A 57,671-nucleotide genomic window follows, 5' to 3' on the forward strand; every position below is an offset into this window, starting at 1 on the left:
TCTTGAAACTGGTTATATGCTACCTTTTGAATCTTTTCATCCATAGGTACGACAAACGTATATCCTCCGCGAAGTACTTCTTGATGAGACAATCCGTATAAACGAGCGGCTTCATCTATGACCATATCAATATACGGCATATATGCAAGCTCATTCTCATCTAAATTTTTATATAGAGCAATTGTCTTCCCTTGATAACGAACGCTTTCTTCTGCAGTCAAATAGCCTTGTTTATGCATAAGTGACAACACTAGATCACGGCGTTCCTTACTCTTCTCTGCAGAATAGTACGGTGAATATCCGTTTGGTGATTTCGGAAGGCCTGCAAGCATTGCCCCTTCCTCTACTGTTAAATCCTCAACATTTTTATTAAAATACAACTTTGCTGCCGCTTGAATACCGTAAGCCCCATGACCAAAATAAATATGATTCATATACATTTCAAGAATTTGTTGCTTCGTATATTTTTGCTCTAATTGAAGAGAAATTGCGACTTCCTTCAATTTGCGCGTAAATGTTTTTTCACGAGTTAAAAAGACGTTTTTAGCGAGTTGCTGCGTAATGGTACTACCGCCCTCTACCTTCTCTCTAGCTAACGTATCTTTATAAAGAGCACGGAATATAGACGGATAATCAATCCCTTGATGCTCATAAAAACGAGAATCTTCCACCGCAACAAACGCCTGCTGCACATACTTCGGAATTTGCTCGATCGGTACGAGCTCTCTATTTTCTACGTATAATTTCGTAATTTCTTTCCCTTTCTGGTCAACGATACGTGATGAAGAGTGGAAAACGAGCTGCTTTTCATCCATCATATAGCCACCAGCTAACACGATAAGTTTATAGATTACAATCGCTACTACGAACGTTGCGACGCCGCCTAATAAAGTCCACTTTACTTTCTTCATACATCGTCCTTCTTTCCAAATGATGGTACATTTATTATTTGAAAAAGAAGTATCTTTATGTATATAATCTTCGAAGTTTTTTAAGAGAGTTGATATAATAGAAACAAACTATTAAGGGGGCATTAAAATGAAGGCTATTATTTCATACGAAACACCTCTAGAACAAGCACATTTCACTGCAAAAAATGATGAAAAAAATATGTTTTATAAAGAAAATACAGAAGAATCTGTAGAAGGTTCACTTCAATATGATGTACTAGATGCTGTCGGTGAATTTAAAGGACAACCTGGCTATATCGTTTGTAACAACATTTCTGTCACAGACGAAGGTCGCCCAGTATTCGAAAACCGCTTTAAAAACCGCGCAGGCCTTATTGAAAACGAACCAGGATTCCAAGCGATCCGTGTTCTACGCCCATTAAGTAACGATACATACGTCATCTTAACGATGTGGGAAACAGAGCAAAACTTTAAAGACTGGACAGAATCACGTTCATTCGAAAACGCTCATAAAAAACGTCCCACGCAAGCAGAAGGACAAGCTCCAGCGCATCCACATGCGGAACAGCAAAAGAGTATTTTCTCTCGTCCATCTTTTGTGACTACTTTTGATGTGTTAGTTTAATTAAAACATAATACAACACTAACAGTACGTGAAATTATATTAACGATTTTCCGAATATATCTATCATATCTTGAAATATATCAACGATTTTCCGAATATATCTATCACATCTTGAAATATATCAACGATTTTCCGAATATATCTATCATATCTTGAAATATATCAACGATTTTCCGAATATATCTATCATATCTTGAAATATATCAACGATTCGACTAAAGATATCAATTTAATGACAAAAAGGAAACACCATTACACACCGGTGTTTCCTTTTTCTTTGTACCAATTATATATACGAAGTGAATCTTTTTTTCTCATATGCTTTACTTCATAACCCCGCCCAGCTACCGCTACAAGAGTTGTACATAATTCATCTTTTCTTTGAAAATACGATTGATTATAACCTACTGCTTGAACATGTCTTCTTCGCATTATTCCTGTATATTTCGAAAAATTACGATATACAACCGTTAGTTGATTTTCTCTTAATTCATAACCGCCACTTTTATATCTAGCATACGCAAATAACGAAAACACGATAAATAACGGTAAAATAACAAACAACGCAATATATTGTTTAAAATATATACTCACGCTGGCAATTAGAACTGTGAGTATGATACTTATTAACCAGCCCATAATGAAATAACGACGCAACGCTGTTTTTGGTAAGTGAACGATCTCCGCTTCGATTTCATATGGTAACTCTAAATATGTGATCAGGTGCTGTACATCTTTTTTCTTCATAAATGGATGCAACATTACTTCGTTACTTGCTGCTCCAATACTTTGAATTGCTTCCACTTCAACAGCACAATAGCCAAACGGCTGGCGAAGCATACCTTCTTTTACAGTAATCGCTTGAATGCGGTGCAATTTTAAGACAAACTCTTTCTTTTCAAATAATCCTTGAACGATACGAATCTCTTCCCCTTTTCGCTCAATTTTAAAGTTTGCATATTTCAACACATATCCAGCCGTGGAAATAATCCACGAAATTCCCATTAAAATTAATGCAATTACAATTAGTTTATAAACACCGTTTCCCATCACATACGCTTCTACTTTACTTGTGAATCCTTCAGGAAGAACAAAATCAAACTTTGTGTAAAGAAGTACTAGTCCAGAGAACACTAGTCCGAACCGACCAGATGTAATCGCTGCGGCTAAAACCTCTTTCGCTGTTAACTGATAAACCGTCTTGCTTTCTTCCTCTTCTATTTCTTCTTTTACAGTAGTTTCTTTCTTATGTAATAAAGAAATTAAATGTTTTGCCTCGTCTTCTTTAATACCAGCCAACATCACTTCTGGTTCATTACCACCACCGGCTACTTCTATATTTAACTTCATAAGTCCGAGCATTTGATAAATGATGTTAGAAGACGTACTAATATTTTGTACACGCTCTTTATTTAAATAGCTTTCCTTCTTTACAAAAACACCGTGCTTTATATGTAAAATATTATTCTCAATCCAGTACACTTTAAAATACCATTTAATTGCTGAAAAAATAGCCATGATGAATAAAACAACCAGAAGAAAAAGATAAAATAAATACCAAGGTTCCACTTGTTCATCAGGTTTAAATAAAACAAGAATAATAAGTGGCAACAAACTCGCAATCCTAATACCTAACAATATCGTAATCGGATGTTGCCTCTTATACATCCTTATCACTCACTTTCGCAAGTTCTCCAATTTGTCTTTTCAGCTGTTCTGCTTCTTCTTTCGTTAAACCTGGAATACTATGAGAAGTTGCGGCTGTTGAAATATGTAATTCTGCTAAATTATACTTTCTCATGATCGGCCCTTGCTCAATCGTTACGTGCTGCACACGGATCATCGGAATAAGTACGCGTTTTACAACGAACATTCCCTTTTGAATCTCAATCTCTTCTTCATTTAATCTGTAACTATAATAGCGCTGACGTAAATTTGGAAACACAAAATAATCAAGTGGAATAAATGTAATAGCTCCTGTTACTAATAGTCCAAACAACCAGCCCCACCAGTTAAAGTTAATCATAAAAAAGAAATACGCAATTACGACTGTTAGTATAACTGCCGTCCCAATTAAAGCGTGAATTCGCCACACTTTCAGCATATTAGAATGAATCTCCCTTTCTAACGGCTGCATCTCATCACTCCAATTCTATGAATTTATTACTTATATATTATCAAAAAATAAGATTTCATATACATTTTTGTAAATTTATAGTCAAATAAAAATAGTTGAATCAAAAGCATATTAAAGAAACACACACCTCAGTTTTGAAAATTATGTATTATAAATATGAATTATATTGAACTAAAATAAACCTTACATGATTCATGTAAGGTTTATCGTTTTATACACAATATATTTCATTATTGTTGAGATATACTAGCATCGCTTTCAATTCGCTTTTCTTTTTGGCTCAGTTTTTTATCTTTAGATTTTTTTAATGTTAAAGTCATGCCAATAAAAATAAAAAGAATTCCTGTTATTTGCATTAAAGTTGGACGGAATCCAGTAAGTACAGTATCTAATAATATTGCCACTGCCGGATCTAAAAAAACTAATATTGAGATTGTTTTTGTAGATAAATAGCGTAAACTATCAAAAAACAGATAATATACTATCCCTGTGTGAATAAAACCAGTAGCTATAATATATGTCCAATTACTTTGAGTGAGGCCACTAAAAGCATCTAAATCTATAAATGGTATTAAAAGAAATATCCCCAAGAATGTTTGTAAAAATGTCATTGCATACGCACTCATTTTGTTAATCCCTTTACCAAATAAAGTTGTAAATGCATAAAAGAGAGCTGCAAGAAATCCCCATATCATACCTGAAGACATTAATGAACCGAAAGAGAAGCTTCCATCGATACCAGCAATTAACAAAGCTCCTGCAAAACACACAATTATTGAAATGATAGATATGAATGTTAATTTTTCTTTAAAGACGATACTTCCAATTAACAGTACAATTACTGGTGCAAGATGATAAACTGAGATAGCAATTGTAACTGACATATTTTCAAAGGCTTTAAATAAGAAAACCCAATTAAATACTAAGAAAAAGCCACATATTAAAACTTGAATAACTTCTTTTCGTTCCCATTTATCTTGTTTATATTGCCCTGTAAGCAACCAGCATACACTTAAAAATATTGTCGCAAAAATACACCTTACAAACACTAATTCAAACGAAGGTAAGTTTGTTTGAACCGAAAAAAAGCCAACTGATCCAAAGATAACCATTGATGCTATCATCTTTAAGGCCGGTACCGTTTTCTCTTGCTTAAAACTCTTTTGAAGCAAATTAATCCCCCTCCAATAAAAACTCGGTTTATAGTGAGAAAAACACCAGCCTAAAAAAAGGACAGGTGCTTTTCCTCAAAAACACTCAATTATAAATTTTTCCCAGCAGTCCAACCACCATCAATTACAAAATTAGAACCAGTAATAAAGCGGGCCTGATCAGAAATCAAGTACTCAATACATGAAACAATATCCTGCGGCAACCCCCAAGTATCTAAAGATTGATTACTTTTTATCATAGACATCAAGGCTTTATTACTAAAGTATTCTTCTGTAAGTTCAGTTCTAATAACACCGGGAGAAATACTATTTACCCTTATATTTTGCTTACCAAATTCCATAGCCATCTGTTTAGTCAATCCGATTAAAGCATGCTTTGATGCAACATAAGCAGCTCGCTCTGGTTCAGCCATTAATCCAGAAACCGATGCTATATTCACAATACAACCTTTTATTTTCGATTCACACCATCGCTTAGCTACTTCCCTAGAAAGGATAAATGGGGCTACTAAATTTACATCAATTACTTTTTTAAACATATCATCGGATAAATGTAAAACAGGTGTTATCTCTCGAATACCAGCTGCATTTATTAATATATCAGGAGAAAGCTTTTCTAAATCTAATTGAGTAAAAAGATTATGAATCGCTTCGCTATTACTTAAATCAATTTGCACTACTTTCAAAGGCATATCTGTTTTCATATAATCTATTAAATTATTATTATTAATATCAAGCGCTATTACATAAAATGATTTTTCTAAAAAGTATTTTATACAAGCATGACCTATACCGCTATTGGCTCCAGAAATCATAATTATTTTATTCTCTCTCATTTTGTCTCCTTATAAGAAAATGTTACTAATAAAATATCACGAAAAGCCTCCGTACTACATTCTGTTCCAAGTGGCGTTACGGCATGGAAGACCTTTTGTCCAAATACTAAAGTTTCTAAAGGCTCCTTCAAACTTATAAACTGATTAATTTCCCGAGGAGAATTAGCTATTAAATTATCTCCACCAATAGCTGTATTACTTAAATTCATAAGGTGTAAAAATACTACTGGTTCATCATCTTTATGTAACCAAATAGGTGAACTAAAAGATGGTCTTTCTTTAGTAGCTTTATATCTTACTTGATGTAAACCTATAATTAAGTCTTTACTTGTATCTATTATATTTGTTTTAAATGCAAATTCAGTATCGAAACGCACGATATTTTGAATTAAAGGATTACATAAAAAGCTATCATTTATGCTATTGAACTGTCTAACTTTCCCGCCATCGTCATAGTTATATTCTTTAGATTGGAAGTAATCATTACTATTATCTAAAATATAATCTGGTGAATCAACATACTTTATATACCTTGAATAAGATCTAGCACGGCATTCACCGTACGCATCATCTTCCAAATTATAATAATCTAACTGTGCTTGTGTTAATAAACGATGATTCTCTTCCTCTTGTAAAAAGATTTCATTTGAGATTTCAAGGAATCCTTTAGATTCAAATTCATGTACCTTTTCTTCTATGCTAAACCCATTCATTTTACTAAGAACAAACGTCATTATAAAAACCTCCACACTATTGTATTTTTCTATCTCACCCTATGTTAGAAATGCAATAAGTAACCGAGATTCTTGCTTAATAAAATTTTAAATTATGATATTCAATTAATACACCAAATGAAATATATGTAATTCATTAAAATTATTTATTAAGCAATATTATATATCCTTTTGGTTATTTTTTCTAATTATCTGAAGATTTATCAACATTAGTCTTAATATTCGAAATTAAAGAAATGGATTTTTCAGAAAGATAAAACTGCGCGTATTGCAATTATTTATGTATATAACTTTTTTAAAAATTATATTTTAAAAATTATATTTTAAATATAGCTAGTTTTTTATAATTTTTTTGATATAATTACATACGGGAAAAGGGAAGAATTTTGTCTTCCCTTGTGTTTTTATTTGCATCTAGTACTTTTGCTAGATGCTTTTTTTTATGCTAAAAAAAGTATCCTCAAATACTTTGAGGATACCTTTTCACCTTTATTATCTCTGCTGTTTTCTACCTAATACGAGTAACCCAAAACTCATCATTACAAGAAGTGCTCCCATATATGGTTCCACAGGCATTTTCTGCCCTGTCTTCGGTAATTCTTTTTCAGGTTTCTCTGGATTCGGTGTTCCAGGTTTTTCTGGATCTGGTGTTCCAGGCTTCTCCGGATCCGGTGTTCCAGGTTTTTCTGGATCTGGTGTTCCAGGCTTCTCCGGATCCGGTGTTCCAGGTTTTTCTGGATCTGGTGTTCCAGGCTTCTCCGGATCCGGTGTTCCAGGTTTTTCTGGATCTGGTGTTCCAGGCTTTTCTGGATTCGGTGTTCCAGGTTTCTCCGGATCTGGTGTTCCAGGCTTTTCTGGATCTGGTGTTTCTGGACCTGGTGGTGCTAAATGATTCAATTTGTTTAATACTTCTAATTGAACTGCATTTATCATTCCATTTGTAATTTCAAATGGAATTGGATTAGTTAATTTTTCATATCCCTTTGGTGCTTCTACTTCTACTAGTGTGTAGTTACCTACAGATAGATCTGTGATTTTTGCCTTTCCATCTTTATCTGTTGTTACTTTCACTACTACTTTTCCCTTTTCATCATGAACTTCAAACACAGCTCCTGATAAGACTTCCTTGCTTTCAGCGGCCATTTTTGTAATCTCCACTGCACCTTTGTCTAACTGTTCGTTCTCTACTTTCAATGATAAGACTTTTGTCATACCTTTTGTAATTTCGAATGATACTGGTTCCGTTAACTTTTTGTAACCTGGTAAGCTCTTCGTCTCTACTAATTTGTATTTTCCTACTGATAGATCTGAAACGTTTGCTTTTCCTTCTTTATCCGTCGTTACTTTCGCAACTACTTTGCCTTTTGAATCACGTACTTCAAATACAACATTTTCTAATGGTGCTTTACTGTCTTTATCTATTTTTGTGATTTCTACATTCCCCGTATCTACCATTTCATTTTCTACAGTGAACGCTAAAGATTTTGTCATACCTTTTGTAATTTCAAATGGTACAGGCTTTTCTAATTTTTTGTAGCCTGGTAAACTCTCTACTTCTACTAGCTTGTACTTTCCTACTGATAAATCTGAAACTGTTGCTTTTCCAGCTTTATCTGTCGTTACTTTCGTTACTACCTTGCCTTTGTCGTCTTGTACTTCAAAGACTACACCTGCTAACGGTGCCTTATTATCTTTATCTATTTTTGTAATTTCTACATTTCCCGTATCTACCATTTCATTTTCTATTTTTAATGATAGAACTTCTGTCATACCTTTTGTAATTTCAAACGATACTGGTTCTGTTAATTGTTTGTAACCTGGTAAACTTTCTTTCTCTACTAATTTGTACTTTCCTACTGATAGATCTGAGATTTTTGCTTTACCATTTTTATCTGTTTTTACTTCTGTTACTACTTTGCCTTTGTCGTCTTGTACTTCGAAGACTACGCCTTCTAATACTTTTTGACTATCTTTATCTACTTTTGTGATTTCTACTGAACCTTTGTCTAACTGTTCATTCTCTACTTTTAATGATAAGACTTCTGTCATACCCTTTTTAATTTCGAATGATACTGGCTCTGCTAGCTTTTTGTAGCCTGGTAAGCTTTCTACTTCTACTAGTTTGTAATTTCCTACAGATAGATCTGAAATTTTCGCTTTTCCTTCTTTATCTGTTGTTACTTTTGTTACTACTTTGCCTTGCTCATCTTGCACTTCGAATGTTACGCCTTTTAATAACGCGCCACTTTCTTTGTCCACTTTTGTAATTTCTACTGAGCCTTTATCTACTAATTCGTTCTCTACTTTTAGTGATAAAACTTCTGTCATACCTTTTTTGATTTCGAATGATACTGGTTTCGCTAGTTTTTTATATCCTGGTAAGCTTTCTACCTCTACTAGCTTATATTTTCCTACTGGTAAATCTGAAATTGTTGCTTTTCCTTCTTTATCTGTCGTTACTTTTGCAACTACTTTGCCTTTTTCATCTTGCACTTCGAATGTTACGCCCGCTAATACTGCGCCACTTTCTTTGTCTACTTTTGTAATTTCTACTGAACCTTTATCTAACAGTTCGTTCTCTACTTTCAATGATAAAACTTTCGTCATACCTTTTTTGATTTCGAATGATACTGGTTCCGTTAATTTTTTGTAACCTGGTAAACTCTTCGTCTCTACTAATTTGTATTTTCCTACTGATAGATCTGAAACGTTTGCTTTTCCATCTTTATCTGTCGTTACTTCTGCTACTACTTTGCCTTTGTCGTCTTGTACTTCGAAGACTACGCCTTCTAATACTTTTTGACTATCTTTATCTACTTTTGTAATTTCTACTGAACCTTTATCTACTAGTTCATTCTCTACTTTTAATGATAAGACTTCTGTCATACCTTTTTTGATTTCGAATGATACTGGTTCTGTTAATTGTTTGTAGCCTGGTAAGCTTTCTTTCTCTACTAATTTGTACTTTCCTACAGATAAGTCTGAGATTTTTGCTTTACCATTTTTATCTGTTTTTACTTCTGTTACTACTTTTCCCGCTTCATCTTGGATTTCAAAGACTACGCCTTCTAATGCTTTTTGACCATCTTTATCTACTTTTGTAATTTCTACTGAACCTTTATCTACTAGCTCATTCTCTACTTTTAGTGATAAAACTTCTGTCATACCTTTTTTGATTTCGAATGATACTGGTTTCGCTAGTTTTTTATATCCTGGTAAGCTTTCTACCTCTACTAGCTTATATTTTCCTACTGGTAAATCTGAAATTGTTGCTTTTCCTTCTTTATCTGTCGTTACTTTTGTTACTACTTTGCCTTTTTCATCTTGCACTTCGAATGTTACGCCCGCTAATACTGCGCCACTTTCTTTGTCTACTTTTGTAATTTCTACTGAACCTTTATCTAACAGTTCGTTCTCTACTTTCAATGATAAAACTTTCGTCATACCTTTTTTGATTTCGAATGATACTGGTTCCGTTAATTTTTTGTAACCTGGTAAACTCTTCGTCTCTACTAATTTGTATTTTCCTACTGATAGATCTGAAACGTTTGCTTTTCCATCTTTATCTGTCGTTACTTCTGTTACTACTTTGCCTTGCTCATCTTGAACTTCGAAGACTACGCCTTCTAATACTTTTTGACTATCTTTATCTACTTTTGTTACTTCCACATTTCCCTTGTCTAACATTTCGTTTTCTACTGTTAAAGCAAGAGATTTTGTCATACCTTTTTCAATTTGGAAAGTAATCGGATCTACTAATTGTTTATATCCTTTTGGTGCTTTTACTTCTACTACCTTGTATGTGCCGACTGATAAATTAGTAACTTGTGCTTGTCCTTTTTTATCTGTCGTTATTTTAGCGACTACTTGTCCTGCTTCATCTTGAATTTCAAAGACTGCATCAGCTAAAGCATCTTTATTTTCTTTATCTACTTTTGTAATTTCTACATTTCCTGTATCCACTAATTCATTTTCTACAGTCAATTGTAATGCTGTTACTCTACCCTTTTCAATTTCGAATGAAATTGGCTTTTCTAGTGGTTTGTATCCTGCCGGTGTTTCTACTTCTACCAACTCATACTTTCCAATAGATAAATCTGAAACGTTTGCTTTTCCTTCTTTATCCGTTTTTACTTTCGCAACTACTTTTCCTTTTGAATCACGTACTTCAAATACAACATTTTCTAATGGAGCTTTACTATCTTTATCTATTTTTGTTATCTCTATATTCCCTGTATCCACCATTTCATTTTCTACTTTCAATGATAGGACCTCGGTCATGCCTTTTTTAATTTCAAATGATACTGGTTTTTCTAACTTTTTATAACCAGGTAAACTTTCTACCTCTACTAATTCATACTTTCCTACAGGTAAATCTGAAACATTTGCTTTTCCTTCTTTATCTGTCGTTACTTTCGTAACTTCCTTACCCTTTTCATCTTGTACGATGAATGTTACTCCCGCTAACGGTGCTTTATTATCTTTATCTATCTTTGTTATCTCTATATTTCCCGTATCTACCATTTCATTTTCTATTTTTAATGATAAGATCTCGGTCATACCTTTTGTAATTTCAAACGATACTGGCTCTGTTAATTTCTTATAGCCTGGTAAACTTTCTTTCTCTACTAATTTGTACTTTCCTACTGATAGATCTGAGATTTTTGCTTTACCATCTTTATCTGTTTTTACTTCCTTTACTACTGTTCCAGCTTCATCTTGCACTTCAAAGACTACGCCTTTTAATGCTTTTTTGCTGTCTTTATCTATTTTTGTAATTTCTACTGAACCTTTATCTAACTGTTCATTTTCTACTTTCAACGATAGGACTGTTGTCATACCTTTTGTAATTTCGAATGATACTGAATCTGTTGGCTTTTTGTAGCCTGGTAAACTTTTCGTCTCTACTAATTTGTACTTCCCTACTGATAAATCAGAGATTTTTGCTTTACCATCTTTATCTGTTTTTACTTCTGTTACTACTTTGCCTTGCTCATCTTGCACTTCGAAGACTACGCCTTCTAGTACTTTTTGGCTATCTTTATCTATTTTTATAATTTCTACTGAGCCTTTGTCTAACTGCTCATTTTCTACTTTTATTGCTAAAGATTTTGTCATACCTTTTTTTATTTCAAATGGTACTGGTTCTGTTAGCTTTTTATAACCTGGTAAGCTTTTCGTCTCTACTAATTTGTACTTTCCTACTGATAGATCTGAAACGTTTGCTTTTCCATCTTTATCTGTTACTACTTTTCTTACTACTCCATCTTTCTCATCTTGGACTTCAAATTCGACACCCGCTAATACTGCCCCGTTCTCTTTGTCCACTTTTGTGATTTCTATATTACCTTTGTCAACCATTGCATTTTCCACTTGTATTGGGAATATGCCGTCCCCTGTTACATTTACTTCGAACTCTGCTTCTTTTAATTGGTAGCCTTCAGGCGCTTTCGTTTCTTTTAAAATATATTTCCCTGGTGCTAACGGTTTAGAGATTGCCTTACCATCTTTATCTGTAATAATATGTTCGACTACTACACCGTCTTTTACTATATCAAACTCTGCATTTGCTAATGGTTTTTCACCATTTTCCGAATCAATTTTCTTTACTTCAATTTGACCCTTTTGCATAGTATTTTTAATTTCAATTGTTTTTGTTTCTCCAGCTTGAAGTGTAACCTCTACTGGTTCTTTTAATTTTTGATATCCTTCTGGTGCTACTGTTTCATATACTTTATACGTCCCAGGAGCTAAAGGTTGAGGTACTGAAAAACCTTTTTCGTCCGTTTTCAGTTTTGCAACAACTTCATTTGCACTATTTCGGACTTCAAATTCGGCACCTTTTAACCCTTTGTTCGGATTCTCAGAATCTATTTTATGAAGCGATACTGTACCATCTTTTGGAGCTTCAGGCGGCGTAATAGTTACTTCTTTTGATGTTAATGTTTTATCATCAAAATGTAATTCCGCTTTATTAGGAATCTTCTTATCTACGTAAGAAGATAAGTCTGCATCATTTTTAATTTTCGCCTTAATACTAAGATTAATTATCTGGTCTTCATATGACTTATAGTCAAAATTCTCACCAAACGTAAATGTTACTTCACTTCTTTGCTTATCTATCTTTAACGTCCCTTTAGAAGTAATATCTTGGCCATTTTGATCATACACTTTTGCCTCTAATACTTCTAAAACATCTTCTAAATCATCACGAATTACCATTGATGTGTATTTAGGAGGATCGTTTGGTATATGTGTACCAACTTGGTATTGAATCACTTGATCCATTTGTGTTAGCTGCTCATTCTCTACAAGCTTGCCATTCTCATCAACTATATTTTTTTCAATACTAGGTGGATTATCGTCACCTGAACCGGTTCCCCCTCCACCACTTACGAATACTTGTCCTACTTTTTCTTCAGTTTTAATATTTTTACCTTCTAATTTCACAGTATTTTTATGAGGCTTTGCAGAAGGATTAGTAATCTTTGTTTTATATCTTAAAATATAACCTTTTGAACTGTCTGGAAACTCAATTGTAAATCCAGCCTTTGTTGCATTAATTTTAATGTTAGATAAATCTGCTGGCTTAATATTTGTTGGTGCATAACCATCTTCAAATACAGCCTCTTCTAATACTACGCTGTCTGTAATTAACTCATGCCCAGGTCCTAATGTATCTGTTAATTTAAGATCTTGCATTTCTGTTCCAGTTGCATTTACATATACAAGCCAATCAGCAATCGAAGGATCTTCTTGATTATAAGAACCCCATTTCAATAGATTATCTGTATTGGGCTGTGGCTTCGGTCTCTCTGTCGTATTACTTACATTTACTTCTTTATTGACGATTTGACCATCAACGTTAAATTCTAATGGAATTTCTTTAACACCATCATATGCTTCTAGACCAAAGTAGAATTCTACGAATAAAGAACCTTTAATGTTATTCTTTCCTTCTACGTAATCCCCCATAGTACACATTAATAGACCCTTTTTCATCTCACATGTACCAACTATTTTTCCTTCAGCATCTTTTAAAGGAAAACTCATATTCATAAGGTCTTTTCGAAACTCTTTTGGCATATCAATTGTGAATTGATCTCCACTTTTTATTTTTTCTTTAGCTGACCACTTCACTTCTACTTTCATACCATCTGAGGCTTGATACGGTTCAGATGTCGTGCCATCAGTACGGGAAATATTAATTTCGTCCACTGGACTTTTCATCACAGCAGCTTGAATAACTGGAGCCCACACATTCAGCACTGAAAATAATACTAGAAAAACTAATGAAACCATTGAAATATGTCTTTTAGTACTTTTCATTTGCATAGTTCCCTCCTATTTTTTATATTTATATAACAAAAAAAGACCGTCCGGTTGCATCAAAAATGTGCAACCAGACGATCTTAGTAACCAATATGTATTACCGTAGACTCTAAGCTTTGCGGCCTATCCTTTCGAATAGTGTGCTAAAAATATCTTTTATTCTTTTTTTGTTTCATTTTCCTCTTAAACCAAATATTACTATACCGTCTGGACGGTTATAATTCAATACTCTATAAAATTGTTCTATTTTTCTAATAAAAAAAATAATTCACCACTACATTAAAGAAGCAACGGTGAATTATTTTTACATTATATAGTTCGTATATTCTATTTATATGAATTACTAATAAGAGCTTGAATCACTTTTTCTCTTAACTCAGGGCTTAGTCTTCCAACCCCTAAATATTCCGAATACCATAATCCATCTGCTGCTAATCTAATAATTGTTGCACAAACTGCATCTATCTCATCGTTTTCTATATTCTTTTGCAGTTGCTGAAATGATTGTTGTAATGGCTCAAGTAATTCAGGTTTTAACATGAATGCTGCCATCATACTACTAGATAACTCTTCTGTTCTTCTCTCATTATTTAATCTTTCCTCTACAAAAGAGCGAACCCATCTCCCTTTCTTCTCTGCGTCTTCCGCTACTTTATTGTAAATGGCTCCCTCATAATCCTCTATCCCTCTGACTATCATACCTTCTATTAAAGCTTCTTTATTTGAAAAGTGATACAATAATCCACCTTTACTTACACCCGCCTCTTTTGCCACTGCTTCTAATGTTAATTTAGCAACCCCCTTACATTGCACAATTTGAGAAGCGGCCGCCAAAATCTTTTGCCGCGTTATGCTTATACTCATTCCTTTTTAAAACCCCATTTCTACTAAATTTATATAAATACGAATCTTATTTTTAATATTGTTGATTACTACTAAGTATTTTCTTTATACAACAAAAGCTTCATTACCTTTGAATTTTTAGTTACTTATTCTATTAAAAATTTCCATATCATTCAATATGATAACATTAAACACACAAAGCTGACTATACATCTATACTTTTGTATTTATTGAAAATATATCCATTAATAAAATTTACCAATTTAGTCCTTCTTATTACCTTATAAGACGGCAGTAATTCTTTCAGCACTAAATAAAAAATGTTATTACTCCCATTGAATTGAGTAATAACATTTCACTTAACAAATTCGCTGCCAACTAGCATCCTTCACATCTTCACTAGTCGGTTTTCTAACTAATCCAATAAAACATTCCTCGCAAGCACCAAATGCAATAAAATTTTTCTGTGCTTGTCTTAACGAGACTTCATTTGCACCGCCTTCAAAGTCAGGATCGTTAAACTGTACCTCATCATCTTCCCAGTAACATATATTACAAATTTCATATGTACCTGGTGGTTCTTCTTCTATTGTTCTATACCCGCAGCACGGACATGTATATTTCATTCTGTTACTCCATTATTCATTTCTTTTTTCTCCCATATATTCCGGCCCATAAAGAATGTAACAGCGCAAATCATAGTTATTACCATGAAAGTAGTATTAGAATCCTCATATGTAGTTGGAATTCCAACCGTTACAGAAACAATACTAAAAGCTAAAAGTAGATATAATAATAAAGATATAATATAGCTGAGTTTAAATCGTAAAATGATACCTCTAAACAATAGCTCACCAAGTAGACAGCCACCTAAAATAATAGGTACTCCGAAATACAATGTAAGGACTCCCATTTGCGCAGTAGATTGAATTATCTTTCCAATTATGTTCGGCGAAACCAGCTCACTATTGTTTCCCATCCTATCATATAATTCAAGTGCTGTTGCTGAAATAAAGAAACTTAATATAGAAAATGAATACGGTATTAAAAATTTGCTCACTCTCATTCACCTCGCTTGTTTCTTTACATATATTATTCATTATTTTCGCATAAAAAAATAGCCCGTCTTCCGCGAAAGGCGAGCCGTTCCACTTAATTCTCACTTAACTTCTTCTTATACCAATCCTGCATTCTCTCCGCATCTTCTACTCTCGTATGCTCTATTTTGTAACTAGATGATGCACTCGAAAACTTATACGTACATAAATCCGCACGGCGCTGGAAATATGATTGTGTCTTCTCCATTGATTGGACGTGTCTTCTTCTAATAAGTCCTGTATATTTTCCGACGCTACGATAGACAAGTGTAATTTGTTCTCCGTTAACACTGTAACCATTTGTTTTAAATGTTGCGTATCCAAGTGTAAAGATAAAGATTGCGAGCGGTAGTAATGCCCACATGATGTAATACTTTTCAAAGTATATGCCTATTCCAGTAAGCGGGATTGCGAGCATAGCGAAAAAGATGAAACTATCAATGAGATAGCGGCGCAATGCTGCTTTTGGTAACGAAGTAATATTTGCATTCAGTTCGTATGGTAATTGTAAATGCGCGAGTAACTGTTGCACTCGATCTTTTCGAATGATAGGATGCAGTGTAACTTTTTCTTTTTCGTCACCCGTTCCCTTACTTTGAATGACTTCTACTTGCACAGCACAATAACCGAACGGTTGGCGTAAAATACCTTCTTTTATCGTAATCCCTTGAATACGGTGCAATTTTAGTACGAGTTCTTTTTTCTCCAGTAATCCTTGCGAAATACGGACTTCGTCATTTCTTCGATTCACTGTGAAATCTCCATGTTTTAGCGCATAACCAATTGTCGATATAATCCACGAAAGGACGAGCAAAATAGCTATCATCAAAATCCAGCCATATATATCATGTTCCATTACATACGACTTTACGCTATTCTCTATCCATTTCGGAATGTACTCATCTACTTGGTGATACACAAAAAAGATTAATGAGAATAATAATCCAAATTGACCAGATGTAACAGAGGCTATTAAAATCTCTTTCCACGTTAATTTGTATTCTCTCGCTTGTTTTTCCTCTGTAATAATTTCTTTTACTTCTACTTCTTCTAATGTTTTTTCTACTTTCAATTCTGAAGCCGACTCATTTAACATTGCGATAAGCTCTGTCGCTTCTTCTACCGTAATTCCAGCTAAGCTAACTTCTGCTTCATCGCCTCCGCCAGCTGTTTCAATCTGAATTTTTTTCAAACCGAGCATTTGATATAGTACGTTAGAACTTGTATTAATCGTTTGAACACGTTCTTTATTTAAGTAGCTCTCCTTTTTCACAAAGAGACCTTGTTTCACATGTAATACGTTATTTTCAACCCAGTATGTTGTGTAATACCATTTTTCAAACGCTGAAAAGACGGTGAGTAAACCGAATGCAGTGGGAATTAAATACCAAAACGGGAACTTTCCGTTTAAGCTAAACATGAAAATAATGAGTGGTATAAAGTCTGTTATTTTTAACTCTAATAACATCGTGATTGGATGCTGCCTTTTATACATCCTCATCACTCACTTTCGCTAATTCTGCGATTTTCGTTTTCAACATTTCAGCTTCATACATCGTTAAACCTGGGATGCTATGAGAAGTTGCTGCTGTTGAAATGTGTAATTCTGCTAATCCGTATTTTCTCATAATTGGCCCTTGTTCAATCGTTACGTGCTGTACACGAATCATCGGCACTAATACGCGCTTAACAACGAAAAGGCCATGCTGAATTTCAAGTTCTTCTTCATTTAGTTGGTAGCTGTAATAACGTTGACGTAGTTTCGGAAACGTAAAGTAATCAAACGGTGTATATACGATTGTTAATCCGATGAGCACATAGAAAATCCAAGCCCACCAATTAAACTTAATCATAAAGAAAAGATATGCAAAAATGACTATAATACTGATTCCTAGCTCAATTAAAGAACGCGCTTTCCACACCTTGACCATGTCAGGGTGAATTTCATTTTTCAATGGATCCATGTAACCACTCCAAATCTAGTAATCTAATATATGAATACTCTCAATCTATATTTTACGTAACTTTACAGAAAATTGGAATTTAATCTTCTTTCTTCTCAGGAATAAAATATCCGAACCAAAGTAGCCAAATGAAACCGATTAACTTCATCCAATTTCCATCCGCTTGAAAAGCTTCAATCATACCTGGTATTTTATAAACCCCAATAAATCCAAGAAAACCGAGCCACCAGTTTTTTTGCATTTTCATTTTTACTCCTCCTTCATTACGTTTTTCACATTTCGAATCCAAATTTCTTTATACTTTAACTGGAATCCCATGAGCATATAGTTGCTCATATTATCGATCACGAGCGCTAGCGTATGAGCATTTTCTTCCGTTTCATGTTGTGACACAACGCCCAGTCTCGCGCCTTTCTTCAATAAATCATGGAAACCATGCAAAAAATCCTCTTGTATTTCAAATAAACGTTTCTGATACTTTTCATTTCGCGATGCAGTTACGATAAATTCATTGATAACGCGTAGTATTCCTTCTTGCCCTTCATACTCAGAGAGCATATGTAAACCATCTGCGATTAGCTTTTCTGCAAAGTTTTCTTTCGTATACCGCTCTTCATTAAAGTATTTTGTAAAATGATAATCAGAAAAAATCTCTTCAAATAAAAAATCAACTAACGCTTCTTTAGAAGAAAAATGATAGTAAATAGCCGGTTTTGAAATACCTACCTCTTTCGCAATCATGGAAAGACTCATCTTCTCAATGCCGTGTTCTGCCATAAGTTTAAATGATGCCTCTACAATGTTCTGCGATGTTTGTAAATTCTTCGTCATACTATACCTCACTTATTTTTACTTACCGTTCGGTAAGTAAATTATAAAACAAAACGAAATGATTTTCAATTTAGTTAGCACTACAGAAGGTATTTATTGGAAAATACAGAAAGTTATAAAGTAAAAGCAACATATAAGAATAAGGAGGATATCATATGGGACTTGGTGGTAATGGCGGTAGTGGTGGTAATGGCGGCGGTGAAGCGGGACAAGCTGGTAAGAGCGGATTTTCATTAATCATTGTACTTTTTATCGTATTGATTATAGCTGGAATTAGCTATATCGGACTTAGCTTCTAAGAAAAGGCGTCCTACATTACATATGTAGGACGCCTTGTTTTTAATCTCTATTCAGCAATCGCATACGATAACAATTCATCGTCACTTCTCCAAGCCTTTGCAGTAATTGATAGTTCGCATATGCGCCGACTGGGGCACCGATTACTGGTACGAGCTGAAGCATTTTCGCTAAATCAATATAGTCTCGGTACTCTGTTTGGAACTTTTCCCAGTCCATATGATTTTCTTTTTCTGTATCCCACGTTTCGATTGCTTTCCATATTTCTTTTCGGTGATCGTCACTTGAAAAGGCAAGTTGGAAAACGTGAAGGATAAAAAGACGCTCTTCTTGTTTACTCGTATCAAATCCGTACAATGTCGCTGCATCGAATAAAAATTTAATTTTAATTGTAAGTAAAAGCGGAAAGTCAGCAAGACCGAGGAGAATACCACCAGCTCCAGTCCCTGCTCCTTCTGCCGCTGCTATTTTTTTGTACTCATCCATTTTTTTACGAACTTCATCGTCACGTCTTTGCAGTGACCATGTCGTCTCTTTTAGTTTCGGCTTTATAAAGTTTGACCCGGCGCTAATCGTTTGCACCATCATACGAATCGTCTCTGTTAGTACCTTTTGTACTTTCGCCGGAATGAGCTGTTGCACCTTCGTCTGCACTTTTTTGGAGAACCGTGTCATCATAGAAGAATCTTTCATGAATGTAGCTTTCCACTGCTCCAATTCTTTTATAACCTTCTCTTCGTATGTAATCATAGGTTCATTCCTTTCAATTTAAACGCTCAATGCGCTTCGCCCCGTATTGGTAAACGAAACCGATACTAAATAATATGCTTACGATAAGTAAAATTCCTGTCATCATGAAATCTTTCGTTGCTAGTGCAAATATAACTGTAAAGATTACGCTTCCGATGATTAGAATCGCGTTTAATAAAGCAAGAAAATCTTTCTTCTTCTCTTCTCCCCCTACTGGATACAAATCAAGCCAAATTTTCATGCGATGATGTTTCCATAAAGTTAATAGCTGATAACCGATTAAGTATAGGAAGATAAGGCTTACGATAAATCGTCCATATAAAAATGGAATGAAGTAAAGAATTACTCCGCCAAGAGCGAGCAGACGCACATATAATCCAAAATAATTACCAGATCTTAAAAATGTTCTCGTATATAAGTATAAATATGTACGCTTTTCGCCTATCATCGACAGAATGAAATCTAGCCATTTTCTGCGGGCTACTCTTTCTTTTAATGCTGGTACATCAACGAACATGTTCGCAATGCGGTACAGTAGCATCATCTTCTTACCTTCTTCGGAAATTAAATACTCCCAGTTTAGTGGCTTTCCTTTGACCATTTGATGCATGATAGCAAGGTATAACACCATGAGAAGGACGATTCCACCAATGAAAAGAACTGAAGTACGTTCTACAAGGAAATATACAAATAAACCGTTTAGGATAAAACGAATAAACCAATCAGCCCTTTGTATATTTTGATCTGTTAAAAATGACTTTTCCCACGCTACAAATAAATTCCACGCTTTTACAATGACAAACGCAATTACAATCCATATGTACGCCGCTCCAGTTTGTTTCATTTGTTGGAAGTATAACGGAGCAAGCGCAGCTGCTACGATTGCGATTATGTATAACTGAATCATAAATGTAAAAAGAAATGCCTTTGTGAAGTAAGGTTTTAACTTTTCTTCAACTGGCAGTAAGTAAACGAGATCCGCTTCTTTTAATAACGTTTGAATGGATCCAGCCGTTAACACGAGTCCAATTAATACTGCCATTACGAGCGCAGTTGGAAACGAAGTTGTTAACGTTTGTAACCATTGCTGGTAATAATACGCTCCCGCACCGATGATGAACACGAAAATAAATTTCAAATGATCATTAAATACGTATTTACTATATGTACGAACTTCTTTTAGAAAGTGACGAAATCGTTCTTTCCATAACGCTGTGCTATTCATAATCTTCTTCCTTTGTTAGCGCGATGTAAATATCATCTAACGTTGCACCTGGCATATTAAACTGTGATTGCAGTTCAGATAGCGTTCCCTTCGCTCTTACTTCACCTTGATGCAAAATAATGAACGAATCACAATAACGCTCTGCCGTCGCTAAAATATGTGTGCTCATTAAAATACCGGCACCACTCTTTTTCATTTGGTCCATCATTTGAAGAAGGGATTGAATCGCTAACGGATCTAATCCAACGAAAGGTTCATCTACTATGTAAAGAGATGGCTCCACTAAAAATGCGCTCATAATCATTACTTTTTGTTTCATCCCTTTTGAGAAATGAGATGGAAACCATTTTAAACGATTTTTCATACGAAACTCTTGTAGTAGTTGTCCTACACGTTCTTCATATTGTTTTTCATCCACGCCGTACGCCATAGCTGTTAATTTCAAATGCTCTTCTAACGTTAATTCATCATATAATACCGGCGTTTCCGGAATAAATGAAAAGCTAGAACGGTACGCTGTCATATCATCACGAATTGTTTTCCCATTAATTGTGACAGTTCCTTTTTTCGGTTCCATTAAACCGATAATATGTTTAATCGTCGTACTTTTACCAGCTCCATTTAAACCGATTAAGCCGACAAGTTCGCCTTTATTAACAGAGAACGAAACGTCTTTTAATACAGGTCGTTTCGTATATCCTCCTGTAACATTTTCCACACGCAATAACTCGCTCATACGACACCACTTTCTTCATTAGTATTCATTCTATATTCATCTTACCAAAAATTATGCTGTACTACATAGTATCCATGTACTCAAAAAAAATTTTTAAATTTATTAGCATATAATTTCCCGAAAGCGGACATCATAATTATTGAAGAAGGAACACATTGAAAAAGCAACCACCAATTGATGAGTACAACAACATAGTGAAGTCATCATGAAATGGGGTGTCCAAGTTGGACAATGAAATTTACACATAACCAGATCATTTGTTTCATTTTCGAAACGGGGTGTCTCTGAAAGAGCATATACTGTTTTAAAAAATAAACAATTTCATTTTAAAAAAGATTGCAATTCATTTCACTTGAAAATGGGGTGTCTGCGGCAGAAACTTTAGCCGATTTACCGTGCATTTCTTAAATAAATGAGGTGTCTGCGAAACGTAAATTACGATAATGCTTTTTCAATCCCTCTTCAGAAAACAGGAAGCTGAGTCAGCTTCCTGTTTTTCGTGTTTGTTCTCTTATGTAATTATGGTAAAATACGGCTAAGGATATTTGAAAGGATGAGATCAATGAATCATACAGCAGACAATTGTATTTTTTGTAAAATCATTGACGGGCAAATCCCTTGCTCAAAAGTATACGAAGATGAACATGTGCTTGCATTTTTAGATATTAGTCAAGTAACAAAAGGACATACTCTTGTTATTCCGAAAGTTCACAAACAAGACATTTTTGCGTTAACGCCAGAAATCGCATCACACATTTTTTCTGTCGTTCCAAAAATCGCAAATGCGATTAAAGCAGAGTTTAATCCAGTTGGCTTTAACCTACTTAACAATAACGGTGAAAAAGCTGGACAAACTGTGTTCCACTTCCACCTTCATTTAATTCCACGCTACGGTGAAAAAGATGGTTTCGGTGCTGTTTGGAAATCACACCAAAATGAATACACTATGGAAAATTTACAAAACATCGCAAGTACAATTGCAAATAGTGTGAAATAATGACACTATAAGAAGGCGTAATACATAACAAGCCACTTCCCTGAAGTCATCAAATTCCGCATGGCTTGTTTCTTTACTTAAAATGCTCAGGGATGATTGTTTGTGCATAGCACATATAAGAAAGATATGCATATTTTCCCATCATGAATACGAACAAAAAATAAGGAGGTCTCCTTTTATGTCAAAAGCTAAATCCTTTATTACAGGTGTTATTTGCGGCGGAGCAGTTGCTGGACTAGCTGTTCTTTTCTCAACTCCTTCTTCTGGTAAAGACATGCGCGGCAAGTTAAAAGAAAAAGGAAATGATATTAAAAAGACTTTAGCTGATATTACAGCTGATACGAAATTATTAAAACGTCAAATCGTTGAAACTGCTTCAGAAGGTAAAGAAGTGTTCCAAGAATTAAAAGACGATATGCACGATACACTTTCTAACTGGAAGCAAGATATTTCTCAAAACAAGCGCCATATTGAGAAAGAAATTTTGGACATCCAAAAGTCAATTGAGAAACTACAAGAAGCTGTTCCAGAAAAAGCGTAAACAAATTCCTGCTTAGTTTTTTGCATATAACAAATATTTTTTATATAAATTGACCTTGACACGGCATGTCGTATAGATATGCCGTGTTTTTATGCATTTACAATATATGTTATCACTTAACATGTAAGGACAACGTATGTATTCACGACTCATAAAACGCTTCCATAGTTATGCATGATTTGTATAGAATGTCATTTTTCCGAAAAATTTTCACAATTCTCACAAAAAGACTTTATTAATTTTTATTTTACTGGCATAATAGATAGTAATGAAAAAAGAATGTTAAAGTGGGTGAGTAAATGAAAAGTGGAGAAAAAGATTACTCGGTAAAAGAAGCGATGATTTTCAGCCAACGCATTGCTCAATTATCGAAAGCGTTATGGAAATGTGTAGAGAAAGATTGGCAGCAGTGGATTAAACCTTACGATTTAAATATTAATGAACATCATATTTTAACAATCGCTTATCATTTAAAAGGGGCTTCTATTTCTGAGATTGCTAAGTTTGGAGTTATGCACGTATCAACGGCGTTTAACTTCTCTAAAAAGCTAGAAGAACGTGGCTATCTTGTATTCTCAAAAAAGGAAGATGATAAACGAAATACGTACATTGAAATTACAGACAAAGGGGAAGAATTACTACTTCGCTTAATGGAGGAGTATGATCCTGAAAATAATTCAGTGTTTAATGGGGCTCTTGCACTTCGTAATTTTTATGGGAAGTTCCCAGAAAATATCGAACTGATTGCAATCCTGCGTAATATTTACGGACAAGACTTTATCGATATTTTTGAGAAATCATTAGAAGATATTGAAGAGAACTTTACAGAATCCGATCAAAAGTTAGTTAAGAAATAATCTATTTATTTTTTCGCAATCATGCTTAAGAATTCATTCATAAGCGGCTTAAATAAACCTTGTTTTGCTAGCGCTTCCGCAGTTTCGTGTACTTCGAGCTGATGTGGAAGCGCTTTTTCAAATTGATCTAACAGCGCATCGAACAAAAGAAGCCCTTCTGCTTTCTCCACTACATATTGCTCGTTCAGTTTTTCACAAAGATTTAGTATACGTTCAATATCTTTTTTACGAGCTTTTTTCTTTATGATCAAAGAATAAAATGGACACTTCTCTTCATCAATCATTTTAAATAGTAGGTCTACATAGTATTCAGCTTGTTCTAATCTTCTAACAACGTCCATTTTCTCCCTCACTTTCTAACACAAAGTCTTCTATTTCTGAATTTTGTAACACGAACAAAATATCGTGTGATACAATATATGTATATGTATTTTAGCCAAAAGGAGGTCTCGCCTCATGACACTTATAACAGTTGTTTTTGTCGCATTTGCACTTCTTGTTATATTTTACACGAATTTCATGACACATACACTGTGTGAACGAAAACAAATAGCTGCGAGCCGCCAGCCCGGTGTCTTTCGGGTTATTAATGTATGTATAACAATTTTATTAATTTCTAGTTATATAGAAATTATATTTCATGGAAAGTGAGGAAGGAAAGCCCCTTCCTCACTTTTTTCCTCTATAAGCAAATTATACCTACAATAACCAATAAAATAAACAGTACAAGTAATAAAATAAGTTGAGAATTCATCCCCATCCCCTCCTCTATTCTGTATATGCGGCATACGCCCAATATGGCACACTTTCAAAATCTGACACGTGCTGGTTAATTTTTCTTTATCAATATGAAAACGGTTCGAAATATGATATATTAAATTTTGTACATATTGCTTATACTATAGAACAAAACATTCATCAAAACTTTATCCTCAGCCTCGGTAAGCCCTGTTAAGCGCGCTTTACCAATATAAAAAAGCAAAAGTATCAGTGAGACTTAATCGGGCTCTTATGAATCAAAATTCATTGGTGTAGGATAAATTAAAAATACATAATAGTAGGAGTGTTTATCGAATGAAGAAAGCTATGCTTGCCTTAGCCGCAACAAGTGTAATCGCATTATCAGCATGTGGAACATCATCATCAGACAAAATTGTTACATCTAAAGCTGGTGACATTACAAAAGAAGAATTTTACAATCAAATGAAGACACAAGCTGGTAAACAAGTACTAAACAACATGGTTATGGAAAAAGTACTTATTAAAAACTACAAAGTTGAAGACAAAGATGTAGACAAAAAGTTCGATGAAATGAAAAAACAATACGGTGATCAATTCGATACACTATTAAAACAACAAGGTATTAAAGAAGAAACTATAAAAACTGGTGTGCGTGCTCAATTAGCTCAAGAAAAAGCTATCGAGAAAACAATCACTGATAAAGAACTAAAAGAAAACTACAAGCCTGAAATTAAAGCAAGCCACATTCTTGTAAAAGATGAAGCTACTGCGAAAAAGGTAAAAGAAGAACTTGGACAAGGTAAATCTTTCGAAGAGTTAGCGAAACAATACTCTGAAGATACTGGTTCAAAAGAAAAAGGCGGAGACCTTGGCTACTTTACTGCTGGTAAAATGGTTAAAGAATTCGAAGATGCTGCTTACAAGCTGAAAAAAGATGAAGTAAGCGAACCTGTGAAATCACAATTCGGTTACCACATCATTAAAGTAACAGACATTAAAGAACAAAAACCATTTGATGAAGTAAAAGGCGACATCAAAAAAGATCTAGTTCAGAAGAAAGCACAAGATGCTGCATTCATGAACGATCTTATGATGAAAGAAATCAAAAAAGCTGACGTAAAAGTTGACGATAAAGATTTAAAAGATCTTTTCGAAGAGAAAAAAGCTGACGATAAAAAAGAAGAAAAGAAATAATGAAGTAAAAAAAGCTTGGGCCTCGGCCCGAGCTTTTTTATGTATCCTCTTCGTTAATGAAAGTTTATTTTTTCATTCGTTTAACTAAAACCATCTTTTATGCATTTCACTTAAAAACATTTCTGTAATTTTAAATCCAGAATTTTCTCCTATAATAGAGTCAATCCCGCAATGCGGACAAACTGCTGTGTTATCATCATCCCACCACTCTGTAATTTTTTCTGGATGGAAAATTTCTAAACAATAGAAACAACCACATATAACATCCTTTTCTAAGTACTTTCTATTACGAGAACAAAAACGATGTGCTTCCTCAAAATATTTTTGCATCAGTATCCCCCTATTCCTGATTTTCTTCTTTGCTTTACTTACATTCTCCTCAATAAAATTGCGATTCTTCCTTAAAGAAAAACACAAAAAACCTTGATCCACGCCACGCAAAACCAAGGTTTATCTTATTATCATTGATTAAATTCAAAAACTATGTTAAATTAGTACAGAAACACGTTTTCTAAAACGAAAGGAACGTATTTATCCGTATTTTAATTGTACACCAAAACACATCTTCAGTCAACCTCTATTTTTCACTTTTAAAGGAGTGCTTACCGTATGAACAAAAAACTTGATTTAGAGCAAAAAAGATTGGATACCGTAATCGAGACAATTACGGAGCAAATTGATAAACTGGAAAACGAAACTGGCAGACGCCGGGCAGAAGTAATCAATATTCGTAAACACTTTTGGGATGATGTGAAAGTGAACACGGATACTTTTGATGATTATCTTGAAACAGTTATCAACTTAAGACAACAAGCTCAGTCACTAGCTGTCACACAAATTACCCATAAGCATACCTTTAATCGACTTGCCGCATTAAGACGCATGCATAAAGCACCTTATTTTGGACGAATTGATTTCAAAGAAGAAGGAGAATCTGCTGCGGATCAAATTTATATCGGTGTTGCTACACTTACGGATGCTAGCGGAGAAAACTTTCTTATATATGACTGGCGCGCACCTATTTCGAGTGTATACTACGATTATCCACCAGGACCAGCTGAGTACAGTACACCAGGAGGCGTAATCCACGGTAATGTGGAGAAAAAATTACAATACATTATTCAAAATGGCGAGATTGATTCTATGTTCGATACGAGCCTTACAATTGGCGATGAAATCTTGCAACAAGCGCTCGGAAAAGGTACGAACAAACATATGCAAAGTATCGTCGCTACAATTCAGCGTGAACAAAATGAAATTATTCGTCACGATGAAGGCCGACTCCTTATCGTGCAAGGAGCTGCTGGTAGTGGTAAAACGTCAGCTGCCCTGCAGCGAATCGCCTACTTACTATATAAATATCGCGAATGGCTAAAAGCGGATCAAATTATTCTCTTCTCCCCTAACTCTATGTTCAATAGCTACGTTTCTAACGTACTACCTGAACTCGGTGAAGAAAATATGCAGCAAGTGACATTCCAAGAATATTTAAATCATAGACTGAGCAAGTCATTTGACGTTGAAGACCCTTATGAGCAATTAGAATATATGCTAACTGAAACAAATAGCCCTACCTATAAAACGAGAAATGCTAGCATCCGATTTAAAGCATCTACTCAATTTTTCGAGATGATTAGAGCTTACAGACAATCTCTTGAATCTTCAGGCATGCTATTTAGAGGAATGAAATTTAGAGGGAAACTAATTGCCTCAGCTAAAGAAATCACAGAGCAATTTTATAATACTGACTCCTCTCTCCGCTTCCATAGCCGAATTGAGAAGTTAACGGATTGGCTAAATAAGCAAATAGATGCACTTGAAAAAGCAGAACTGAAAAAGCCTTGGGTAGAAGAAGAAATCGAACTACTTAGTAAAGATGAATATCAAAAGGCTTATAAATATTTACAGAAAAAAGGCGAGTTTGACGATAACTCCTTTAATGATTTTGAGAAAGAAACAAGAGTACTTGGACGTATGATTGTCCGTAAAAAAATGAAGCCACTTCGTAAAGGCGTTCAAACATTGCGCTTTATCAATTTTACAGGTATATATAAACAGCTTTTCACAGATGCATCATGGGTTACTGGAGAAAAACCGAAAGAGTGGGATGATATTTGCTCATTAACAGTAAATATCCTTGATGAAGGAAAGCTATATTACGAGGATGCGACTCCATTTTTACTTTTAAAAGAATTAATTGAAGGCTTCCAAACGAACAGATCGATTAAACACGTACTCGTAGACGAAGCACAGGATTACTCGCCGTTTCAGTTCGAGTTTTTAAAACGTCTCTTCCCTGCTGCAAGAATGACGGTACTCGGAGACTTTAACCAAGCGATATTTGCCCATGCGAGTGAAACGGTGAATTTCGATACACTTACTAGCTTATACGGACCAGATGAAACGAACGGTATTAACTTAACTCGTAGCTACCGCTCAACAAAACCGATCATTGAATTTACACGTGCTCTCGTACCAGAAGGCAACAACATTCATGCATTTGAACGTGACGGCGCGAAACCTACAGTGACGAAAGTAGCTAATCACAACGAACTGCACGAACATATTACTGCAAAAGTTGCTGAACTACAAACAGAGCAGCACAATACGATCGCAATCATCTGTAAATCCGCAGCTGAAAGCGCCGCTGCCTACGAAGCACTTAATCATATCGAGAATATTAAACTTGTGAAAAGTAACTCAGCCGAGTATGAGCAAGGCATTGTCGTGATCCCCGCTTACTTAGCGAAAGGTATCGAATTTGATGCTGTTATTATTTACGATGCTTCTAAAGATGTGTACAGCGATGAGAGCGTTCGTAGATTGTTCTACACTGCTTGTACGCGCGCAATGCATGAATTGCACCTTTATAGCGTTGGCGAGGTTAGTCCTTTTGTGCTTGGGGCTGATTCGGAGAGTTTTGAGCTTATTACAACACCTTGATAACAATCAAGGTGTTTTCTTTTTTATGCAGGACTTACACCTTTAAAGTAGAATATATGAGTTTAGAAAAAAGTTAAGGAGTGAAAAGATGAACCATTATTTTATTGCTATTTATGACGGTGAATTTCCTACCGAAAAATTACATACCATTTTACAATCTAATCAAACTTTTACTAACCTAAACGTCCGTACCATTTCAATCTCCTCACCAAGACCTTTCACATTATTAGTTGGCGAAGAACACGATGTACTTACAACTGGACTTACAGACAAATACCACTTATTAACGAAAGAGTTGCAAACACTTGAGCAGCAAGAAAAGTACTACTATGTATACGATTATAAAATTAGAAAGAACATCGAGAATCCAATCCAAAAATGCTTTCCATTCGCACAAATCCATATAAGTGTTACGAAATTCCATCAAATGATTCAAAAAGTAAAAGACTTAAAACGACCTGTATTTGCAGGTTATAACATCGTCTCTCATGATACAGACATACTTACGATTGATGTACTTCTTTCTTCACCTTTATTGGATCCTAACACTTCCGAAAAAGACGCGGAAGAATACGCCTATTTACACCAGCTAGCTGAATCAATTTCTTGTTCTGAATTATGTATTTCTATTAAAGAGAGTGCACTTATTTAAACACGAAAAGAGGAGTATTTATCATACCCCTCTTCTACTATCTATTTACGTTTTTACTTGATCATAATAATGAATTCTTTTATATACAACTTATAATAAGTATCAAGGTGTTTTTCTCATTCTAAACGACATATCTTTACGTCGATATACACTTAGTACGATTCCCATTATAAATGCATGAAACAGAGTTGGTATCAATCCGTAGCTAATAAAAGGTAATGATATAGAAACACGTGGTAATATCCCGAGGGTCATGCCAACGTTACAAATAAAATGGATTACAAAAAGAGTCACTCCGCCAACGAGAAGCAATTTACCATAACCATCATTTATTTTATAAGCTATGTTCATTATTCTTACTGCAAAAAGAGAAAGAATCACGACAAGAACTAGCGCAAGTACATATCCATAATAGTAAGTCAAACTTGCAAATACAAAATCAGTATGGGCAGCACGGATAGACTTTATATTTCCATATGTACCAAACCAACCTGCTGAAGACATTGCCTCTTGTAAACGTAAATCCCATTGATCATGCGCTGGATTTATAAATCCTAAAATTCTAGCTATCCGGTATTCTTTTACCGCAGACCAGGAAAATAGATCCCTAACAATAAAGGGTAAAATTGGTAAAATTGTAATGAGCCATGCCGTTTTCTTTCCTAACTTACTCCACCAAAGCATAACAAATACCATCGTAATGTAGATGAAAATGGGTAAAAGAATTGATATAGTTGAAAATAAATATAAAGAAAATACGTACAACATGAGAAGATGTATAAACTTTAACCTACTATTATTGAAAAACGAAGCCCAAGCTAAAAAGAAGAATGGTATCGTCATTAAACAGTCAATTTTGATGGGGCCAATTTTTATTATCGCTTCCCCAATCACGTAACCAGTCGGAAAACATTTTATAGCTAACAAGATAAGTATTCCAATTGTATAAAACAGCCACCCGAGTCTTTCTAGCTTCCGGTAATCAAGCAGCATCATCCCAACAGCTGTTGCAATGCCGAGAATTACAAAAATTACTTTGTTCATTAGTAAATCGTTCGTATGCCCAAGAGCGATTATTGGTAAAAACCCTAACCCCATAGCAGCTACTAATAAAATAAGTAAGAACCAATCCACCTTTGGCTTATGAAGTTTGTTAAGTTCCCGGCCAAGTTTAATCGGACTCCCCATTTGTTCAACAGCCTTATCTTCAGCAACTTCCTCACTTAATCCTTTATCCATCCACATATTCTTCGCCTGTTTCAAGTGAAAATTTAGTTCAGCTGCTACTAAGTCCTTCGCTTCTTTTGATTTAATATGGTTCGTAACTTCTTTTAAAAAACGCTCCCCTTTTTTGTTCAATTTTTTCTCACTCCTGTACTAAGCCTTTTAATATAAATCGTGCCTTCGTAGCATTCTTCTCTGCCTTTCGCAGCATCTTGTTTCCTTTATCATTTAATTGATAATATTTAGCTCCTGCGTGATCCCAGCTAGATTGGATAAAGCGATTCCGTTCTAAACGATGTAATAAAGTGTATAGAGACCCTTCATCACCTTCGAATTTTTGAATCCCTCTCCCTCTTAGCAACTGCATCAATTCATAACCTGTTTTTTCATTCATAAGAAGTTGTAACACTGCTAAAAGGATATCTTCTTCCTTTTCGGACGATTGCTTAATTTTTTCGCGCACCTGCTTCTGGTGTTGATCAGAAAAACTCAAATGTTTAAACGTTGTGTTCTCCATTGATTTTCGCAAGCCTTTTAATCGATCTTCCATTTGATTATTCCTCCAATCCTTCCTTCAAAAGTTCCTTCGCTTTTTTTAGTCTTGTCTTTATCGTGTTTTCTTTCACATCTATTACTGTAGCAATCTCTTTAATTGATAATTCTTCATAATAAAATAGATAAATGACTTCTCGATATTTTATCGGTAAACTCATTACCGCAGAAGCAAGCCTACTATCCTCTGCATTTTGAATAACAGTTTGTTCGACACTTTCTTTTTGACTCTCCATATACGTAAAGTCACCCTCTGTAACGATAACTTTTTTGTTATACCAACTTTTTATATAGTCCTTACATTGATTGATCGCAATTCTCCATAACCACGTTTTCACATTCGATTTCCCTTTATATGTATGAAGAGATTTATAGCATTTCACAAATATATCTTGCGTTACATCCTCCGCAACCTCTTTATTATTCACATACGAATACACAAGCTGCAGGACTTCTTGTCCATACTTGTTCATTATTTCGTCGATAAGGTCCTCCTTATCTTCTATTTCAAACGCTTCTATCGTTAATTCATCCACATCATTTCCTCCTTCCCATATATTAGACGACGCACTGTATGGAAAAGTTTTATAAATACATAAAAAAATACGGATGGTAATGTCCATACCGTTTTTTTATGAATATTTATTTACTTCTTGTCCCCTGACACTAATGTTCTGCTTAAAAACAGGAATTTTCATCCATATATCTTGTTCCCTATTTTAAAACATAATACAATGAATACGTAACTTAATAAGCTATAACTAGTAGGTGTGGCAATCATCTCTTCCATTTTGAAAAAAGGGGGAGGTGATAATATAATCGCGATGTTTGTAATTAAATTAGTGTATGGTATCCTAACCGGAGCTGGCGTTGTCATCGGTAGAAGATACGTCGGTCCGTGGCTAATTTCTGTATACAAAAAAGCGAGAACCACCCTGCTTCGTGGAAAAGGTAAGGGCGGTTCTCGGCTAAAACGTTAATGTAATTGTCTTATAACCGCACCTACTACCACCACAATAGCAAGCTAGGTTACACAAGGCAGAAGTTTCTCAGGCTTCTGTCTTTTTTATTTTATGCAAAATTCACACTACATACTCTATCATCATAGTAACACATTTTATTTATTTTTAGTCAAGAGAAAAAACCACCTAAAGGGTTCCCCTTCAGGTGGTTCTCTATTTTACGCTAACGCAGTTGCCTGTTCTTGTTGATCTAGACTTTTTCTAGTTCAGCTTTGCCGCTCTCAGCATTTATAGCACCAATAAAGACGGATTATGGACCCGCTTCATAACAGTAGGATTAAACAAGGAACAACACCTATTACGAATATAAAAAATCCTCTCACTACATAGTACCTATGTTTTCAGCGATACTCTATTACCATCAAATTAAATTTGTATAATTTAAACTACAGAATAGCGAGCTAATTTTCAAATATCTTCTTTCGCATAACCCTAAATTTATTATCCAGTTGCATTATGCTTATAAATAAAAGATATCCTACCGACGCACCGAGCATATTTATAGCAATCCGCCACACATCAAAAACATCAGACAAAGTTAGTAAATGTAATATCTCCCAAACAAGAAAGGTCATAACATACCACTTACGAGCTTTCTTATAATTAGTCACTTTATTAATGAGCACTGGAACGAAAAATCCGAATGGAACTACTAATATTATATGTTGTAAAACGCTTAACCAATAAGTTGAGTTTCCCCAAGGACCTGGATGTACAATAAAATCTTTAACTTGCCAAAGTGTTATTCCAAAAAGTTGTAATAACGTTTCTAAATCAGATATATGTAAAAATTGCTGCCAAAATTCAATGGGATGATAGACAGTCCCACCTGTCAAACTGCGAACAGAGTCAAATGTAGAAGTTGAAATAAACGTTCCTAAAAAGACAATAAAACAAATGATTATATAAGGAATACATAAAATTTTTGATAATACCTTTAATGGCCTAGGAACTTCGTATACCGATTTATTAATCTCTACGCCAATAACTTTTGATTCTCCAAAACTTTGAATCGCTTTATAAATCGCTTCTTTTTCATTCATACCTTGTTCCATATATTCTTCTTTCAAACTGTTCAAGTGATCATACATTTCTAGAAATAACTCATCCTGTTCAATATCACTAAGTTCTGAATAGGCTAAAATAGACTTAATATACTCGTCAAATTCACTCATAAATAACTCCTTTCTGACAAGCTTGAATTAATGCTGTTACACTCTCCCAAGAATTCACTTTCTTCTGCAATTCTTTTTTCCCTTTATCTGTAATAGTATAGAATTTCCTTTTCATCCCATTCTCAGATTCATTCCAATAAGATTCAAGAAACTCCTTTTTCTCTAATCTCTTTAAAGCAGGATACAAAGTTCCCTGCCCCATACTATACAAATCTTCACTTGCATCCTTTAAACTTTGAGCTATTTCATATCCATATGTATCACGTTTTGCAATGATAGAAAGTAATAAAATATCTATACTTCCCTTCAAGATTTCTTTGTCCAACAATACCACCACCTTATATACATCGTATAACAACATATGTCGTTATGCAATATAGTTAGAAGAATATTCCATAAAAAAAGAACCACCTAAAGGCTCCCCTTCAGGTGGTTCTCTATTTTACGCTAACGCAGCTGCCTGTTCTTGTTGATCTACAGGAATGACAGCGTCTGTTAATGCTTTTTCTAATTCAGCTGTGTATTTCATTTGCTCTTCTTTGCTCCAGCCTAGTTTCGCAGCCATGTAGTTGATTACTGCTTCTTTCCACTCGTATACCCAGTGGATGTTGAAGAATACAGCGCCTCTGCGGCGTACGAAGAAGTCAACTGGTTTTGCTGTCATTTCGTAATCCATTGCGTATACAAGCGGGATTAGAACGTCTAGTGGCATGTTGTATTCTTTCGCTTCGTCTTTATGTTTTTTCGCTAAATCAAATAGTACGTCAACGTTAGAGCCGTAGAATTTCGCGAATTCTTCTGCTTGTGCTGTTGTTAAACCATATTTCGTACCTTCGCCAGCTTTTTTCGCAACGAATGCTGGGAATCCGTGTGAACCATCTACATGTCCACCAGAGATTGGCATATGTTTCGTTGTACTCTTCGGATATGCACTATGGCCTTCTTTTTGTAGTAAGTTCGTTACGTAATCTACTACCATTTCAGCCATTTTGCGGTATCCAGTTAATTTACCACCTGCGATTGTAATTAAACCAGATTCAGAAGTCCAAATTTCATCTTTACGAGAAATTTCAGATGCACTCTTACCTTCTTCATAAATTAACGGACGTACACCAGCCCAGCTTGATTCGATGTCTTTTTCCGTAATTTTTACGCTTGGGAACATGTAGTTAATCGCATTAATGATGTATGTGCGATCTTCTGTTGTCATTTGTGGTACAGCTGCATCTTTATCATAGAACGTATCTGTTGTACCTACGTATGTTTTTCCGCCGCGAGGAATCGCGAACACCATACGTTTATCTGGTGTATCGAAGTAAATCGCTTGACCTAATGGGAAACGTTTTTGATCAATTACTAAGTGAACACCTTTTGATAACTGAAGTACTTTTCCTTTTTTCGAGTTATCTTTTTCACGAAGTGTATCTACCCAAGGACCAGCTGCGTTTACAATTTTCTTACCGTAAACTTCGTACACTTCACCGTCTAGTAAATCGATTACACGTACACCACATACATTTCCATCTTTATATAAGAAACTGTCTACTTTTGCGTAGTTAACAGCTTTCGCACCATGCTCAATTGCTTCTTTCATTACTTCAATTGTAAGACGCGCATCGTCTGTACGATATTCTACGTAGTAACCGCCGCCTTTTAATCCTTCTTTTTTTACAAGAGGCTCTTTGTTTAGCGTTTCTTCACGGTTAAACATCTTTCTGCGCTCGCTTCGTTTTACACCTGCTAAGAAGTCGTATACACGAAGACCAATTGATGTACTAAATGATCCGAACGTACCGCCTGTATGGAACGGAAGTAACATCCACTCTGGTGTTGTTACATGGGGACCGTTCTCATATACGATCGCGCGCTCTTTACCCACCTCTGCTACCATTTTCACTTCAAGTTGTTTTAAATAACGTAGACCACCGTGTACAAGCTTCGTTGAACGACTTGATGTACCTGCTGCAAAGTCCTGCATTTCAAACACAATTGTTGATAACCCGCGTGTTGCTCCATCTAATGCAATACCAGAACCAGTAATACCTCCACCAATTACGATCACATCTAACTCTTGTTTATTTACTCCGTTTAATACGTCTTTACGTTGTTTACTTGAAAATTTCATGGTAATTCCTCCCTTTGATAACGAAAAAAGAGACCACAAACTCCGCTATAGATTTCGCCTCTATAGCGCGTTGTGGTCTCTCCAAATCTCCTACCGAATTATTAACTTGTCACCATTATAACACTGTTTATGATTATTTGAAAGCTTTTGTTGCTTCAATTGCTTTTTTCCATCCAGCATATAGCTCTTCGCTTGTTTTCGCTTCCATCGTTGGTTCAAAGCGTTTGTCCATATGCCACTGTTCTTTAATTTCATCTTGGTTTTTCCAATATCCAACCGCAAGACCAGCTAAGTACGCTGCACCTAAAGCTGTTGTTTCATTGATCACTGGACGCTCTACAGGAACGTCTAAAATATCACTTTGGAACTTCATTAAGAAATTATTTTTAACTGCCCCGCCGTCAACGCGTAATGTTTTTAGTTCAATACCTGAATCTGCTTCCATTGCGCATAATACGTCTTTTGTTTGGTAAGCTAAAGATTCTAGTGTTGCACGAATGAAATGCTCTTTCGTCGTACCGCGCGTTACACCAAACATAGCGCCGCGTACTTCACTATCCCAGTAAGGTGTACCTAAACCTACGAATGCTGGTACAACGTATACACCGTCAGTTGATTCAACGCGAGAAGCATATACTTCACTCTCACTTGCATCTTTAAACATGCGCATTCCGTCGCGTAACCACTGAATTGCAGAACCTGCTACGAAAATACTTCCTTCTAATGCGTAGTTTACTTTACCATCTATTCCCCATGCAATTGTTGTTAATAGGCCGTGCTCAGAAGCTACTGCTTTTTCACCAGTGTTCATTAACATGAAGCAACCAGTTCCGTAAGTATTTTTCGCCATACCTTCACCGAAACAAGCTTGTCCAAATAATGCCGCTTGTTGGTCACCAGCTACACCTGCAATTGGTACATTTTGACCGAAGAAGTGATAGTCAATTGTTTCTCCATATATTTCAGATGATGGACGTACTTCTGGAAGCATGCTCTTTGGTACTGTTAACATATCTAGAAGCTCATCATCCCATTGTAAGTCGTGAATGTTAAACATTAACGTACGTGATGCATTTGAGTAATCTGTTACGTGCGCTTTACCACCAGATAGTTTCCATACAAGCCACGAATCAATTGTTCCGAATAATAGATCGCCGTTTTCTGCTTTCTCTCTTGCACCTTCAACGTTATCTAAAATCCATTTTACTTTCGTACCAGAGAAGTATGCGTCAATTAAAAGACCTGTTTTTTCGCGAACCATTTCGCCATAACCTTTTTCTTTTAACTCATCACAAATTTCAGCTGTTTGGCGAGATTGCCATACGATTGCGTTGTAAATTGGTTTACTAGTTGTTTTATCCCATACAACCGTTGTTTCACGTTGGTTCGTAATACCGATACCAGCGATTTGTTCTGGTTTTACATCTGCTTCGCTTAAGCAAGTTGCGATAACTGCTAAAATAGATCCCCAAATTTCTTGTGCATTATGCTCTACCCAGCCCGGCTTTGGAAAATGTTGTGTAAACTCTTTTTGAGCTGAATGAACAATTTCACCTTTTTTATTGAACAGAATTGCGCGTGAGCTTGTTGTTCCTTGGTCTAATGAAAGAATATATTTTTTCATATCGGTTTCCCCCTTATGCTACTTTTCTACTATTTGTATTGCTTCCGCTTTTTTTACTTGTCATATAAGAGATTGCTAGTACAATCACAGTTGCGATAATCACATAAATAAGTGCTGAATTTTGTTTTCCTTCAAATACAACTTGATGGAATAAACCTGCAAGTGATCCACCTAAAATTGGACCAACTACTGGAATCCATGCATACTTCCAGTTTGAACCGCCTTTTCCTGCAATCGGAAGGAAGAAGTGTGCAATACGCGGACCTAAATCACGCGCTGGGTTAATTGCGTATCCTGTTGTCCCACCTAATGATAAACCAATACTTACAATTAAGAAACCTACGATAAATGGATTTAATCCATCTGCAAATTTATTTGCACCAATTGCTAATATACCAAATACTAAAACGAATGTTCCAATCATTTCACTTAAAAGGTTTGCAAATGTGTTCGGAATTGCTGGACCTGTTGCAAATACACCTAACTTTGTTCCTGGATCTTCTGTTTCTTTCCAGTGTGGTAAGTAATGTAAATATACGATAACTGCCCCGATAATTGCCCCAATCATTTGTGCTACGATATAACCTGGTACGTCACTCCATGGGAACGCTCCCTTAAATGCTAATCCTATCGTTAAAGCTGGATTCAAATGTGCCCCACTAATTGATCCAACCGCATACGCTGCAACCGCTACTGCTAAGCCCCAGCCCATTGTAATAACAATCCAACCTGAATCTTTCGCAAACGATTTCTTTAAACTTACACCAGCACAAACGCCGCCACCAAGTACGATTAACAACGCAGTCCCTATTAACTCTCCTAAAAATGCTGACATAGTATCCCTCCACAATCAATTTAAACGCTTTCAAATGTGATAGAGGTAAAATGAATGGCCATTCGTTTTTGTCAAAAGAAAAAGACCCACAGCTTGCACGCTTCTATATAAATTTATATAGAAACAATGAAATGTGGATCTCTACTTTTCTCCGTCACGTTTATTAACTTGTCTATAATGTTAACCGTAAATGAAAGCGGTGTCAACGAAAAAATTCACATTTTCGTCACTTTTTTTGGTAATGTTTCCATAGTTCGCGTTTTGATGTCGTAATTGCTGTCGCACCAGCGTTTAAAGCTCTTTCCACATCTTCTACAGTACGAATAAAACCACCTGCTAAAATCGGTACACCAGTACGCTCTTTCACTTCAGCGATAACATCCGTTAATGCTCCAGGAAGTACCTCAATATAATCCGGTTTCGTCTTATCTAAAAGATTGCAGCTCTTCTCCATCGCACTCGAATCGATTAAAAAGATGCGTTGTATTGCCACAACACCTTTTTGCTTCGCCTTCATAATAACGCTCGCCTTTGTTGAAAGTAACCCGTACGGTCTAAACTCCTGACATAAATATTCCGTCGCATGCCCATCACTCTGCAAACCATGAATTAAATCCACATGTAAAAACACCTTTTTACAATATTGCTTCGCAAGCGATATAACACTCTTCAATTGGCCGACATGAATATCTAAAATAACAATATATTCATACGAACTATGTAATAGCTTTTCCAAATCTTTAATTTGCCTCACTGCCGGCAAAATCTTCTGTTCATGAAATTCCATTCTAAATGTCCCGATACGATAAACTTAACTAAATCTATACAATTCAATCAAATTTACACGAGTTAGTGCTTCATCGTGTTCTCGCAGCCCCAAAGGGACGAGGGGTATAACACTCCACACGAGGCAGTATCGTTACCTCCTATTATCAAGCATTTATTTTACCCATCTTGATAAATTTATCGACGCATTTACATCCCTATCGTGATGGCTATTGCATGAAGCACAACACCATTCACGAATCTTTAAACTCCACTGTCCTTCTGGTTGAACTGAATGGTCGTATTTTACTCCGCAACATGAGCAAATCTTGCTTGAAGCGAACCATTTATCAGCTTTTACATACGCAATGCCGTACTTCTCGCACTTGTATGACAAACATTGAAAGAAGAAGTTTAATTTTTGAAATGAAAATGCTTTCGATAGTTTTTTGTTTTTTAACAGGTTTGAGATAGATAAGTCTTCCACAACAATTCTCATCGGTTTGGTTTTCACCAATGTAGCTGTTGCTTGATGGATATGGTTATTTCGGATATTCGTAATTTTCCTAGATAACCGCAGGTGCTCAGTTTTCGCTTTTTCATATCCGGCAGATTGAATTTTTACACCTTTTTTAAATCTCCTAGACATATCTCTTTGCGCTGACTTTTTCCTTTTCAAAAGTTTTTTAACCTTAGCATCTTTGTTTATATTTCGTTCTTTCATACCATTAGAAGCTACAAAAAGCTCTTTTAAACCAACATCCACACCAATCGACTCATCGGTTAGTTCTTGTGATTCAAAGTCTTCTTGGAACCCTACACTCATCCACCAGTGACGACCGTCAAAGGTAACTCTTGGATTTGATGTTTTTTTATTTCTTGGTAGTTGTTGGCTTGTTTTCACTTCTCCAATAGACTGAATATGAACTACTTTCTTTCCTATAACCAGTCTTTCATAATTGGCATAAAATCCTTGAATTAAATCTTTTTTGGATTTATAAGAAGTGTGATAACCATTTTTGTACTTTTTGAACGAATGTTTTCTCGCCGTATCAAAATCTTTTGAAGCCTGTTTGGGAACTTGTGCATTGATGTCTTTTAACCACTCATATCTCTTTCGCTTCTTGATCTTTGTAAATCGTTTCTGTAAAGCTAACTGTGAAACAGATTTTCCAAATAGCTTATAGTATCTATCACTCATTCTTTTACAATAGTTATAAGCAAATCTTGCAGCACCAGCATGGTTTCTAAGCACTTTTTCTTGTTCAGGCGTTGGGATTAGTCTAACTTTCTTCGCCAATATCATCAGAATGTAACTCCTTTAATGAAAGATTTGTTCTTCTGAATCGTAGCGTGTTCCACCAGCATTCTCCTGAGATCACTCGGATGCAAACCTGTTAATTCTGATACTTGACTAACTCGTAGAAATTTCATTATTATTCTTACCTCATTGAACCTAACATAGCACATACGTTCGATATATTCAATGAGGTTTGATAGATTTAATTAAATGTATCTCGTTCAACTAAGGGCGCAACTCCTTAGCCAGTTCTCTTATGAACTTCTCATGTTTTCACATGAGCGCAGACTATATGTTTATCTCTTTAGAGATAGAGGATTTTTCCACCACCATAGGCTTGTGATGTACTCTCGTCAGTTATACGAGATAGTCGTTGAACGTTCATCCTATCCATTTTGACTTAGATGATTCGAGGCGGAAGACCCATTGTTCTAGTGTTTAGGATTTAACCTTGCACCATCTGATTGATTTTTTCTGCTTTCGCAACATTCACGCTCGCCATTTCTAGCCACGTTGTAGTTCAATCAGCTTTAGGGATTGCCCGCAGTTAACCCTCACTACTAGCCAATCACTTGACTAGCAGGGCTTACTGATATATTTAATTAACTTTGGTTATAAATGGTTAAATAAATCGTAACAGTTAGTTACCCTTCCTATCTATCCTTTATAGTACACAATTTGAGTAGAAAGAACAGCTAGTGCAGAGAAATTATTTCCTCTATCTATATATTTTCTTCAACTTATCCGATCCCATACCACCTATAATCATGAATGCAAGGGGCAAAAGATTCATTACATATGGCGCATCTGCTACAATTGTAATACTTGCTCCAGCAAACTTATTTAGCATCCATACAACGATTTTTGCAATAAACAAAAATACTCCTATCATAAATAGACTATCAAAAAACACCTTCCATTTTGGATACGCCAATTGCTTACTATCTTCAATTACTTTCTGCGTCAATTCTTCATCACTCCTTAGCAGTTCATCAATTGTAATACCGAACAGATCACTTAAATGAATAATAATTTCAATGCTCGGATAGGTCTTTCCCGTCTCCCATTTCGAAACAGATTGCCTGCTCACATGAAGTTTTTCAGCCAAATCATTTTGCGACCAATTTCTTTTTTCCCTTTCTTCTTTTAAACGCTCACTAAAAATCATACTGTGTTTATCACCTCTCTACGCCCATTATGTTCAAATAAATGATGAAGAGTAAAGCGAGTTATCGTTGCATTTCCTGCGCAACTTATGCGTTACAGCTTATAATGGCGCTCTTTTATATGTATCTTCCCTATACTATGCTCCAATAATAATTTCTCGAACAATAATACAAGGAACGGATACTAATAAAGTGAAACTTTAATCAACCCTCACCAATCGGGCTTTTACGGACAGCCCGCCCCCCACCTAACTTCTTTGCTTCCGCTGAATTTTGAGGTGGGGTCTTACTGCCCGGCAAATAGCGGGATAAAGACTAGATTAGGCATAAAAAATACGCCATCCCTTCTTATCAGTCTCCAGAAAGAATAACGCAAATTTTCATTTTTACTCATCATTTTTCGGACTATATGAAAACCCCGGATATTTCACAACAGGCCTCTTCTCCTTACGCAGGGAATCCATTACTTGCGGGCCAACATGTATATTACTCTCCACTATTTCTTTAGGAGTCAGTGCCATCCATTGATTTAACGATACATCTTCAAAACGATTACTTCTGAACATCTCTAAAAACCATAATGTTTCGGTACCTGTATTTTGAATATAATGCCCCGTCGCAAACGGTACATATCCGACATCGCCAGCTCTATAATCAAATGTACGAGCGGTACCATTTCCAAGAAACACAGTCATTCTCGCTTCCCCTGTCAAATAATATTGCCATTCATCATTATTCGGGTGCCAATGAAGTTCTCTCATTCCACCAGGCTCAACCTCAACGAGCGCTGCTGCGATTGTTTTGGAAATAGGGAAATTTGTAGAATCTACAATTCGAACGCTACCACCAGGCGTCTTAATCGGCTTTTGTTTTAACAATTCATGTTTAAATGTTAAAGGAACTTCTCCTTTCGGTGATTGAATTTCCTGACTTTCAAGCGAACCTGGCACCTCTCCTTGATAAATATAAACTTGATCTGAAGGGATAGAACGAAAAGCACTCTCAGGTACTCCGAAATTAGCCGACAACACTTCTTTTGGCGTATGCGCAAACCAATCAGAAATAGCTAAAGTAGATAAATCAGAAAAATGCCCATCATCGAAAACGAGTAGAAATTCACAATGTTCCAATCCTTGAATGGAATGCGGGATACCCGGCGGAAAATACCAAAGATCACCTGGTCCAACATCAGCAATAAAATTACGCCCATTTTGATCAACAGCCGTTATGCGCGCCCGTCCTAAAAGCATATACGCCCATTCCGCTTCTTTATGCCAATGTAGTTCTCGTACTCCACCGGCCGTTAAACTCATATTTACTCCCGCAATCGTCGTCGAAACCGGTAGTTCCCGAGCAGTAATCTCCCGAGACCACCCGCCTTGTTTCAAAATCATAGAAGTGTCCGAAAATGAAAACTTCAAGTTAGGAACTAACCCTGCATCGGTTATAGGCGGAACAAGCATATTCGGATTTTGAATATCCCGCATAACATTACGAGGTCCAGAATCAATCGCACCTGCTCCGTCGCTGCGGATTGGTTGTGGCACATTCCCTCCCGCTTCATTAACAGTACGTTTCTTCATGATTACACTCCTTTTTCATCCGATTAGTAAGTAAAAAGCCTCCATCATAGTGTATGAATTGGGCTTTAGATGGTTACAGTTACTATGGAGTTACATCATCTGCCTATCATTATCGTTTCGTTCATTTCTCAACTTATACTAGTATGGACAGCGTCTGGAAAGACAATGAAGAAATTAAATTAAAACTAATAAAAAACCCTGTAAAATTTATTACAGAGTTTTTCACCAATTATTTATTGTTTTACATATCGAATACGAACATTATCGTCCATATGATAAATTTGTAATGTGTTTCCATAACTAATTTCTAACTCTTTACTTGCACCAACTGCACTTACAAATACCCCTTTAAATACTTTATTTTTAGTTGGTTTTGCTACCGATACTCTTCGCTGCCTCTTCAAACAGTTTTGAACCTTCTTGTGCTTTACTTAATGATTGATGCATTTTACTCTCGTCTTCTTGGTCTAATGCATCAAAGAGAAGTTGGAAACAATCCGCATACAGTTCCATCGATTGCTTTATCTTCACTTGTTCTCCCTGTAATTCAGGAGGTGCTTGTAAATTCTTCAGTTTCTTCGTTGTTGCCTTTGCTCCACCTAAACTTAGTTGTACTTCACTTTTCTTTTGTTTGTATGATTTTACATCTGAATCTGCTATTCCTTCAATTAATTTCATTGTATCTTCAATTTGAGTAGCACTGTTTATGATATCTGCCTTATACCTTTCAACATCAGAACCAGTTACCTTACCAGTTGAAGAATTAGAAGAAGAACTTTGTTGACTACTTGATGAACTACTATTTGTACCTTCACCTTTCGCTACAGATAAGCTATCCTCTTTCTTGCTATCAGTTGACTTACTCTCTTTTTCAGAAGTCTTATTCTCTTTCTCTACCTTTTGCGTTTCTTCTTTCTTTGGTTCAGCTTTCTTACCATCAGTTTCAATTGTAATACAACCACTCAATAACATAACTGGTAATGCTAAACTTACTAATTTCTTTGCTTTCATGATTACTAATACCCCTTTATTTGTAAAATGTAGTGCAAACAAGTTAATATACTTAACTAATAAATTTCCCCCGAATAATTTATTAAAATCTACTATCCATAGATTTCCTGTATATTCATAATATTTCCATATATATCATTTTACAAAGAATTACATATTTGGTCAAAGGGATTTATGTAGTCCTTAAAAGAAAATTTTAATCCCAAAGAAAAGAAGCTAACAATAAATTGTTAACTTCTCGGCTTAAGGAAAAAATAGTATCTTTCCTTATCTTCTAATATCTAGGTTGTGATTGAATATTTGTAAGATGAACATCATACATATCAATGATTTCAAGAAATCTATCAGCTTCACGGAAAACATGGTCTGCTAATAATGGATGAATGATACTCTTTATTTTACATTGCTCAATTAAATCACGTGCTGTTTTCTTAAAATCCCGAAGAGATGCAACCGACACACGATTTTGATCTAAAAATTGATCTAAAAGAGGGGCTGTTTGGGATTGTGGTTTCATAGATTCTAAGTCAATTGCTTGATACATCAATTCATCAAAATCATTGCTAAAATTCCGCGCTGTATCTACAAGCTTTCTTTCCGATGGATCAAGAAGATGGCCAATAAATTTAGCATGGTCTGCCATAATCCGTAAAAAGAAAACATTTTCTTTAATAATAGCATCAGGAAGAGCATCTAATTTACCTTCATTTAATTGTATTAAACGTTTTCTAAAATAATCAGCTTCCCTACTTGTATGGTCAACTAAAAGTGGAAAGTTATTTTGTCCTGGCAATTTACATGTGAGAATTAATCCTAAAATTTTTCGTTTAAATCCCCAAATATTAGTTGCGGCTTGTTGTACTTCTGCATTAAATCTTTTTATTTGCTCAGGATCTGTTTCATTTGTATAGGAATGCGCTATTTGTTCAATATGTTCAAACAATCGATAAAATTGATTCGCCTCTTCGATTAGTTGAGTATCCTCGCATCTAAATCCTAAACGAAGAAAAAAAGAATGCTCCTTCATGATTCTAGACCAAAAACGAATTTCATTTAATGAACGCTCAACAAACATTACAGATGTAACACCTGTATCCGGATGTAATGAAGTTTCATCCCTATGCATTGTTAATCCCCCCCAGTAAAATCCCCACTAGTTCCATTCTTATGAGTAAAAAAATATATAAATACCATCAATAAAAGTTTATGATGACTCTCTTATACATGTAAAATTAAACTAATATAACCTTAGCTTGATGAACATATACTGCTCCCGCAGAAGAAAAAAAGCTACCACCTAGATGTAAAATCCTACTAAGTGGTAACCTTTCAAAATTTCTATTAAAGCAATACCGAATCTTTATCACTATCCTGATTACGTTTCTCACGCTCTTCTTCTAAACGCTTCATATATACTTCGCCTTCTTTTTCGATAAACTCATTATCCATATCTTGCTCTTTTTTCGAAGTATATAAAACCATGTAGCCACTTAATACAATCCCAACAATTACAAGATAAACCCACCATGGTAAAGTTTCCACTCTACTTCATTCCTTTCCTTAGACAAGCCTTATTAGTTTCACTCTATGAGGAAAGAAGTGGATTTATGCTTAAAATTTTTATTGTGGATGCTTCACGAAAAATGCTTGTACATATTCCATAAACTCAATTGGTTCCTGACGAAACGGTGCGTGGTATCCTTTTTCAATAATATGAAACGTACTATTCGCAAATAGCCCATGATACAGTTCACCATTTTTCCACGAAACACTCTTATCATGTCGTCCCCATATAATTAAAGTCGGTACCTTAATTTTATCAGCTTCCATCGCAATGCGGCGCTCTCGCATTTTCGTAAGCTGATCATAATGCTCTTTATCATCACGACTATTTTTTACTTCATTTTTATTATACTTCGTAATCTCAGTTACAGTTTGTAAGTCCGTCGATAGCGGTGGTACTTCATAACTTTCTTTTTGCTGGAAAGACTCTATCCCTGTAGCATCCGCCAAGATGAGATGCGTCACTGCATCCGGATATAAATACGCTAAATTAAGGGACATCTCTCCGCCCATTGAATGGCCGAGCACCGCAAACTGATCGTATCCAAGCTTCTTCATTAACTTATAATATAAATTCACTTGCGCAGGAAACGAATACTGAAAATCAACCGGCTTAGAAGAACGCCCAAACCCTAAAATATCAACCGCAATAATCGTATGATCTCGCACTAGTTCCGGATAAATATCACTAAACCCATCAGAAGAACCACCAAACCCATGCAACATGAGTAACGGAGGTTTCCCCTCACCAATTTGCTTAAAATAAATCGTCTGCCCATCAATTTGCGCCATACTCTCTTTCGTATTCAGCTTCATCATAACAGTATCTTTCACTTCTTCAACCTTCGCAATCGGCTTATCAACGAAGTTACATACGATAAGCAAAACAAGCACAATACCGCTAATCAAATAAAACTTAAACCGTTTCAAAGTTCCCGTCTCCTTTCTTGAGTTGCTATTTAAAGTTTTTACATTTTTTGGTTGTTTTATGTTCTCTTTTTAATTGTAACTAAAACAGTTACAATTATATTAAAAAAATATAACTCATTTCTATTACTAATGGTTATTCTGTAACTATTATAGTTACATATTTAAAGTAAGTCAATTCTTTTCTCTACATGGCCTAAAAATAGAAAAAGGGACTTCATGTTGAAGTCCCTTTCTTTGTTATTATAGTTGGCTTACTCCGCCGTCGCCTTTATTATCTGCTGGTGCTCCGCCTGTGTCACCAATGTTAACGTAGTCTGGTCTTGCTGGTGCTCCGCCACCATCTCCTTTATTAAGTGCAACTGAATTAAAATCATGAAATCCTAGAGATAAAGTAAATGCGAACCCTATTACCGTTAATACAATTTTTCTCATTATTTTAACGCTCCTTTTATCATTTGTTTTTTTCTTGCTTCTTTACTCATATGATAATATTCGCTAGATTTTTCATGATTGTTTTCATAATAAAATTTATCTGCTAAGCGTTCCGTATACTCTTGAATACAATCAAATAATTCTTCTTTTTCAAAATAAGAAATCGCATCTAAAATAACATTTTCAAACTCACCAGTAGTCGCATTCATTTTATTTAAAATCATGAATCGGTATTGATACTCTTGATTTTTTAACTGATTACAAATACGTAACCCTTTATTTATTAACGACTCTGCTTTTTCTAATTCATTTAGTTTTAGGTATTCGTCTGATTCCAAGTATAGTGCTCGAAAATGATTAGGAGATTTCTTTGTTACTTCTGATAAGTGACGGATAGCTAACTCAGATAAATTTTGATTCGCGTACAATAAACCTAAATTATTTCTAACCATTAATATATATTTTTCATGATTAACTTGTTGGAAAACATTCAATGCTGTATTAAATGTTTCTTCAGCGAACTCGAATTGTTGTAAATCAATATAACACAACCCTAACATATTCTCGCACAACGCAAGATTAATCTCATAACCTGGTTGTTTTAAAAAAAACTCTTTTGCTGTTTTTATTTGATCAATCGCTAACATTTGTTGATATGATTGGTTATAAAGATATCCATAACGATAATGAAACTCCGCATGTTCTATCGGATCGGCAATATATTTCAATAACTTCTCAGCTTGCTCATACTGTTCTTTCGCTTCATTATAATTTGAAATTAATGTGCAATGAAACCCTTTAAAAAAGTGATAGTAATAAGCTAGAACACCTTCTGCCGGGATTTCAAAAGATTCTACTTTATCAAAACTATCTTCTCTAATCCCAATCCAATCAACTAATGCACCATATCTAAAATTCAACAACGCATGATAAAGCAATACATCCTGATCCACGTCCAACCCACTAATCTTACTTTCAATCTCCTCTTTCATTTCCGTGGCCTTCTCTATATTTTGCTGCAACATTACACGATACCAATCATCTAAAGAATGTTTCATTTGCTCCCGCGTTACTACATCTGCTCCCATACACTCGCATCCCCTTTTCTCCAAAATTACAAAATTAGGATTTTTATACAATTATTAAAATTGTATATTACCACTCCTTTTCTATGCATTGAAAAATAATTATCAGAAAATTTAATATTTTAATTAATTATACCAAAGTTTTCCTTTTTAATAACTTGAGAAATAATTGTCAGAAAACTTACTAGGATAAATAAAAAAGCAAGTAGTTCCAGCACTCCGCTAAAACTACTTGCTCTCCTACTTACTATCTCTATTTTTACTCTTTAATAAATTCCTTCGTACTTCTCACTGTATCAATTGGACGAACTAATTTTTCAATTTCTTCACGTTTTGGCTCTAGGAATGGAGGTAAAGATAATTTTTCGCCAAGTGTTTCGTATGGCTCATCTCCCATAAATCCTGGGCCGTCTGTTGCAAATTCAAATAAGATTTGTGGTGCAACTCTTGCGTATAATGATTCGAAGAAGTGACGGTCTACATAGCCAGATGAAGGAAGTCCAACGCTACTGATTCTCTCAATCCATTCTTCTAATACAGCGCGATCTTCTACGCGGAATGCAGCATGGTGAACCGTACCAAAACCTTGTCGTGCTTCTGGAAGAACCGTATTATGTTCTACAATGACAGAAGCACCGTTTCCCCCTTTATTCACTTCAAATAAATAGAATTCTCCTTCTTGCGCAACCTCTTTAAATAATAAAACTTTTTCTAACACTTCTTTGAAGAAACTAAAGTTTGCAATACGGATGAATACAGGCCCTAAACCAGTAATTGCATATTCTAATGGAACTGGTCCGTTTTGCCATGGTGTACCTGATTCAATCCCTTTATCAAGTTCATCTGAGATTAATTGATAGTGTTGGTCATCAAAGTCAACGAAAGAAAGAATTTTCTTACCAAATTGCTCTTTAATTCCTGTATGTTCTACTTCCAAACGGTCAAAGCGTTTCACCCAATACGCTAGTGCTGCATCAGTCGGAACACGGAATGAAGTTTTTGAAATTTCATTTGTACCGTGTACACCTTTCGGAACACCTGGGAAATCAAAGAATGTCATATCTGTTCCTGCACTACCTTTATCATCTGCAAAGAATAAATGATACGTTTGAATATCATCTTGGTTTACTGTTTTCTTAACTAAACGCATTCCTAAAACGTGAGTGAAAAACTCATAGTTCTTTTCTGCACTACTTGTAATCGCTGTAACGTGGTGAATTCCTTTTAATTGGTTCATTTTATATTCCTCCAATGTTTTTTAATTTATATTTTCTCTCCTATTACTTCTCTTCAATAGGTGCTAAATTCGCTTCAATCTCTGCACGCTGATCTTCTAAGAACGGTGGTAAATCAAGTTTTTCTCCTAAATGTTCCACATCTCCATCAACTGTAAATCCTGGTCCATCTGTCGCAATTTCAAAAAGGATTCCGTTTGATTCACGGAAATATAAGCTTTTAAAGTAGAAACGGTCGATGATTCCTGAAGAATGGAAGCCTCTTTGTTTCACCTGTTCTTCCCAATAAGCAAGCTCTGCATCGTTTTTCACGCGAATTGCTAAATGGTGAATGCTACCGCGGCCCGGTTTTTCAGTAGGACCATCTAAATATTTCACAACGATTTCTCCAAAAGCCTCTCCTTTAATGGACTGGAAAATCGCTTCTTGATCATTTCGGCTAACCTCTGTATAACCGAACATCTCTGTAAGTGTACTCGCCATTTTATCAAGTCTACGAACTGTCATTTCTACAGAACCCATTCCTTGAATTTGATGCTTTGTAGGAACTTCTGATTTCTCCCAAGTTTCCCAGTGCTCTACTTTTTCTCCGTTTGAAACGAGTAATACTAAGCGAAGACCTTCAGCATCCTCAAATTGCAAAGCAGGACGATTTGCATATGTTGTTATTTCACTATGTTTCACATCAAATTTCTCAAATCGTTCTTTCCAGTAATGTAAGCTATCCTCTGAAGGAACGAGCAATCCAATTCGAGTAATTGCATTTGTACCGCGATATGTTCTTCCTACTAAAGGAATTTCAAAAAATGATAATTCCGTACCTGGACTTCCTGTTTTATCTCCATAAAATAAGTGGTACATTGACGGATCATCTTGATTTACTGTCATTTTCACACGACGTAAGCCAAGCACATTTTTATAAAAGTGATTATTTTCATTTGCATTTTTCGTAACCATTGAAATGTGATGATGCCCTTTAATTTTATACATTTGTAATTCCTCCACTTCGTTTTACTAGTCAAGTGATGATAAAAAAATAATATGTTTTTTAGCTGTTCAATTTATTCTCATTATGTTTTTGTAAATTCATCTTGGTTTTTACTGCATAAGTTATTTTCGTTTTTAACTCGAAAACAACTGAGTGTATGTTTTTCATATGACTCAATCGCTTTCGTTACTATCACTTTACAACTCAAGTGATTAAAAAGCAAGTAATTTATCTCAAATTCGAGATATTTTTTTATTAAATAACATTTTGGACTAAAAACACGAGAAATTCTTGGTTTGAGGACATTATAAAATTCATAAGTTGATGGATGTGAGATATCGCCAGCATTTTTGAAAAAAACACGCTAAGAGTATGCGAGATTTTATACAGTTTTTTCGTTAATCCAATAACAGACAAGAACCCTAAAACCGCACCAGAATAGGAATGTATAAAAAATTGCATAGATTGATAGAACAAAAAAAGGAGGTTCCCTTGTGAGAGTAGGGTTCCTCCTTTTTCCTTGCTACCGATAATAGGACGTTATGTTAACTGATCATGTATAGGATATTCATATAGGAATTGTTTCTATCAATGCTGAATTATACAAAGAAGGAGGCATGATAATGAAAAAAGAACAATTAATATTAATTGCTAGTCTTACTCTTTTATTTCCTGTCCTTGAATTTTTCTTCCAGAAATATGATTACTTCAATTTTTACGCACATATAGGTATTATAGCCATTGCTGTATCAACTGTCGTATTCACACTCCATTATATAAAACAAATTTATAGGAAATTATGAAAGAATAGAATTTAATTGAATATGTTTTCTATTACCCGTTTCAAGCTTTTCCCCATACCTTTTACTGCCCATACTAGTTTAAGGAACACTTTAAAGATAGCATCCCATACGTGTTCATTAATAAAAAATTCGTATACTTTCTTTAACCACTCTTTCGGGGATTTACTCTTACGTTTAAACCTTTGCCAATGCGTTTCTTCACTAGTTTTCATAACTACCCCTTCTTTCTTAATCGAATATGCTTTCTATTAGAAGTTTTAACACCTCGCTATAATGATGAAAAGAACGAGGTTTATCATATCTGGCAATTTAATCACTCCTAATTTTAAATTAAATTCATTATATAACGATTTCTAAATTTTTAGTTAATTACTAGTGAGAATTAAGCAAAATTTAAACAAAAACACCTATGTTAGGCTTTAGTTACAGGTTTTCCCCCTATAAAATCAACTATTTGCGCCACCAACTATGGGGTACGCGAATTACTTTGATATTATCTTTGAACGAACAAAATAACTCCTTTCGAAAAACAAATGAACTGATATTAATCAACTTCCAATATCGAGAATTATGTAAATAAGCTGCCCATATGGACAGCTTATTGTATTTTTTGCTTAACATATTTTTTCTCAAATGCTGGCGGTACTCAATTTAAAAGTTGATATGCCCCCATTCTAGTGGCAAGATATGTTTTATTAGTTCTTCGTTACACCCATGCGTACTTCTTAACTATTTTATTTCATTTTTAATAAAGTGAAACTTTAATCAGTGGGGGTTTTCTTCACCCCCCACTGATTATCAACCCTCACCAATCGGACTTTAATGACTTAACATTATGCTTATCTTAGGAGCAAGGTATTTTATCGGTGAGTGTATACAAACCATGTAATGCTTGCTGTTAATAATGCTGACGAAATCAAAGCTGTAAGAACACTATATGTTTGCCACATAAGTATTGTTGACCAATCGAAAGCGCAGCACAGTATACCCAGAGCAATCGTAGCGATCAGGAAAATAACTGTTACGGTTATTCTCTTTTTTGTCATTGGCTGTCGCTCATTCGTTCTCCTTCTGCGTAATCCTAAGAGAAATAGCAAAACGGCCAATAGGCAAAAAATAATTGTGATAGACGACAAAATGATATCCAAAAGCTGTGTGCCGCTTATTTCATATGACTGAGTTAGATTGCCTTCTAATATATCTTTAACTTTTAGTACCATGTTTGTATTGGTATTTGTGCCGTTGCTCAGCAAGGAGACGGCTGTTCGTTCATTTGGCAGTATGACTACTTCGGTTCTGAAATTTGGATTGCCCCCAGTGTGTTCTATAATCGTTTGTTCGGCATTTACGGACCAACCTGCCGCATAATACATACCGTTGACAGCCGAAACAGACATATCACCCCTATGTGATTTTTCGATAACCGTGTGAAATATTTCGGGTATGTCCTGCACGATACCCATCTGTATGCCCAGCCAACGAGCCATATCTTTTGTATTAGAAATGATGTAGCCTGCGGGTTTATTCCCAGCATAATCCGGAGCTTTAAATGGAGTTGTCATAAAAAAGGAAGAACGGTAGCCCTGTGCCAACTGTCCAGTAGCTTGAGCATCTTCTTTATAAACATACGTCTGGTGAAGACCTAGCGGCTGAAATACCTGTTCCTTCATAAAGTCTTCATAGCTTTGTCGCGACACAATCTCAATAACCAAACCCAATACGTCATAATTAACGGTTCCATAGTTATACTGTTCACCGGGAGGGAACGCCAATTCAGCATCAACGAGCATTTCCACAGTCTTTTGCAACATATCCGGTGTATTGCCTTGTGGAATATTTTGAAGATGCCTAATATTTGTTAGACCACTGGTATGGTGAAGAAAGTTATTTAGTGTAAGACTTTGCATATCAACAGGTTTCCCTTGATACTTTAATGTAAACCAAGGTAAATATTTTTGGACAGGGTCAGTCATTGAGAGCAGCCCTTGCTCTTCCAATAGCATAATACCCATACCGGTAAAAGCTTTACTGACCGAGGCTAACTCATAGAGTGTATTTTCACTTGCAGACAACCCCTTTTCACGGTCTGCATACCCTGAAGAAAAGTAGAACACTTCATCATCAGCAAGTATTGAGATTGACATTCCCGGCACACCTGATATACGACAGGCATCATCTAGCAACGCTTGTATTGCCGCAGATTGCGAATCTGACAACGCATAACTTTGTGTTGCGAATCCTGAGAATAATATAAATATCGTTAATACAAAAACAATAATCTTTTTCATAAACTCTCCCTTTTGGAAAATTATAAGAAAATAATATAAATAACCTCCTTTTACAACTACGAAACTAATTTTTAATGTATCTTTCTATTCACCTATATAATATCAAATAATTGCGAATAGTTACACTTGAACGAACAGATGGATGTAATTTGAAACAACTTTAAAGAGCCTTGCTACGTAGAATGTAGTAAGGCTCTTAGCTTTTTAATAATCAAAATTCAATAACTTTATTATCATTATACAACAGCCTCACTAAGTGTATTAACACTTAATGAGGCCATTTGATTCACATTATTAATTATGGAACGTCGGCTTATAGAACGAACGATTATCAAGTGCGAAGACACGCTCTGTGTATTCGCCTGGTTTTGTGCGTCCTAATGCGCGGTCCATCATGTTCATTTTTGCATCTAAGTTATCGATGTAGTGCAGAATTTCTGCTTCTTTTACTAATGGTGGTTTTGGGCTACCCCATTCCGCTTTTCCGTGGTGCGAAAGGACGATGTGTTGAAGAATTAATACTTCTTCTGCATCGATTTGCAATTCGTCTGCCGCTTTACCAATTTCGTTCACCATAATAGAAATGTGGCCTAGTAAATTTCCTTCTAACGTATACGTTGTAGAAATTGGGCCAGATAGTTCGATTACTTTACCAAGGTCATGTAAAATAACGCCTGCATATAGTAAGTCTTTATCTAACGATGGGTATAGATTTGAGATAGCTTTCGCTAAATCAAGCATTGATACGACGTGATAAGCTAGTCCAGATACGAACTCGTGATGGTTCTTTGTCGCTGCTGGATAGTCTAAAAATTCGTTTTGATGCTTATTTAATAAATGTCTTGTTAGACGTTGAATGTTCGGGTTTCTCATTTCAAATATGTATTGCGTAATTTTCTCAACCATATCTTCTTTTTTCACTGGTGCTTTTTCTACGAAGTCTGAGATGTCTGTTACTTCATTTTCATTCGCAACACGGATTTGTTTCACACGTAATTGAATACGTCCTTTGTAGTTTAAAATATCTCCAGCTACTTTCACGATTGTTTCCGCTACATATTGTTTCTCAACTTCTGGTGATACGTCCCATAACTTCGCTTCAATATCTCCACTTGGATCTTGTAAGATTACTGTTAAAAATGGCTTTCCATTGCTTGCGATACCTTTTGTCGCTGTTTTAATTAACAAGAAAATATCGACTTGTTCACCAACTTCATACTCTGCAATTTTCTTTTTCATTCGAATTCCTCCACCAAATCAGTTACTTTTAGTATAGCACACTACAACTCATTTTCTTTACGCATATGTGTTAATTTTATAATCTGTTTTTCTGTAAAATACGCGAGTAAATGCGCATGACATGTAAAGAATATGACTTGTCTATCCTTTGCAATTTCCTTTATAAGTTCAATCGTTCGATTCGTCCTTACCGCGTCAAAGTGCACGAAACTATCATCAATAATAAATGGATAATCATGCTCAAATGTTTTTGCTAGTGCAAATCTCAGCGATAAATACAACTGCTCCGCTGTCGCTTGGCTTAGTTCATGACTGTAAAAACGCATACCATCGTTACGCTCTACAATAAACGGCTCTGACTCTGACGGTGAAAAGATTTTACTATATCGTCCGCCTGTTAAATAGACGAAATACTCTTCTGACTTTTGTAAAATACGAGGAAGATGTACTTCATGATAATATTGCTTCGTTTTCGTTAACACCGTTTTTGCGGCCGCATAAGCAGCCCACTTCTTCACTTGTTCACGCACTTGCGCTTTTTTCATTTCCCATTCATGCATTAAATCACCGTACGTACTACCTTCTTCTAAATTCGCAATTTCCATACGATGTTTCGCAATATGCTCTGTCAGTTCTTTCTCTTGCGCCAGACAGTTTTGCACGACTGTCAGTTCTTGCTTTAATTTTCCGTCATAACCGTCAGCTTCGTAATGTTCAGCTAATGATAAACTCGTTAAACGTTGTTCTAACAGATCAATTTGCGGTAATAAACGCCCCACTTGTTTCTCTGCATCTTCACGTTTTTCCGCTAGTTTACCTGCTTCTAAAAACATCTCTTCATCTGTAGACGCTGCAATATGCCATAAACTGTCTCGTTCTACTAGTAATTGCTTTAATTGTTCTTGCATAAACTCATATTCTTCTTGCCATTCCGCCAGTTTTTCTTTTAACTGCTTACAAGTTTGGCGCTTCTCTTTCTCATTTTGCATACGGCTTTGTGCCTCGTGTAGCTTACTATACTCCGCACTACCGATAACATTTTCTAGTTTATGTTCAAACTGCGAAATCATTTCATATAATGAAGATTTTCGCTTGCCTTGTTTCTCTAATTCACGATATAATTGCTGCATTTTTTCAATACGCTCAAACGCCGGCAATATGTGTGCATACGTATAAAATTCAGGAAACATATAGCGCGTTTTATATGCATCGACTTGTTCTCCCGCCTGGAACGTTTCTCTCTCCCATTCCTCATACGATGAAACGACTTTATCATACGCTCGTTCCAACTGCTGTAACTTATAAGACTCACGCTCAAATAACTTCCGAATCTCTTCATCTTTTTCTAACTGATAGCGAACAGACATCGCTTCTTCACTTTGTCTCCCGCCAGCACTTTGCTGAAGTGTAAGGAGCTCTTCTTGTAATCCACTTGATGGATCTTTATATAAAACAAGGGCGAGAACAATCCCTACAAATACGATGACACTAATAAATAAGAGCGGGCGATTGTCTATCAATAAGCTTGTGAATAAAATGCCTGTATTAATAAGGAGTAACAGAAGACAAACTCTTTGCCACTGCTTTTTCTTTTGCTTAGCTGCTCCTGTTTTCTCTTCATACTTGCGCTTCATTCTCTCTGCGCCCATACCGATAAACGCCGCATCTTGGAACGATTTCTCTTTCTCAACTAACACATTTCTCTCTTCATCCACTAACATTTGTTTCTTAATCTGTCTTATATTTTCTTCTTGTTCTTCTAATTGCTCTTGCGCTACTTTAAAACGATCATCGAGCTGTGCTTTTTGCGTTTCTAATTCGCGCGCCTTTTGCACTGTTTGCGTAATTAACTCTTTCGTTGCCAAACTCATATCAAATGAAAGAACTGTTTCCTTTTCAAAAGTAGTACCAATTTGTTGTTCTAGTTCTGCGATTTCTTCTTTTATATTCGTAATATTCCCGCTCATATCACGCATTTCTTGGCGTGCATTTTCGTAAGACATATGCTGCATACGAAGTTCTTCTACATAACTTTCTTTTTGTAAAAACTCTTCATCTATTTGAATCGAAGCAATTTCCGATTGCACTGTCTCAATTTTCTTGTGGAGCGAATCAACTTGTAATTGAAGCGGCTCCATTTTCGCCTTAATTGCTTCATAACGCGCCATTCCGTTTACAGGAAACTGCCCGCTCTCGTTCTCTAACACTTTCTCATGCGCACGTTTTTCAATAACGAGTGGCTCAAGCGCTGCTAATATTTCATAATCTTGCTTTCGCTTTTCTGCACTCTCTTTTTCCCCGCGAACAGAAGCAAGCTTCTCTTCACTTTCTTTTAACTGCTCTACTTGTTTTTCATACGTGCCAATTTTTCCTTGCCACTCTTTCATCTTCTCTTCAAGTTTCTTCATCTCTTGCAATGACACGTTAATTTCTGGTTTACGCCCACTCGGCTTGAAGCGCTGGTCCATTTCTTTTTCTAGCTTTTTATCTAACTGCAATAGCGCATCACTTCCGACTGCACTTGCCGAAAATAAATAATTGCCAATATCCGCTTCGCCTAGCTGATGAATATTTTGAAGACCATGCATATCAAATGAAAAGACAGATTCAAATAAACTTTCATTCATCCCGCTTAATATATCGTTTAAAATTTCTTCTCCGCCCGTTTTCCCGTCTTCAAAATAAACGGTCACCTCGCCAGCTGCCGTCTTTGGCAATCGCTCAATTTTCAAACGACCGTACTGCCCTGTTTGCACAGTCATCGCACCGCCATACTTCCCGCCTTCTTTCGGCTCATAACGGCGCTGTCCTCTCGTCGGAAAACCGAATAAAATGCTTTTCATAAATGAGCGAATTGTCGATTTCCCCGCTTCATTTTCACCATATAACACCGTCAGCAAGGAAAGATCCATTTCCACATTTTCTAATTTTCCGTACCCATAAATATGGAGTTTTTCAATTCTCATTTTTTATCCCTCTCTTGCTGGAATAATTGCTCTAAAATAATATTTTCTGCTTCCTTTTGAATCTCTTTCTTCTCTTCTTCTGTAAAAGATTCAATACTATTACGCGCTACAGGAGATGTCCAAATAGTGCGCAATACTCCGTCCATATTGCTGAAAGCTTCTAACTCCTTTAGCACACTACCTACGAAATGATTTTCCGCTTTCAAACGTTCGATTTCCGCAAAAGAAACCGTCTCATTTTTCCACTTCATCGCATATACAAAATCTTTTCGCTCTTCGCCAGATGCTAAAATGTGAAAAATCTCTTCCACGCGCTTTTCGTCACGCAAATAAGGTGAAAGTGGA

General features: G+C 35.6%; 56 protein-coding genes and 1 riboswitch (2 of these 57 running past the window's edge). Of the genes, 11 read left to right on the forward strand and 45 right to left on the reverse strand.

Going from position 1 to position 57,671, the window contains the following annotated elements:
• Window positions 1-911: the 5' portion of a transglycosylase domain-containing protein gene (locus tag HMAS_RS18755; RefSeq protein WP_000756287.1), read on the reverse strand. It extends 1,207 nt beyond the left edge of the window; only the first 911 of its 2,118 coding nucleotides appear in the window; the start codon lies at window positions 909-911; its stop codon lies off the left edge, out of view.
• 127 nt (window positions 912-1,038) lie between these two features.
• On the opposite strand from HMAS_RS18755, the gene hmoB reads away from it, so the two are divergent.
• Window positions 1,039-1,536: a heme-degrading monooxygenase HmoB gene (gene hmoB / locus HMAS_RS18760; RefSeq protein ID WP_000644062.1), complete on the forward strand. Its 498-nt coding sequence runs from the start codon at window positions 1,039-1,041 to the stop codon at window positions 1,534-1,536.
• 252 nt (window positions 1,537-1,788) lie between these two features.
• Here hmoB and HMAS_RS18765 read toward each other — a convergent pair whose 3' ends face one another.
• From HMAS_RS18765 to HMAS_RS18820, 13 genes are all read right to left on the reverse strand, one after another.
• Window positions 1,789-3,204: a PH domain-containing protein gene (locus tag HMAS_RS18765; protein ID WP_000278132.1), complete on the reverse strand. Its 1,416-nt coding sequence runs from the start codon at window positions 3,202-3,204 to the stop codon at window positions 1,789-1,791.
• Window positions 3,197-3,673, reverse strand: a complete 477-nt coding sequence (locus HMAS_RS18770) for a PH domain-containing protein (protein ID WP_001182725.1) — start codon at window positions 3,671-3,673, stop codon at window positions 3,197-3,199. Before HMAS_RS18770 ends, HMAS_RS18765 begins: the two co-directional genes overlap by 8 nt.
• Window positions 3,674-3,903: 230 nt before the next feature.
• Window positions 3,904-4,845: a DMT family transporter gene (locus HMAS_RS18775; protein WP_000939621.1), complete on the reverse strand. Its 942-nt coding sequence runs from the start codon at window positions 4,843-4,845 to the stop codon at window positions 3,904-3,906.
• An 89-nt stretch (window positions 4,846-4,934) separates the two neighbouring features.
• Window positions 4,935-5,681 (reverse strand): SDR family NAD(P)-dependent oxidoreductase, encoded by a 747-nt coding sequence (locus HMAS_RS18780; protein WP_001208949.1) that lies wholly within the window; start codon window positions 5,679-5,681, stop codon window positions 4,935-4,937.
• Complete coding sequence (locus HMAS_RS18785) at window positions 5,678-6,415, reverse strand: 2OG-Fe dioxygenase family protein (RefSeq protein WP_000144813.1); 738 nt, start codon at window positions 6,413-6,415, stop codon at window positions 5,678-5,680. Before HMAS_RS18785 ends, HMAS_RS18780 begins: the two co-directional genes overlap by 4 nt.
• 492 nt (window positions 6,416-6,907) lie before the next feature.
• A complete protein-coding gene (locus HMAS_RS18790) occupies window positions 6,908-13,750 on the reverse strand; it encodes a SpaA isopeptide-forming pilin-related protein (protein WP_116344954.1) in 6,843 nt (2,280 codons plus the stop codon).
• Window positions 13,751-13,809: 59 nt separating this feature from the next.
• Window positions 13,810-13,902: riboswitch (cyclic di-GMP riboswitch) on the reverse strand.
• Window positions 13,903-14,074: 172 nt separating this feature from the next.
• On the reverse strand, window positions 14,075-14,611 hold the full coding sequence (locus tag HMAS_RS18795) for a TetR/AcrR family transcriptional regulator (protein WP_116344955.1): 537 nt from the start codon (window positions 14,609-14,611) through the stop codon (window positions 14,075-14,077).
• 338 nt (window positions 14,612-14,949) lie between these two features.
• Window positions 14,950-15,216 (reverse strand): CPCC family cysteine-rich protein, encoded by a 267-nt coding sequence (locus tag HMAS_RS18800; protein ID WP_000877835.1) that lies wholly within the window; start codon window positions 15,214-15,216, stop codon window positions 14,950-14,952.
• A complete protein-coding gene (locus HMAS_RS18805) occupies window positions 15,213-15,656 on the reverse strand; it encodes a hypothetical protein (protein ID WP_074619093.1) in 444 nt (147 codons plus the stop codon). Before HMAS_RS18805 ends, HMAS_RS18800 begins: the two co-directional genes overlap by 4 nt.
• Window positions 15,657-15,742: 86 nt before the next feature.
• The gene (locus tag HMAS_RS18810; protein ID WP_000278230.1) at window positions 15,743-17,182 is read right to left on the reverse strand and encodes a PH domain-containing protein; all 1,440 of its coding nucleotides are present in this window, start codon (window positions 17,180-17,182) and stop codon (window positions 15,743-15,745) included.
• The gene (locus HMAS_RS18815) at window positions 17,175-17,651 is read right to left on the reverse strand and encodes a PH domain-containing protein (RefSeq protein ID WP_000371345.1); all 477 of its coding nucleotides are present in this window, start codon (window positions 17,649-17,651) and stop codon (window positions 17,175-17,177) included. Before HMAS_RS18815 ends, HMAS_RS18810 begins: the two co-directional genes overlap by 8 nt.
• Before the next feature lie 79 nt (window positions 17,652-17,730).
• Window positions 17,731-17,898 carry a hypothetical protein gene (locus HMAS_RS27775; RefSeq protein ID WP_000783813.1) on the reverse strand — a complete coding sequence of 56 codons (168 nt, stop codon included), beginning with the start codon at window positions 17,896-17,898 and terminating at the stop codon, window positions 17,731-17,733.
• A 2-nt stretch (window positions 17,899-17,900) separates the two neighbouring features.
• A complete protein-coding gene (locus HMAS_RS18820) occupies window positions 17,901-18,482 on the reverse strand; it encodes a TetR/AcrR family transcriptional regulator (RefSeq protein ID WP_000164838.1) in 582 nt (193 codons plus the stop codon).
• A gap of 155 nt (window positions 18,483-18,637) precedes the next feature.
• Between HMAS_RS18820 and HMAS_RS18825 the strand changes: the two genes are divergently transcribed.
• Window positions 18,638-18,781 (forward strand): YjcZ family sporulation protein, encoded by a 144-nt coding sequence (locus HMAS_RS18825; protein ID WP_000522758.1) that lies wholly within the window; start codon window positions 18,638-18,640, stop codon window positions 18,779-18,781.
• Between the two features lie 40 nt (window positions 18,782-18,821).
• Here HMAS_RS18825 and ecsC read toward each other — a convergent pair whose 3' ends face one another.
• The 3 genes from ecsC to ecsA are packed head-to-tail and all read right to left on the reverse strand — an operon-like array spanning window position 18,822 to window position 21,490.
• Window positions 18,822-19,529 carry an ecs operon protein EcsC gene (gene ecsC / locus HMAS_RS18830; RefSeq protein WP_000634142.1) on the reverse strand — a complete coding sequence of 236 codons (708 nt, stop codon included), beginning with the start codon at window positions 19,527-19,529 and terminating at the stop codon, window positions 18,822-18,824.
• A gap of 13 nt (window positions 19,530-19,542) precedes the next feature.
• Window positions 19,543-20,754 (reverse strand): ABC transporter permease EcsB, encoded by a 1,212-nt coding sequence (gene ecsB / locus HMAS_RS18835; protein ID WP_116344956.1) that lies wholly within the window; start codon window positions 20,752-20,754, stop codon window positions 19,543-19,545.
• Complete coding sequence (gene ecsA, locus HMAS_RS18840) at window positions 20,747-21,490, reverse strand: ABC transporter ATP-binding protein EcsA (protein WP_001292603.1); 744 nt, start codon at window positions 21,488-21,490, stop codon at window positions 20,747-20,749. Before ecsA ends, ecsB begins: the two co-directional genes overlap by 8 nt.
• Window positions 21,491-22,052: 562 nt before the next feature.
• Between ecsA and HMAS_RS18845 the strand changes: the two genes are divergently transcribed.
• The 3 genes from HMAS_RS18845 (at window position 22,053) to HMAS_RS18855 (ending at window position 23,885) form a co-directional block, all read left to right on the forward strand.
• Complete coding sequence (locus tag HMAS_RS18845; RefSeq protein WP_001016835.1) at window positions 22,053-22,487, forward strand: HIT family protein; 435 nt, start codon at window positions 22,053-22,055, stop codon at window positions 22,485-22,487.
• A 178-nt stretch (window positions 22,488-22,665) separates the two neighbouring features.
• Complete coding sequence (locus HMAS_RS18850) at window positions 22,666-23,028, forward strand: YtxH domain-containing protein (protein ID WP_000030300.1); 363 nt, start codon at window positions 22,666-22,668, stop codon at window positions 23,026-23,028.
• Window positions 23,029-23,327: 299 nt separating this feature from the next.
• Window positions 23,328-23,885: an HTH-type transcriptional regulator Hpr gene (locus tag HMAS_RS18855; RefSeq protein ID WP_000834924.1), complete on the forward strand. Its 558-nt coding sequence runs from the start codon at window positions 23,328-23,330 to the stop codon at window positions 23,883-23,885.
• A 5-nt stretch (window positions 23,886-23,890) separates the two neighbouring features.
• On the opposite strand, the gene HMAS_RS18860 is transcribed toward HMAS_RS18855, so the two are convergent.
• Window positions 23,891-24,226, reverse strand: a complete 336-nt coding sequence (locus tag HMAS_RS18860; RefSeq protein WP_000383655.1) for a DUF1878 family protein — start codon at window positions 24,224-24,226, stop codon at window positions 23,891-23,893.
• 115 nt (window positions 24,227-24,341) lie between these two features.
• Between HMAS_RS18860 and HMAS_RS18865 the strand changes: the two genes are divergently transcribed.
• Both HMAS_RS18865 and prsA read left to right on the forward strand, forming a co-directional pair.
• Complete coding sequence (locus tag HMAS_RS18865) at window positions 24,342-24,536, forward strand: hypothetical protein (RefSeq protein ID WP_000172690.1); 195 nt, start codon at window positions 24,342-24,344, stop codon at window positions 24,534-24,536.
• Between the two features lie 423 nt (window positions 24,537-24,959).
• Window positions 24,960-25,820 (forward strand): peptidylprolyl isomerase PrsA, encoded by an 861-nt coding sequence (prsA, locus tag HMAS_RS18875; protein WP_000710076.1) that lies wholly within the window; start codon window positions 24,960-24,962, stop codon window positions 25,818-25,820.
• An 84-nt stretch (window positions 25,821-25,904) separates the two neighbouring features.
• Here prsA and HMAS_RS18880 read toward each other — a convergent pair whose 3' ends face one another.
• Window positions 25,905-26,150: a hypothetical protein gene (locus HMAS_RS18880; RefSeq protein WP_001174909.1), complete on the reverse strand. Its 246-nt coding sequence runs from the start codon at window positions 26,148-26,150 to the stop codon at window positions 25,905-25,907.
• Window positions 26,151-26,429: 279 nt separating this feature from the next.
• On the opposite strand from HMAS_RS18880, the gene helD reads away from it, so the two are divergent.
• Together helD and HMAS_RS18890 are read left to right on the forward strand one after the other, a co-directional pair.
• Window positions 26,430-28,763, forward strand: coding sequence for an RNA polymerase recycling motor HelD (helD, locus tag HMAS_RS18885; protein ID WP_025710256.1), 2,334 nt, complete (start codon window positions 26,430-26,432; stop codon window positions 28,761-28,763).
• Window positions 28,764-28,851: 88 nt separating this feature from the next.
• Window positions 28,852-29,415 carry a hypothetical protein gene (locus tag HMAS_RS18890; RefSeq protein ID WP_001017110.1) on the forward strand — a complete coding sequence of 188 codons (564 nt, stop codon included), beginning with the start codon at window positions 28,852-28,854 and terminating at the stop codon, window positions 29,413-29,415.
• 102 nt (window positions 29,416-29,517) lie between these two features.
• On the opposite strand, the gene HMAS_RS18895 is transcribed toward HMAS_RS18890, so the two are convergent.
• From HMAS_RS18895 to HMAS_RS18905, 3 genes are read right to left on the reverse strand one after another with little or no spacing between them, the layout of a single operon-like run.
• Complete coding sequence (locus HMAS_RS18895; protein WP_001034620.1) at window positions 29,518-30,774, reverse strand: FtsW/RodA/SpoVE family cell cycle protein; 1,257 nt, start codon at window positions 30,772-30,774, stop codon at window positions 29,518-29,520.
• A gap of 7 nt (window positions 30,775-30,781) precedes the next feature.
• Complete coding sequence (locus HMAS_RS18900) at window positions 30,782-31,189, reverse strand: PadR family transcriptional regulator (protein ID WP_000390150.1); 408 nt, start codon at window positions 31,187-31,189, stop codon at window positions 30,782-30,784.
• 4 nt (window positions 31,190-31,193) lie between these two features.
• Window positions 31,194-31,727 carry a sigma-70 family RNA polymerase sigma factor gene (locus HMAS_RS18905; RefSeq protein WP_000344005.1) on the reverse strand — a complete coding sequence of 178 codons (534 nt, stop codon included), beginning with the start codon at window positions 31,725-31,727 and terminating at the stop codon, window positions 31,194-31,196.
• A gap of 255 nt (window positions 31,728-31,982) precedes the next feature.
• Between HMAS_RS18905 and HMAS_RS27960 the strand changes: the two genes are divergently transcribed.
• Window positions 31,983-32,171, forward strand: coding sequence for a hypothetical protein (locus HMAS_RS27960; protein ID WP_063246215.1), 189 nt, complete (start codon window positions 31,983-31,985; stop codon window positions 32,169-32,171).
• A 443-nt stretch (window positions 32,172-32,614) separates the two neighbouring features.
• Here HMAS_RS27960 and HMAS_RS18915 read toward each other — a convergent pair whose 3' ends face one another.
• The 18 genes from HMAS_RS18915 to HMAS_RS19000 all read right to left on the reverse strand — a co-directional run bounded on the left by HMAS_RS18915 (window position 32,615) and on the right by HMAS_RS19000 (window position 50,032).
• The gene (locus tag HMAS_RS18915; protein WP_025710255.1) at window positions 32,615-33,388 is read right to left on the reverse strand and encodes a VanZ family protein; all 774 of its coding nucleotides are present in this window, start codon (window positions 33,386-33,388) and stop codon (window positions 32,615-32,617) included.
• Complete coding sequence (locus tag HMAS_RS18920) at window positions 33,381-33,713, reverse strand: PadR family transcriptional regulator (RefSeq protein ID WP_000356630.1); 333 nt, start codon at window positions 33,711-33,713, stop codon at window positions 33,381-33,383. The genes HMAS_RS18915 and HMAS_RS18920 overlap by 8 nt, the downstream gene beginning before the upstream one ends.
• A 117-nt stretch (window positions 33,714-33,830) precedes the next feature.
• Complete coding sequence (gene glpD, locus HMAS_RS18925; RefSeq protein ID WP_000672836.1) at window positions 33,831-35,513, reverse strand: aerobic glycerol-3-phosphate dehydrogenase; 1,683 nt, start codon at window positions 35,511-35,513, stop codon at window positions 33,831-33,833.
• A gap of 133 nt (window positions 35,514-35,646) precedes the next feature.
• Window positions 35,647-37,137: a glycerol kinase GlpK gene (glpK, locus tag HMAS_RS18930; RefSeq protein WP_025710254.1), complete on the reverse strand. Its 1,491-nt coding sequence runs from the start codon at window positions 37,135-37,137 to the stop codon at window positions 35,647-35,649.
• 13 nt (window positions 37,138-37,150) lie between these two features.
• Complete coding sequence (gene glpF / locus HMAS_RS18935) at window positions 37,151-37,972, reverse strand: glycerol uptake facilitator protein GlpF (protein WP_001272200.1); 822 nt, start codon at window positions 37,970-37,972, stop codon at window positions 37,151-37,153.
• Between the two features lie 226 nt (window positions 37,973-38,198).
• A complete protein-coding gene (glpP, locus tag HMAS_RS18940) occupies window positions 38,199-38,759 on the reverse strand; it encodes a glycerol uptake operon antiterminator GlpP (RefSeq protein WP_000394285.1) in 561 nt (186 codons plus the stop codon).
• 153 nt (window positions 38,760-38,912) lie between these two features.
• The gene (locus HMAS_RS18945; protein ID WP_025710252.1) at window positions 38,913-40,043 is read right to left on the reverse strand and encodes an RNA-guided endonuclease InsQ/TnpB family protein; all 1,131 of its coding nucleotides are present in this window, start codon (window positions 40,041-40,043) and stop codon (window positions 38,913-38,915) included.
• Between the two features lie 712 nt (window positions 40,044-40,755).
• Entirely contained in the window at window positions 40,756-41,205 is a 450-nt protein-coding gene (locus HMAS_RS18950; protein ID WP_025710251.1) for a helix-turn-helix domain-containing protein, read from the reverse strand.
• A gap of 384 nt (window positions 41,206-41,589) precedes the next feature.
• Window positions 41,590-42,786, reverse strand: a complete 1,197-nt coding sequence (locus HMAS_RS18960) for an oxalate decarboxylase family bicupin (RefSeq protein ID WP_000747514.1) — start codon at window positions 42,784-42,786, stop codon at window positions 41,590-41,592.
• A gap of 233 nt (window positions 42,787-43,019) precedes the next feature.
• Window positions 43,020-43,190 carry a hypothetical protein gene (locus HMAS_RS27785; RefSeq protein ID WP_162871156.1) on the reverse strand — a complete coding sequence of 57 codons (171 nt, stop codon included), beginning with the start codon at window positions 43,188-43,190 and terminating at the stop codon, window positions 43,020-43,022.
• Window positions 43,150-43,797, reverse strand: coding sequence for a DUF7018 domain-containing (lipo)protein (locus HMAS_RS18965; protein WP_025710249.1), 648 nt, complete (start codon window positions 43,795-43,797; stop codon window positions 43,150-43,152). The genes HMAS_RS27785 and HMAS_RS18965 overlap by 41 nt, the downstream gene beginning before the upstream one ends.
• A 274-nt stretch (window positions 43,798-44,071) precedes the next feature.
• Window positions 44,072-44,923 (reverse strand): DUF2935 domain-containing protein, encoded by an 852-nt coding sequence (locus HMAS_RS18970; protein WP_000554479.1) that lies wholly within the window; start codon window positions 44,921-44,923, stop codon window positions 44,072-44,074.
• 215 nt (window positions 44,924-45,138) lie between these two features.
• A complete protein-coding gene (locus tag HMAS_RS18975; protein ID WP_000449223.1) occupies window positions 45,139-45,339 on the reverse strand; it encodes a sporulation YhaL family protein in 201 nt (66 codons plus the stop codon).
• Between the two features lie 78 nt (window positions 45,340-45,417).
• Window positions 45,418-46,290: an alpha/beta fold hydrolase gene (locus tag HMAS_RS18980; RefSeq protein WP_000819469.1), complete on the reverse strand. Its 873-nt coding sequence runs from the start codon at window positions 46,288-46,290 to the stop codon at window positions 45,418-45,420.
• 240 nt (window positions 46,291-46,530) lie between these two features.
• Window positions 46,531-46,722, reverse strand: a complete 192-nt coding sequence (locus tag HMAS_RS18985; RefSeq protein ID WP_001227132.1) for a hypothetical protein — start codon at window positions 46,720-46,722, stop codon at window positions 46,531-46,533.
• Window positions 46,722-47,810, reverse strand: a complete 1,089-nt coding sequence (locus HMAS_RS18990) for a histidine kinase (RefSeq protein ID WP_044307196.1) — start codon at window positions 47,808-47,810, stop codon at window positions 46,722-46,724. Before HMAS_RS18990 ends, HMAS_RS18985 begins: the two co-directional genes overlap by 1 nt.
• A gap of 256 nt (window positions 47,811-48,066) precedes the next feature.
• Window positions 48,067-49,044, reverse strand: coding sequence for a ring-cleaving dioxygenase (locus HMAS_RS18995; RefSeq protein WP_001072568.1), 978 nt, complete (start codon window positions 49,042-49,044; stop codon window positions 48,067-48,069).
• 43 nt (window positions 49,045-49,087) lie between these two features.
• The gene (locus tag HMAS_RS19000; RefSeq protein WP_000276675.1) at window positions 49,088-50,032 is read right to left on the reverse strand and encodes a ring-cleaving dioxygenase; all 945 of its coding nucleotides are present in this window, start codon (window positions 50,030-50,032) and stop codon (window positions 49,088-49,090) included.
• Window positions 50,033-50,653: 621 nt separating this feature from the next.
• On the opposite strand from HMAS_RS19000, the gene HMAS_RS19010 reads away from it, so the two are divergent.
• Entirely contained in the window at window positions 50,654-50,833 is a 180-nt protein-coding gene (locus tag HMAS_RS19010) for a hypothetical protein (RefSeq protein WP_048558527.1), read from the forward strand.
• Between the two features lie 11 nt (window positions 50,834-50,844).
• Here the strand turns inward: HMAS_RS19010 and HMAS_RS19015 are convergent, their stop codons facing one another.
• The 5 genes from HMAS_RS19015 to HMAS_RS19035 form a co-directional block, all read right to left on the reverse strand.
• On the reverse strand, window positions 50,845-51,045 hold the full coding sequence (locus tag HMAS_RS19015; RefSeq protein ID WP_000858032.1) for a hypothetical protein: 201 nt from the start codon (window positions 51,043-51,045) through the stop codon (window positions 50,845-50,847).
• Window positions 51,046-51,693: 648 nt separating this feature from the next.
• A complete protein-coding gene (locus HMAS_RS19020) occupies window positions 51,694-53,121 on the reverse strand; it encodes a serine hydrolase domain-containing protein (RefSeq protein ID WP_070179905.1) in 1,428 nt (475 codons plus the stop codon).
• Between the two features lie 294 nt (window positions 53,122-53,415).
• On the reverse strand, window positions 53,416-54,360 hold the full coding sequence (yhaM, locus tag HMAS_RS19025; RefSeq protein ID WP_000726639.1) for a 3'-5' exoribonuclease YhaM: 945 nt from the start codon (window positions 54,358-54,360) through the stop codon (window positions 53,416-53,418).
• Window positions 54,361-54,401: 41 nt separating this feature from the next.
• Entirely contained in the window at window positions 54,402-57,326 is a 2,925-nt protein-coding gene (locus HMAS_RS19030; RefSeq protein WP_061113542.1) for an ATP-binding protein, read from the reverse strand.
• A protein-coding gene (locus HMAS_RS19035; protein WP_061113541.1) for a metallophosphoesterase family protein crosses the window boundary here: on the reverse strand, window positions 57,323-57,671 show its end. 893 nt of this gene lie beyond the right edge of the window; only the last 349 of its 1,242 coding nucleotides appear in the window; its start codon lies beyond the right edge, outside the window — the gene reads right to left on this strand; the stop codon is at window positions 57,323-57,325. Before HMAS_RS19035 ends, HMAS_RS19030 begins: the two co-directional genes overlap by 4 nt.

Source organism: Bacillus sp. HMA207, assembly GCF_003402455.1.
In the GTDB taxonomy this organism is placed as follows: Bacteria; Bacillota; Bacilli; order Bacillales; family Bacillaceae_G; genus Bacillus_A; species Bacillus_A cereus.

Coding starts and splice junctions, on each gene's coding strand:
- glpF (WP_001272200.1), bottom strand. CDS start 37,972: ATGTCAGCATTTTTAGGAGAGTTAATAGGGACTGCGTTGTTAATCGTA.
- glpK (WP_025710254.1), bottom strand. CDS start 37,137: ATGAAAAAATATATTCTTTCATTAGACCAAGGAACAACAAGCTCACGC.
- HMAS_RS18985 (WP_001227132.1), bottom strand. CDS start 46,722: ATGAGAAAAATTGTATTAACGGTAATAGGGTTCGCATTTACTTTATCT.
- helD (WP_025710256.1), top strand. CDS start 26,430: ATGAACAAAAAACTTGATTTAGAGCAAAAAAGATTGGATACCGTAATC.
- HMAS_RS18950 (WP_025710251.1), bottom strand. CDS start 41,205: ATGATTTTTAGTGAGCGTTTAAAAGAAGAAAGGGAAAAAAGAAATTGG.
- HMAS_RS18845 (WP_001016835.1), top strand. CDS start 22,053: ATGAATCATACAGCAGACAATTGTATTTTTTGTAAAATCATTGACGGG.
- hmoB (WP_000644062.1), top strand. CDS start 1,039: ATGAAGGCTATTATTTCATACGAAACACCTCTAGAACAAGCACATTTC.
- HMAS_RS18780 (WP_001208949.1), bottom strand. CDS start 5,681: ATGAGAGAGAATAAAATAATTATGATTTCTGGAGCCAATAGCGGTATA.
- HMAS_RS18795 (WP_116344955.1), bottom strand. CDS start 14,611: ATGAGTATAAGCATAACGCGGCAAAAGATTTTGGCGGCCGCTTCTCAA.
- HMAS_RS18900 (WP_000390150.1), bottom strand. CDS start 31,189: ATGGAAGATCGATTAAAAGGCTTGCGAAAATCAATGGAGAACACAACG.
- HMAS_RS18990 (WP_044307196.1), bottom strand. CDS start 47,810: ATGGGAGCAGATGTAGTAACGCGGGAGCAAATGAAACATTCTTTAGAT.
- HMAS_RS18820 (WP_000164838.1), bottom strand. CDS start 18,482: ATGACGAAGAATTTACAAACATCGCAGAACATTGTAGAGGCATCATTT.
- HMAS_RS18765 (WP_000278132.1), bottom strand. CDS start 3,204: ATGTATAAGAGGCAACATCCGATTACGATATTGTTAGGTATTAGGATT.
- HMAS_RS18825 (WP_000522758.1), top strand. CDS start 18,638: ATGGGACTTGGTGGTAATGGCGGTAGTGGTGGTAATGGCGGCGGTGAA.
- HMAS_RS18785 (WP_000144813.1), bottom strand. CDS start 6,415: ATGACGTTTGTTCTTAGTAAAATGAATGGGTTTAGCATAGAAGAAAAG.
- HMAS_RS18855 (WP_000834924.1), top strand. CDS start 23,328: ATGAAAAGTGGAGAAAAAGATTACTCGGTAAAAGAAGCGATGATTTTC.
- ecsB (WP_116344956.1), bottom strand. CDS start 20,754: ATGAATAGCACAGCGTTATGGAAAGAACGATTTCGTCACTTTCTAAAA.
- ecsC (WP_000634142.1), bottom strand. CDS start 19,529: ATGATTACATACGAAGAGAAGGTTATAAAAGAATTGGAGCAGTGGAAA.
- HMAS_RS18805 (WP_074619093.1), bottom strand. CDS start 15,656: ATGAGAGTGAGCAAATTTTTAATACCGTATTCATTTTCTATATTAAGT.
- HMAS_RS18945 (WP_025710252.1), bottom strand. CDS start 40,043: ATGATATTGGCGAAGAAAGTTAGACTAATCCCAACGCCTGAACAAGAA.
- HMAS_RS18960 (WP_000747514.1), bottom strand. CDS start 42,786: ATGAAGAAACGTACTGTTAATGAAGCGGGAGGGAATGTGCCACAACCA.
- HMAS_RS18890 (WP_001017110.1), top strand. CDS start 28,852: ATGAACCATTATTTTATTGCTATTTATGACGGTGAATTTCCTACCGAA.
- glpD (WP_000672836.1), bottom strand. CDS start 35,513: ATGAAATTTTCAAGTAAACAACGTAAAGACGTATTAAACGGAGTAAAT.
- HMAS_RS18815 (WP_000371345.1), bottom strand. CDS start 17,651: ATGGATCCATTGAAAAATGAAATTCACCCTGACATGGTCAAGGTGTGG.
- HMAS_RS18995 (WP_001072568.1), bottom strand. CDS start 49,044: ATGAACCAATTAAAAGGAATTCACCACGTTACAGCGATTACAAGTAGT.
- HMAS_RS19015 (WP_000858032.1), bottom strand. CDS start 51,045: ATGAAAACTAGTGAAGAAACGCATTGGCAAAGGTTTAAACGTAAGAGT.
- prsA (WP_000710076.1), top strand. CDS start 24,960: ATGAAGAAAGCTATGCTTGCCTTAGCCGCAACAAGTGTAATCGCATTA.
- HMAS_RS18915 (WP_025710255.1), bottom strand. CDS start 33,388: ATGAGTGAATTTGACGAGTATATTAAGTCTATTTTAGCCTATTCAGAA.
- HMAS_RS19020 (WP_070179905.1), bottom strand. CDS start 53,121: ATGAAAAAGATTATTGTTTTTGTATTAACGATATTTATATTATTCTCA.
- HMAS_RS18970 (WP_000554479.1), bottom strand. CDS start 44,923: ATGCATAGGGATGAAACTTCATTACATCCGGATACAGGTGTTACATCT.
- HMAS_RS18860 (WP_000383655.1), bottom strand. CDS start 24,226: ATGGACGTTGTTAGAAGATTAGAACAAGCTGAATACTATGTAGACCTA.
- HMAS_RS19030 (WP_061113542.1), bottom strand. CDS start 57,326: ATGAGAATTGAAAAACTCCATATTTATGGGTACGGAAAATTAGAAAAT.
- HMAS_RS18965 (WP_025710249.1), bottom strand. CDS start 43,797: ATGAAAGCAAAGAAATTAGTAAGTTTAGCATTACCAGTTATGTTATTG.
- HMAS_RS18865 (WP_000172690.1), top strand. CDS start 24,342: ATGACACTTATAACAGTTGTTTTTGTCGCATTTGCACTTCTTGTTATA.
- ecsA (WP_001292603.1), bottom strand. CDS start 21,490: ATGAGCGAGTTATTGCGTGTGGAAAATGTTACAGGAGGATATACGAAA.
- HMAS_RS18880 (WP_001174909.1), bottom strand. CDS start 26,150: ATGCAAAAATATTTTGAGGAAGCACATCGTTTTTGTTCTCGTAATAGA.
- HMAS_RS18810 (WP_000278230.1), bottom strand. CDS start 17,182: ATGTATAAAAGGCAGCATCCAATCACGATGTTATTAGAGTTAAAAATA.
- HMAS_RS18850 (WP_000030300.1), top strand. CDS start 22,666: ATGTCAAAAGCTAAATCCTTTATTACAGGTGTTATTTGCGGCGGAGCA.
- HMAS_RS18790 (WP_116344954.1), bottom strand. CDS start 13,750: ATGCAAATGAAAAGTACTAAAAGACATATTTCAATGGTTTCATTAGTT.
- HMAS_RS19010 (WP_048558527.1), top strand. CDS start 50,654: ATGAAAAAAGAACAATTAATATTAATTGCTAGTCTTACTCTTTTATTT.
- HMAS_RS27775 (WP_000783813.1), bottom strand. CDS start 17,898: ATGAAAATGCAAAAAAACTGGTGGCTCGGTTTTCTTGGATTTATTGGG.
- yhaM (WP_000726639.1), bottom strand. CDS start 54,360: ATGAAAAAGAAAATTGCAGAGTATGAAGTTGGTGAACAAGTCGATATT.
- glpP (WP_000394285.1), bottom strand. CDS start 38,759: ATGGAATTTCATGAACAGAAGATTTTGCCGGCAGTGAGGCAAATTAAA.
- HMAS_RS18800 (WP_000877835.1), bottom strand. CDS start 15,216: ATGAAATATACATGTCCGTGCTGCGGGTATAGAACAATAGAAGAAGAA.
- HMAS_RS18770 (WP_001182725.1), bottom strand. CDS start 3,673: ATGCAGCCGTTAGAAAGGGAGATTCATTCTAATATGCTGAAAGTGTGG.
- HMAS_RS19000 (WP_000276675.1), bottom strand. CDS start 50,032: ATGTATAAAATTAAAGGGCATCATCACATTTCAATGGTTACGAAAAAT.